Origin of the sequence: Paraburkholderia sediminicola (genome assembly GCF_046026895.1) — a bacterium.
Lineage (GTDB): Bacteria > Pseudomonadota > Gammaproteobacteria > Burkholderiales > Burkholderiaceae > Paraburkholderia > Paraburkholderia sediminicola_C.
Genome location: NZ_JAQQEU010000042.1, coordinates 1 through 55,769, shown reverse-complemented (window position 1 = coordinate 55,769; position 55,769 = coordinate 1). Strand labels below are relative to the sequence as shown.

Below are 55,769 nucleotides of genomic sequence, written 5' to 3'. Positions count from 1 at the left end.
TGGTCTACGACGGCGCGCCGCACGAGAGCGTCGCCCGTTACCCGGAACTGGCGCAGCGCAGCTTCGTGGTGTCGAGCTTCGGCAAGACCTATCACGTGACGGGATGGAAGGTCGGCTACGTGGCGGCCCCCGCCGCGCTCACCGCGGAGTTCCGCAAGGTGCACCAGTTCAACGTGTTCACGGTCAATACGCCGATGCAGGTCGGTCTGGCCGAATACATGCGAGATCCGGCGCCGTATCTCGAGCTGCCGGCTTTTTATCAGAAGAAGCGTGACTTCTTCCGCGCGGGCCTCGCGAAGTCGCGTTTCAAGTTGCTGCCCTGCACGGGCACGTATTTTCAGTGCGTCGATTATTCGGCGATCAGCGATTTGCCCGAAGCCGAGTTTGCCCAATGGCTGACCGGGGAAATCGGCGTCGCGGCCATTCCGGTCTCCGCGTTCTATCGCGAGGCGCATGAATCGGGCGTGGTGCGCTTCTGCTTTGCCAAGCAGGAGCACACCCTCGCCACCGCGCTCGAACGGCTGGCGCGGCTCTAGGGTGCCCTGCGCGATGCTGCGAACGAACCCATGTTCCTCGCTAGCGCGCGCAGCGGCCAATGAGTGCGTGGCACACGTTGGCCTGTCCCAGCGGCGGCGCCCCCCATCAAGCCGGGCGCGTCGCCGCGATATACGCTTTGCGGTCCTCGGTCACACGTTGCGCGGCCGGCCGCGCGTTGATCGTCTTCACATAGCGCTTCCAGTCGAGGCCCGCGTCGAGCAGAAAATCGCGGCCGTAGATGGTCTGCGTGGCCATGCCCACCAGCGGCAGGCTCACATACCCAGCGGTATCCGCTACGCTGAAACGCTCGCCGCACAGATGCGGCCCGAACTTCGCGATTCGCCTGAAACCGGCGATGTGATGCGCGAGCAGTTTCTCGACCCGTCCTTTAGTCGCATCGCTCACGGTCCCGCCGAAAAACGCTTCCTTGTAGAGATTGCGCGCGCTCAGTTCGAGATGCACGTCGACGAACATGATCATCTCGCGCTCTTTGGCCGCCTCCCATGGGTCAGCGGAGAATATCCGCTTGTCGGGAAAGCGCGCGGCCAGATACTCGACGATGCATTGCGATTCGCACAGATCGCCCTCCTCGGTCTGCAGGTAAGGCACCTTGCCGAGCGGCGAATGCTCGAGCATGGCCTTGTCCTGGCTGGGCAGCACGGGCACCTCTTCGAACGGAATACCGTGTTCGAGAAGCACGAACTTTACTTTGTTGTAGTAGTTAGAGAGCGCGAAACCGCACAGCTTGATCATCCGGTGTCTCCTTCCTTCGAGTGGTATGAGACCGCGCAACACAGTCAAAACAGCGGCCTTCGAACAATCATCCAGTAAATTGCACGATCGTGCTATTCTAAAAAACCATGGAGCCGAGCCTCACAATGAACTCTCGCAATTTCAATATCGAGACTATCGGCATTGTCGGAACCGGTGCAATGGGTCGCGGCATTGCGCAGATCGCCGCGCTGGCGGGCCTGAAGGTGCGTCTGTACGACACCAACCCCGCCGCCATCGGCGCCGCGCGCGACTACCTCGCCGAGACTTTCGCCAAACTGACGTCCAAAGGCAAGCTCGACGAGGCCCGCTCGCTCGCGGCGCTCGCCAACGTCAGCGGCGCGCAAGCGCTCGGCGGGCTGGCCGGCTGCGATCTGGTCGTCGAGGCGATCGTCGAAAAGCTCGACGTGAAGCAGGCGCTCTTTCGCGAACTCGAGACCGTGGTGAGTGGCCGTTGCGTGCTGGCGTCCAACACGTCGTCACTGTCGATCACCGCGATCGCCGCCGGCTGCACCGACCCGTCACGCGTGGTCGGCTATCACTTCTTCAATCCCGTACCGCTGATGAAAGTCGTCGAGGTGATCGACGGACTACGCAGCGATCCGGCCGCGGGCGACGCGCTGATGGACCTCGCGCGCCGCATGGGCCATACGCCAGTGCGCGCGAAGGATATGCCCGGCTTCATCGTGAATCACGCGGGGCGCGGCATGAACACCGAGGGCCTGCGCGTGGCGGGCGAAGGCGTGGCGAGCTTTGCGGACATCGATCGCATCATGCGCGAGCAGGCGGGCTTTCGCCTCGGGCCGTTCGAGCTGCTGGACCTGACGGCGCTGGACGTCTCGCATCCGGTGATGGAGTCGATCTATCATCAGTTCTACGAAGAACCGCGCTTCACGCCGTCGCCGATCACCGGCACGCGGCTCGCGGGCGGATTGATCGGCCGCAAGACGGGAGAAGGCTTTTACCGCTACGTCGACGGCAAGCAGCAGGTGGCGGCCGAAGCGCCCGCGCCCACCGAACTGCCGAAAAGCGTGTGGGTCAGCGCGCGTTATCCGCAAGCCCATGACGCCGTCGTGGAACTCATCAGCAAAGCTGGCATAAAGCTCGACGGCGGCGCCGCGCCCGCAGCGGACTCGCTGATCGTCGTCACGCCGTTCGGCCATGACGCGACCACCGCGGCGGTCGACGAAGCGCTTGATGCGAGCCGCGTCGTCGCCGTCGACGCGCTCTTCCCGCTCGTCGGCGCGCAACGCCGCACGCTGATGACCACGCCGGCCACCACGCGCGCCGCACGTGACGCCGCGCATGCGCTGTTCGCCGCCGATGGCGTGCCCGTCACCGTGATCCGCGACTCGACCGGCTTCGTCGCGCAACGTGTGGTGGCGACGATCGTCAACATCGGCTGCGACATCGCGCAAAAGCAGATCGCCACGCCGGACGATATCGATCTCGCCGTGACGCTCGGCCTCGGTTATCCGCGCGGCCCGCTCGCCCTCGGCGACGCGCTCGGCGCGAAAACCATCCTCACGATTTTGCGCAACATGTTCAGCGTGCTCGGCGACCCACGCTACCGTCCGTCGCCCTGGCTCGCGCGGCGCGCGCAACTCGGCCTGCCGCTGACCCAGCGCGACGCGGCGGACCTTCAATCGCAAACACACACGGAGACCCAAGCATGAGCGCCGAACTGCTGACCTCGCGCCCGACCGAAAGCGAATCGACACTGATCCTCACGCTGTCGAACCCCGGCGCACGCAACGCGCTGCATCCGGACATGTATGCGGCCGGGATCGAAGCGCTCGATTCGGTGGAGCGCGATCCGTCGATCCGCGCCGTCGTGATCACCGGTGCCGACAACTTTTTTTGCGCGGGCGGCAATCTGAACCGCCTGCTCGAAAACCGGGCGAAAGATCCTGCCGTGCAAGCGGAGAGCATCGATCTGCTCGGCCAATGGATTTCGGCGCTGCGCCTGTCGTCGAAGCCGGTGATCGCGGCGGTCGATGGCGCCGCCGCCGGCGCGGGATTTTCGCTCGCGCTCGCGTGCGACCTGATCGTGGCCGCGGACGACGCCAAATTCGTGATGTCGTATGCACGCGTGGGCCTGACACCCGACGGCGGCGGCTCGTGGTTCCTCGCTCAGGCGCTGCCGCGCCAGCTGGCCACTGAAGTGCTGATCGAAGGCAAGCCGATCGGCGCCGCGCGTCTGCACGAACTGGGCGTCGTCAACAAGCTGACGAAGGCCGGCACCGCACGCGACACCGCCGTTGCCTGGGCCGACGAACTCGGCAAGATCTCGCCCAACTCGGTCGCGCGCATCAAAGGGTTGATCGGCGCTGCCGGCACGCAACCGCTGGCCGACCATCTGATCGCCGAGCGCGATAGCTTCGTCGCGTCGCTGCATCATCGCGACGGTCTCGAGGGGATTTCCGCGTTCCTCGAAAAACGCGCTCCGGTCTACAAATAATCCGCGCGCCACCCAGGAGAGAACCCGCCCACCATGTCCGACTATCAACTGCCCAAACGCCGCCGCATTTTCCTGATGCGTCACGGCGACGTCACCTACTTCGACGACTCCGGCCGCGCAATCGACCCCGAGACCGTGCCCTTGAACGCGAACGGCCGCGAACAGGCAAGTGCGGCGGGCCGCGTGTTCGCCGAACAGCAGGTGCGGTTCGACCGCGTGATCGTCAGCGGTTTGCCGCGCACGGTCGAAACCGCGCAGCGCGTGCTGGCCGAGACGGGCCAGCACATCGAACTCGAGATCGAGCCCGCGTGGCAGGAGATTCGCGGCGGCAAGCTCGGCAGCATTCCGCAGCAGGATATCGAGGCGGCTTTTCTCGGCGTGTTCGACGGCATCGTGCCGGAAAGCACGCGCTTTCTCGACGGCGAAACCATCGGCGCATTGTTCGATCGCGTGCTGCCGGCGGTCGCGGCGCTGCGCGAGGACAGCTCGTGGGACACCGTTCTGCTGGTCCTGCATGGCGGCGTGAACCGCGCCATCCTGTCGCATGCGATCACCGCGGGCGGGCGCACGTTCTTCGGCCATCTGTCGCAGGCCACCGGCTGCATCAACGCGCTCGACGTCGGCGCGGCGCCGCGCGACTGGGTGCTGCGCACGCTCAACTATTCACCGCCGTCGCCGCTGCATCGCGACGTGCGCAACACCACGATGGAAATGCTCTACGCGCAATTCGTTCAATTCAAGCGTCGCTGAACCCGAACTGGAGGAGACACATGGTGCAAGCCACACAGACCGGCGAACCCGAACACAAGCCGGATTATTCGTCCTTCGAGGGCACACGCCCGGTCAACGAGCAGCAGCGCTTCGACAGTGACGCGCTCTCTGCGTGGCTGACCCGGCATGTCGACGGGTTTGCCGGACCGCTCACGCTGGAGCAATTCGCCGGCGGCCAGTCCAATCCCACGTTCAAACTGGTCACGCCGTCGCGCTCATACGTGATGCGCGCGAAGCCCGGCCCCGCCGCGAAACTGCTGCCGTCCGCGCACGCCATCGAACGTGAATACCGCGTGATGCGCGCGCTGGCCGACACCGAGGTGCCGGTCGCACGAATGCTCGCGCTGTGCGAGGACGAAAGCGTGATCGGCCGTGCGTTCTACGTGATGGAGTTCGTCGAAGGCCGGGTGTTGTGGGACCAGTCGCTGCCCGGCATGACGCCCGCCGAACGCGCGGCGATCTACGGCGAAATGAACCGGGTGATCGCGGCATTGCACAGCGTCGACGTAGAAGCCGCGGGTCTCGCCGACTACGGCAAGCCCGGCAATTACTTCGCACGCCAGATCGGCCGCTGGAGCAAGCAGTATCTTGCGTCCGAGACCGAACCGATCGACGCGATGCAGCGCCTGATCGAATGGCTGCCGCAGCATATGCCAGCCGAAACGGGCGCGCGCGCATCGGTCGTGCATGGCGACTACCGGCTCGACAATCTGATCTTCCATCCGCACGAGCCGCGCGTGCTCGCGGTGCTCGACTGGGAGTTGTCCACACTGGGCGATCCGCTCGCCGACTTCGCCTATCACTGCATGGCGTGGCATGTCGATCCGGCGCAATTCCGTGGCATTGCGGGTCTGGATTGGGCCGCGCTCGGCATTCCCGATGAAGCCCAATACGTCGAACGTTATTGCAAGCGGACCGGCTTCGAGATTCACGGCGACTGGAATTTTTATCTGGCGTACAACATGTTCCGCATCGCCGCGATCCTGCAAGGGATCATGAAGCGCGTCGTCGACGGCACCGCGTCCAGCGCGCAGGCGCTCGATGCGGGGCGTCGCGCGAAGCCGATGGCCGAGCTTGCATGGCGCTACGCGCAGAAAGTGCGTTAGCCGGGTTGGCGAGCCGGGCTACGTGTGCCCCGCTACGCGCCCCAGGCTACGCGCCCTGATCCAACATCATCCGCTGTCCGTTATCCGCGAGGTCTCAGATGAATTTCGATTACACCCCGAAGGTTCAGGCGTTGCGCGAAAAGCTGCTCGCTTTTTTCGACGAGCACATTTATCCGAACGAGCAGGCGTTCTACGCGGAGATTGCGCGCAATCGCCAGAACGGCAATGCATGGCTGCCGACCGAGCTGATCGAGCAACTCAAACAGAAGGCGCGCGACGCCGGCTTGTGGAACCTGTTCCTGCCCGAGTCGACGCGCGGCGCCGGGCTGACGAATCTCGAATACGCGCCGCTGTGCGAGATCATGGGCCGCGTGCCCTGGGCGCCGGAGGTGTTCAACTGCAACGCGCCCGACACCGGCAACATGGAGACGATCGAACGCTACGGCAGCGACGAGAATAAGCGCGAGTGGCTCGAACCACTGCTGCAAGGGCACATCCGTTCGGCGTTTCTGATGACCGAGCCGGAAGTGGCGTCGTCCGATGCGACCAATATCCAGACCAGCATCGTGCGCGATGGCGACTACTACGTGATCAACGGTCACAAGTGGTGGTCCTCCGGCGCGGGCGATCCGCGCTGCAAGGTCTACATCGTGATGGGCAAGACCGATCCCGACGCGCCGCGCCACCAGCAGCAGTCGATGATCCTCGTTCCCGCCGACGCCTCCGGCATCACCGTGCACCGCCCGCTCACCGTGTTCGGCTACGACGATGCGCCGCACGGCCACATGGAAATCACGCTCGACAACGTGCGCGTGCCCGCCAGCAACATGCTGCTCGGCGAAGGCCGCGGCTTCGAGATCGCCCAAGGCCGGCTCGGGCCGGGACGCATCCATCACTGCATGCGTTTGATCGGCCTCGCCGAGCGCGCGCTGGAACTGATGGCGAAGCGCTCGCTGCAACGCGTCGCATTCGGCAAGCCGGTGGCGGCGCAAGGCGTCACGCAGGAGCGCCTCGCGGAGGCCCGTTGCATGATCGAACAGGCGCGCCTTCTGACGCTGAAAACCGCGTACATGATGGACACCGTCGGCAACAAGGGCGCGCGCGGCGAGATCGCGATGATCAAGGTGGTCGCGCCGAACATGGCCTGCCAGGTGATCGACTGGGCGATCCAGGCGCATGGCGGCGGCGGCGTCAGCGACGACTTCCCGCTCGCGTATGCGTACGCATCGGCAAGAACGCTGCGCTTCGCCGACGGCCCTGACGAGGTGCACCGCAACGCCATCGCCAAGCTCGAACTCGCGCGTCATATGGATGCGGGCGCGGCCGCTAGCGTGGAGATGCCGGTCACGCGGGTCTAAGCGATGGGTGAGCGCGGGTTGGCTGCAGGCGGCCAGAGCCGCCTGCCGCGCCGCAAGCAGCATCGTGCGATCTATGCTCTAATTTTCGTCAATGTCGGCGCCCTGTTTTGCGGCGCCGCTTTCACGAACAAGGAGCCAGGATGATCGATGTCTATAGCTGGGCGACCCCGAACGGCCACAAGGTTCACATCATGCTCGAAGAAACGGGCCTACCGTACAACGTGCACGCTGTGAACATCGGCGCAGGAGACCAGTTCACGCCCGAATTTCTCGCAATCAGTCCGAACAACAAGATCCCGGCAATCGTCGATTCCGAAGGTCCGAAAAGCGGCGACGGCAAACCGTTCGCGCTGTTCGAGTCGGGCGCGATCCTGATTTATCTCGCCGAGAAAACCGGCAAGTTTCTGCCGGCCGATCCGGCCTCGCGCTATGCGGTGCTGCAATGGCTGATGTTCCAGATGGGCGGTCTGGGTCCGATGCTTGGGCAAACCCACCACTTCCGCATTTACGCGCCCGAGAAGCTCGACTATGCGATCAATCGCTACACGAACGAAACGCGGCGCCTGTATGGCGTGATGGACACGCAACTCGGGAAGACACAGTACCTCGCGGGCAATCACTATACGATCGCTGACATCGCCGCGTTTCCGTGGACCCGTTCATGGCAAAACCAGGGCGTCGACCTCGATGCGTTTCCAAACGTGAAACGCTGGCACGAAGAGATTGCCGCGCGGCCGGCGGTGGTGCGCGGCGTCGAAGTGCTGGCGTCCGCCCGTGTGCCGCTAATGGACGACAAGGCGAAAGAAGTGCTGTTCGGCGCGACGCAATACGCGAAGCATTAGTTTTTGCGGCGACGCACTGGCGTTGGCAATTGCCTGCGGGTGCCACCTACGCCACAGCAGCCACAAAAAAGCGCGAACCGGCATGAATGCCGTTCGCGCTTTTTTTTTTGCGGCATGCACGTGCCGCAGCGTTAAAAATAATGCCGCGTGATGAACTCCGCGACGCACACCGGACGGTCGCTGCCCTGCTTCTCCAAGGTCACGGTCCACTCCACCTGCACGCCGGCGTTGTCGATGTCGCCAACGGACTCCACTGCGAATTTCGCGCGCAGTTGCGAACCGACCAGCACCGGTGCTGTGAACCGCACGCGGTTCAATCCGTAATTGACGCCCATGCGTTGTTCGAGCGCAAGCGTCTTGCCCAGCAAAGCGGGGATCAACGACAACGTCAAAAAACCATGCGCGACCGGGCCGCCGAATGGCGACTCGCGCCTCGCCCGCTCCGGATCGACATGAATCCACTGATGATCGCCGGTGGCCTCGGCAAAACGTTCGACCTTGGCCTGATCGACCGTCAACCACTCACTGAGCAATGGCTCGGTGCCGACCAGCGCACGCAAGGCCGCCGCATTGCGGAAAGCAGCGACAGGCGCCGCGCTGGCCGTCATGATGCGGCTCGCGGATGGCGCAGCCCGAACATGCCCTTCGAGCGCACCGTGATCACTGTTTCGCCGTGCTGATTGATGCCCTCCCAACACGTCGACACGATGCCGCGATCCGGCTTGCTCTCTGAAACGCGCTTGTCGACCACGACGTTCATCATCGTAATCGTGTCGCCGACGCGCACCGGCTTCAGCCAGCGAATCTCGTCGATGCCGGGCGAGCCCATCGACGTGGAGTCCGCGAGCACGTTGCGCACCAGCATGCCCATCATCACCGAGCAGGTATGCCAGCCGCTTGCCACCAGGCCGCGAAACGGCGACTCGGCCGCCGCGGCTTCGTCCAGATGAAACGGCTGCGGATCGAACTTCTGCGCGAATTCGACGATCTCCTCACGCGTGAACGTGTGCTTGCCGATTTCGATGGTCGTACCCACCACCATGTCCTCGAAACTGACTCTCATGGTCGCACCTCCTTTTTGTCGGGTTGAGCGCGCCGATCAGGCTTCGGCGGTCGCGAAGCCGGGCAACGCGGCAAACCGCGCGAGATGGTGATCGACATCGCCCAGCGTGGTTTCGATGATGGCGAGGCGCTTGAACAGATGCGCCGCGGCCACTTCGTTCGTGACACCCATGCCGCCATGCAGCTGAACCGCCTGCTGCCCGACGAAGCGCGCGGCCTGACCGACCCGGACCTTGGCTGCCGAGACCGCGCGGCGCCGCTCGTCAGCGTCTTCGCTGCTGTAGCGCATGGCGGCCAGATAGGTGATCGAACGTGCCTGCTCAGCGTGAATCAGCATTTCGACCATGCGATGCTGCAAGGCCTGAAAGCGTGCGATCGGCTGGCCGAATTGCTGGCGCGTCTTGGTGTAGTCGACAGTCGCGATGTTCAGCGCGTCGAGCGCCCCGATCGCCTCCGCGCACAGCAGCAAGGTGCCGTAGTCCGCGATATGTTCGAGCGCCGCCGCGCCCGCATGTTTGCCGGCGAGCCGGCGCGCGGGGGTGCGGTTGAACTCGAGCGTGGCGGCGCGTTGACCGTCGATCGTGCGGTAGTCCGTGATTTTGACGCCGGCCGCGTCGCGCGCGACGACAAAGAGCGCGATCTCGCCGTTCAACCGGGCCGGCACGATCCAAGCGTGGGCTTGCGCGCCATGCAGCACGGCCGATTTCGTGCCGCTCAATGTCTGCTGTTCGCCCTCTGCACTCGCGGTCGTGGCGACTTCAAACAGGTCGTAGCGCGCGTGCGGCTCGTGAAATGCGACGGCCAGCTTGATCTCGCCCTGCGCGGCGCGTTCGAGCAATGACGCGTCCTCACCCTCGCCGGTGCCCGCGAGGCGCAGCGCCTCGATGCCGACCGCGGTCGCCCAATAAGGCTCGACGACCAGTGCGCGGCCAAGCTCCTGCATGACCACCAGCATATCGATCGGACCGCCGTTGAATCCGCCTTGCGCTTCCGGCACGGGCAACGCAGTCAAGCCCAGCTCCGTCAAGGCGGCCCATTGCGTGTCCGACAGACCGGCTTCCGAGCGCACGATCGCCTGACGTGCTTCGAAGCCGTAGCTCTTGTCCAGATAGCGGCGCAGCGCGTCGGTGAATTGCTGCTGTTCGTCGTTGAAAGTGAAGTCCATGCGCCGCTCCTCAAAGTCCGAGAATCATCTGAGCGATGATGTTCTTTTGAATTTCGTTCGAGCCACCGTAAATCGACGTCTTGCGGTAGTTGAAGTAGTACGCGGCCAGCGGCGCGGCATCGTCGTCGCCCGCGACGCTATGCTCGCGTTCACCTTCGAGGAACTGCGGATCGAACGGCGCGGCGAGCGGCCCGATTGCCTCGAACATCAGCTCGGTCAGCGCCTGCTGCACTTCCGTGCCTTTGATTTTCAGCATCGATGCTTCCGGTCCCGGTCCACGCCCGCCTGCCTCGTTGGCGACCACGCGCTGCACGGTGACCTCGAGCGCCATCAGCTCGATCTCGAGGCTCGCGACTTTCGCGGCGAAAACCGGATCTTGCAGCAACGGTTTGCCATTCTTCTTTTGATCCAGCGCGACGCGCTTCAGGAATACGAGTTCGCGCTTCGACTGTCCGACGCGCGCAATCCCCGTACGCTCATGGCCGAGCAGATACTTTGCATAGGTCCAACCGCGATTCTCTTCACCAACCAGGTTTTCGACCGGCACCCTCACGTCTTCGAAGAACACCTCGTTGACCTCGTGCTCCTCGTCGAGCGTGATGATGGGGCGCACGGTGATGCCCGGCGTTTTCATGTCGATCAGCAGGAAAGAGATGCCCTCCTGCTTCTTGGCGCCACTGTCGGTGCGCACGAGGCAGAACATCATGTCTGCGTATTGGCCCAGCGTGGTCCAGGTCTTCTGACCGTTGACCAGGTAATGGTCACCGACGCGCTCGGCGCGCGTACGCAGCGACGCCAGATCGGAACCGGAGCCCGGCTCGGAATAGCCTTGGCACCACCAGTCCGTGCCGTCGAGAATACGTGGCAAATAATGGCGCTTCTGTGCCTCATTGCCGTATTTCATCAGCACCGGCGCCACCATCGAAACGCCGAATGGCAACACGGACGGCGCGCCGATACGCGCGCACTCTTCTTCCCAGATGTGCCGTTGGGTCGCGTCCCAGCCCGGGCCGCCGTATTCTCGCGGCCACGCGATCACCGACCAGCCCCGAGTGCCGAGCAGCTTGTGCCAGCTTGCGAAGTCTTCGCGGGAAAGACGCTTGTGATTGAGTACCTTGTCGCTCAGCTCGCGAGGCAGATTCGCTTCGAGCCAGGCGCGGATGTCGGCGCGGAACGCGTCGTCTGCGGGGGAATAGTCCAGATTCATGCGTCGTGTCTCCTGGCCGCGACCACCCCCCGCCAGAGAGCCACTGCGCTATTGCAGCGGTTCCTTCAGAGCAGCTGGGACCGGTAGCGGCATCACTTCGATGCCTTCTTCGACCAAGGCGCGCGCATCTTCAGGTGTCGTGACACCGCGAATATTGCGTGCGGGCGCTTCATTGTAGTGAATGCGCCGCGCTTCCTCGGCGAAGCGGTCGCCCACGTTCTCGGTCTTTTCCAGTACCTCACGCACAGCGCGCATGACACGCGCCTGCATTTCACCTGCGCCCGCCGGCGGCTTCGTCTCGGTCGCGCCCGATAGATTCAGGCGCGGTGCCGACGGCAAACGGCTTACTTCGTTCGCACCGCAGATCGGACATTCGACGAGCTTGCGGGACTGCTGCGATTCAAAGTCATCAGCCGAAGCGAACCAGCCTTCGAACCGATGGCCATGCGGACACTGTAAATCGAGGACCTTCATGTGGAATCAGGGCTTGCGTGCCAGTTTAGCGCAAAATCGAATTTTGTGAACGGTCGTTCGCAAAATTTCGCGGACGCCGCGCCAACGCCGGACATTGTTGTCAAATCGAACGTGGTGCGCGATTTTAACGCTTTGCGCCGAGAGCTGCCGATCGCATCGAGCCCGCTGCCTCTGCGCACTGACCGCTGTCGCGGTCGCTATGCGACCAGACTTTCGAGTTGGCGGTTAAACCGCGGCTCGAGTTCGCGCACTTCCTTAGCAAGATTAATCTGCTTTGCCGATTTCGCGACATCCGCCACGTCTGCCTTGATGTCATACCCGCCGCGCTCGGTCAGCCAGTCAAGAATGTCCGACAGATGCCAAACCGATGCACTGCCCTCGTGGACAGGGGCAGGGAAATCGATTGCGTGGCTCAGCATCAACTTGCGCATGTTCTGTCGCGACACGCCGGCAACCTCCGCAACGTCGGTGAGACCGACGAAATCCGGCCCCGCCTCGACAAGCCGCGCGGAGGGCACCGCTCGTTTGATGTCTTTGAGTGCGCTGACCAGCGCCTCGAACGCGGACGCAGCTTCGCGAGAAAAGAGCAGCGCGATGCGGCCAGGCTGCCCCAGGCCCACGGTTGCGTCGTCGCAGCCTGCTTCGCCCAGCCGTTCGACGATCTCGTCGACATCGCAGTCGTGCGCAGCGAGCCGGTACTTCAAGGTGAACACATATTCCATACGTTACTCCTGCCTTGATCCAATCTAACCCTACGGCATTAAACCTCTCTGCTATCGGCCAGCCGTGCAGTTGTCGACGATGCGCCGCAAGTGCCTAGCGTGGTTGCCCGAATTTTTCGGCGTACTCCAGACGCTCGATATGCAGAACTCCCCGCAACGACATTCCGCGTCTTTGCAAGGACAGTAAATCTTGCCCCAGGCGTGGCCTTTCCCGCCGCTCCGAATGCGCCAGCCGTTTTTCTCGGCATGGGCCAATGCGGCCTCGATTTCCTTCTTAGAGTGGCTTCCTCTGACCATCGACACCCTCCCAATTTAGCGGGCGTAGTCATGGTTGTCAAGTGACAACCATGACTACGCCCGAAATCAAACCCCATCTCATATCGTTCGTTATCCAAAATAAAGTAATGGCAAACGCCGCAATCGAAGATTCATACTAGCGCGATGACGGCTGCTGGGCGAGACTGCCGGATGACATAGGAAGAAGACACAGTTTTTCCGACGTTGCGCCAGGCACTCGCTCGAAATCGCATCCCATAATGACAAAGCCCCTGCTGGTCATAGACCGGCAGGGGCTTCTTTTTTCGCAGATTCAACGCGGCTGCGCGCCGCAGCGCATTATTCAGGCGCGGCCGTCGGCCATGCGCCAGACAACACCTTCTCCAGCCAGAACGTGCCGATGATCGTCTTCACATCGGTGATCTTGCCGGTGCGCACCCACTCCGACACCTCCGCGACAGTCGCCGTGAAGAGTTCGAGAAACTCGCCGTCGTCGAGCTTGCGCTCGCCCGCCGTCAGACCGCGCGCGAGGTAGATATCAATGAATTCGGTGGAATAGGAAATAATCGGGTGAACGCGCGTCAAGTACACGTATTCGCGCGCCGTATAGCCGGTTTCTTCGCGCAGCTCACGGATTGCGCAGGACAGCGCGCTCTCGTTCGGGTCGAGCTTGCCAGCCGGATATTCGACCATGACCTTGCCCATTGGATAGCGGTACTGGCTCTCCAGCAGCACGCGGCCGTCGTCGAACAACGGAATCACCATCACGGCGCCCGGATGCTGCACGTATTCGCGAGTCGCCTGCTTGCCGTCCGGCAAGCGCACGGTATCGCACTTGACCGTCAGAAACGGACCTTGATGGACCGTCTTGCTGTCGACACAGGTCTCGGCAAGCGCAGCGTCGTGATCGGGAATATCGGAAAGTTCAGCCATATGCGGACCTCAGAACAGCCTGGTGCGCGACGGCGAGACGCCGTCAGCGGCGTTTGACGAGATATTGGAAGGTAAAGCCGGGAAATGCGAGCACGACGAACAGTGCGAACGTGATCGCGTAGAACTGCCAGCCCTGTTCGAAGCGGTTTCCCGCTCGCGCTTCGAGCAAAAAACCGAGCGCGCCGACCACGAAGTACAGCGCGATCAATTCGGCGATCCGGATCCACGCACTCTTCTTCGCCGCTTTTAACGGCACGGCGGCGAAAAGGCGCTGATTCAGGAAAGGCAGGTTGGCGCCGACCAGCGCCAACAACACGATAAACCAGCCTGCAGCCGACATCAGAGCAGCAGCGTGTGCTGGATAGCCTGCAGGCAAGCCTTCAACAGCGGATCCGGCACGATACCCAGCACCAGCACAGCAACACCGTTGAGCGCGAGCAAAGCGCGCGTGCTGGTGTCGGCCATGATAGGCGACTTGTCTTGCGGCTCGTCAAAATACATCAGCTTGACGATACGCAGGTAGTAGAACGCGCCGAACAGCGACGTGATCACGGCCAGCACCGTGAGCCAGGTCAGACCGGCATTCATGGTTGCCTGCAGTACCGCGAGCTTCGCGTAGAAGCCGACCGCGGGCGGAATGCCGGCGAGCGAGAACATCATGATCATCATCACGAACGCGAACACCGGACTGCGTTGATTCAGGCCCTTGAAGTCTTCGAGCGTGTCCGCTTCGAAATCGCGACGCGCCAGCAGCATGATGACGCCGAAGGTGCCGAGCGTCGTAATCAGATAGACGATGCTGTAGAACATCGCCGAACCGTACGCGTTGGCGGCGCCCACGGTCTTCTGGTCGACCACGCCGGCCAGCAGGCCGAGCAGCACGAAGCCCATGTTCGAGATCGCGGAATACGCGAGCATGCGCTTGACGTTACGCTGCACGATACCGGTGATGTTGCCGACGATCAGCGACAACGCCGCCAGAATCACCAGCATTTGCTGCCATTCGACCGCGAGCGGCAGTAGACCCATCACGAGGAAGCGCAGACCCCACGCGAATGCCGCGACCTTCGGGCCGCCGCCGACGATCAGCGTCATCGCCGTCGGAGCACCCTGATACACGTCGGGCACCCACATGTGGAACGGCACCGCGCCCATCTTGAACGCCACACCGGCCACGATGAAGATCACACCGAACAGCAACACGCTCGGGTCGTAGTGGCTCGTGCCGATCGCCTTGAACACTTCGTTCAGGTCGAGCGAGCCGGTCGCGCCGTACAGCATCGAGATGCCGTACAGCAGGAACCCGGAAGCCAGCGCGCCGAGCACGTAGTACTTCATCGCGGCTTCGTTCGACTGCGGCACTTCGCGACGCAGCGCGATCACGGCGTACAGCGACAACGACATCAGTTCCAGACCGAGATACAACGTCAGGAAGTTGTTGCCCGAGATCATCACGAGCTGGCCGAGCAGCGAGAACATGCCCAACAGGAAGAAATCGCCGCGGAACAAACCGCGATCTTCGAGGTAGCGGCGCGAATAAACGATCGACACGGCGTAGCCGAGCGACACCACCGCCTTCATCACGTTGGCGAACGGGTCCACCACGTACATGTGGCCGAAGAAATACCGCACTTGCGGGTCGAACGCGTTCATCGCAAACCAGATGCCGGCGACCAGCGTCGAGAAGAATGCGATGAAATACGTGGTACGGCGACCGTCCTGGCCGACGAACGTGTCGTTGAGCCACGCGACGACAACGGCGAACATCACCAGTGCGTCGGGCAACAGAGCAGTCATAGGGGCGTTTTGCATGGTCTTTAAATTCCTCCGCTCGGCGTTACTGAGGCAACGGCAGCTTCGACTGCGCAACGTGGGAGAGGAGGTTTTCCACGGATACGTGCATCACATCGGTAAAGGGCTTCGGATACAGGCCCATGAACAGCGTCAGTGCGGCGAGCACTGCCAGCATGAAAAACTCGCGATGGCCGATATCCAGCAGGCTCTTCACGTGATCGTTGACGACCGCGCCGAAGTACACCCGCTTGTACATCCACAGCGTGTAGGCCGCGCCGAGAATCAGCGTGACCGCCGCACCACCCGCAATCCAGAAGTTGTACTGGACCGCTGCCAGAATCACCATGAACTCGCCGACGAAACCCGAGGTGCCCGGCAAGCCGCAATTGGCCATCGCGAACAGCATCACGAATGCCGCGAATTTCGGCATCACATTGACGACGCCGCCGTAGTCGGCGATCTGACGCGAGTGCATGCGGTCGTACAGCACGCCGATGCTCAGGAACATCGCGCCCGACACGAAACCGTGCGAGATCATCTGCACGATCGCACCTTCCGCACCGAGCTGGTTGAAGATGAAGAAGCCGAGCGTGACGAAGCCCATGTGCGCGATCGACGAATACGCGACCAGCTTCTTCATGTCGGCCTGCACCATCGCGACCAGACCGATGTAGATCACCGCGATCAGCGACAGCGTAATGACGACCGGCGCGAGGAAGTGGCTAGCGTCCGGCGTGATCGGCAATGAGAAACGCAGGAAACCGTATGCGCCCAGCTTCAGCATGATCGCGGCCAGCACGACCGAGCCGCCGGTCGGCGCTTCCACGTGGGCGTCAGGCAACCACGTGTGCACCGGCCACATTGGCACCTTCACCGCGAAGGCCAGGAAGAACGCTATGAACAGCAGCACCTGTGGCGTCATCGCGATCTGCGCGTGCTGCCACGTGGCGAGGTCGAACGTGCCGGTTTCGGTGTACAGGTACAGCAACGCGACCAGCATCAGCAGGGAGCCCGCCAGCGTGTACAGGAAGAACTTGAATGCCGCGTACACGCGGTTCGCCCCGCCCCACACACCGATGATGATGTACATCGGGATCAGCGTCGCTTCGAAGAACACGTAGAACAGCATGCCGTCGGCCGCGCTGAACACGCCGACCATGATGCCCGACAGGATCAGGAATGCCGCAAGGTACTGCGCGACGTTCTTCGTGATCACTTCCCACGCGGAGATCACGACGATCACCGTAATCAATGCGGTCAGCACCACGAACCACATCGAGATGCCGTCGACACCCAGGTGGTACGCAATGTGGAAGCGCTCGATCCAGGTCGCCTGTTCGACGAACTGCAGATCGGCGGTGCTCGAATCGAAACCGGTGATGAGCGGAATCGTCACGAGGAAGCTGACGACCGAACCGATCAGCGCAATCCAGCGCGCGGGAGCCGGATTCCGGTCGGAACCGATGGCCAAGACCAGGAGACCGACGAGGATCGGTAACCAGATCGCGATGCTGAGAATCGGATAAGCGTGCATTAGTGTCCCTCGCCTTATTTGCCGCCGAGCGTTACAAACAGGGTCAGGAGCCCCAACATGCCGATAATCATGGCGAACGCGTAGTGGTAGATGTAGCCGGATTGAAGGAAACGGATCACGCCGGCAAACCAGCCGATAAAGCGTGCGCTGCCGTTGACGATGCCGTCGATCACGACGACGTCGCCTTCCTTCCAGAGACCACGGCCAATTGCCACGGCACCCCGCGCAAACACGACTTCGTTGATCTTGTCCATGTAGTACTTGTTATCGAGCAACGTGTAGATCGGGCCGAATGCGCGCTTGATCACAGCCGGCAGATCCGGACGAACCAGGTACAGGAACCACGCGACCACCACGCCCGCGAGCGCCAGCCAGACGGGCAGACCCGCAACCGAGTGCAGACCCATCGACGCCCAGCCCTGGAATTCTTCGGCCATCTCGTGCAGCGCCGGATGGTTTTCGCTGATGTAGATCACCTTGTCGAACGCCACGCCATGCTGGAAGAAATCGCCGAACAGCATCGGACCGACGCCGATCGCACCGATCACCACCGACGGGATCGCCAGCAGCACCAGCGGCAGCCACACTACCCACGGCGTTTCATGCGGCTCGTGAGCGTGGTCGTCGTGACCGTGGCCGTGCGCGTCGTGGCCATGAGCGTGCTGTGCATGCGCCGCGGCTTCCGCGCCCATCGGCGATTCCGGGTGCTTCGGATCGCGGAAACGCTCCTTGCCGTGGAACACCATGAAGTACATGCGGAACGAGTACAGCGCAGTGACGAACACGCTCGCCACCACCGCGAAGTACGCGAAACCCGAACCCGGCAGATGAGACAGTTTCACCGCGTCGATGATCGAGTCTTTCGAGTAAAAGCCCGAGAAGAACGGCGTGCCGATCAGCGCCAGCGAACCGATCAGCGACGTGATCCACGTGATCGGCATGTACTTGCGCAGGCCGCCCATGTTGCGCATGTCCTGGTCGTGGTGCATGCCGATGATCACAGAACCCGCGCCGAGGAACAGCAGCGCCTTGAAGAACGCGTGTGTCATCAGGTGGAACACGGCGACGGAGTAAGCCGACGCGCCGAGCGCGACCGTCATGTAACCGAGCTGCGACAGAGTGGAATAAGCCACTACGCGCTTGATGTCGTTCTGGACGATCCCGAGAAAGCCCATGAACAGCGCGGTAATCGCGCCGATGACCATGACGAACGACAGCGCCGTATCCGACAGTTCGAACAGCGGCGACATGCGCGTGACCATGAAGATCCCGGCCGTCACCATGGTTGCCGCGTGAATCAGCGCGGAAATCGGCGTCGGGCCTTCCATCGAGTCCGGCAGCCAGACGTGCAGCGGGAACTGCGCCGACTTACCCATCGCGCCGATGAACAGGCAAATGCAGGCCACCGTCAGCAGACCCCAGTCCGTGCCCGGGAAGGTCAACGCGGCGAGCTCGGTGCGCTTCGCGAAGACGTCGCCGTAGTTCATCGAACCGGCGAACGCGAACAGCAGGCCGATGCCCAGCAGGAAACCGAAGTCGCCGACGCGGTTCACGATGAACGCCTTCATGTTCGCGTAGATCGCGCTCTCACGCTTGAAGTAGAAACCGATCAGCAGGTACGACACGAGACCCACCGCTTCCCAGCCGAAGAACAGCTGCAGGAAGTTGTTGCTCATCACGAGCATCAACATCGAGAACGTGAACAGCGAGATGTACGAGAAGAAGCGCTGGTAGCCGTCGTCGTCGGCCATGTAGCCGATCGTGTAGATGTGCACCATCAGCGACACGAAGGTCACCACGCACATCATCATCGCCGTCAGCGAGTCGACCAGGAAGCCGATTTCGAATTGCGTCTTGCCGATCGCCATCCATTGATAGACGGTCGCGTTGAAGCTTGCGCCGTCCATCACCTGGAAGAATACGATGGCCGACAGGATGAACGAGATCGCGACGCCGAGGATCGTGACCGAGTGCGCACCGGCTCGCCCTACCGCCTTCCCGAACAGTCCTGCAACCAGGCAACCGGCGAGCGGTGCCAACGGGATGGCCAACAGCAGGTTTTCATTGAGTATCGTGGACATAACCGCTTTTCCTGAAATTAACCTTTGAGCTGATCGAGATCCTCGACATTGATCGTGTCGAGACTACGGAACAGGGTCACCAGAATTGCGAGGCCGATCGCCGCTTCCGCCGCTGCAACCGTCAGCACGAAGAAGACGAAGATCTGGCCATGCACGTCGCCGAGATAATGGGAGAACGCGACGAAATTGGTGTTCACCGCGAGCAGCATCAGTTCGATCGCCATCAGGATGATGATGACGTTGCGGCGGTTCAGGAAAATGCCGACGACGCTGATCGCAAACATGATCGCGCCGAGGACAAGGTAGTGGGCAAGGGTCAACATGATTTCTATCTCCTGTCCGCTCAGCTGTTTTTAGCAGGGGCCGACTCGGCCGCTGCCGCCGCTGCGGCGGCTTCTTCTGCCGCGACGGTTGCCGCGGTTTTCTCCGACGCCATCTTCACGATGCGCACCCGGTCCTGCGCACGCACCTTGACCTGCGCGCTGACGTTCTGACGCTTGCTGTCCTTCTTGTGGCTCGTGGTCAGCGCGACTGCCGCGATGATCGCCACCAGCAGCACGAGGCCAGCGATTTCGAACGCGAAGATGTAGTCGGTGTAGATGACCTTGCCGATCAGACGCGTGTTCGACCAGTCGCCCATACCGTTCGCGGCCGCGGTGGTGTCGCGCAACGCCGTGCCGGTCGCGCCGTAGCCGTGCCACAGGATCAGCGCGGTTTCGATCACGATGATCGCGCCCACCAGCGTGGCCATTGGCACGAAGCGTTTGAAGTCTTTGCGCAGCACGTCGAGATTGATGTCCAGCATCATCACGACGAACAGGAACAGCACCATCACCGCGCCGACGTAGACCAGCACCAGCAGGATCGCGAGGAACTCGGCCTCCAGCAGCATCCAGATCGCGGCTGCGTTGAAGAACGCCAGCACCAGGAACAGTGCGGACGCTACCGGGTTGCGCGAGGTGATCACCTTCAGCCCCGAGACAACCAGGAGCAGCGCGAAGATGTAGAACAGTACGGTCGTGAATTCCATGATTACCGGTTCATCGTTAGGCCATCGTCAGGCATTGTTCTTTGGCACGCGTACTTGGCAAAGCGGGCGAAGCTGCCCGAACTGCCGCACAGGTGCGCCGTGCCGCGGCGTTCAGGCCGCGGCGCTCGGCCCGACAACAGGCCGTGTTACTGCTTTACTGCTGCGTCTACCGCATTAACGGCGAAGCGCTTCAACGATACGGTGCGTCGGCTGCCTTATTCGCGGCGATCTCCGCTTCGTAGCGATCGCCGACGGCCAGCAGCATGTCTTTCGTGAAGTACAGGTCGCCGCGCTTCTCGCCGTGATACTCGAGAATGTGCGTCTCGACGATCGAATCGACCGGGCAGCTCTCTTCGCAGAAGCCGCAGAAGATGCACTTGGTCAGGTCGATGTCGTAGCGCGTCGTGCGGCGCGTGTTGTCCGCGCGCGTTTCCGATTCGATCGTGATCGCGAGCGCCGGGCACACCGCTTCGCACAGCTTGCAGGCGATGCAGCGCTCTTCGCCGTTTTCATAGCGGCGCAGCGCATGCAGGCCGCGAAAACGCGGCGAGATCGGGGTCTTCTCTTCCGGGAACTGCACGGTCACCTTGCGCTGGAACGTATAACGTCCGGTCAGCGCGAGTCCCTTGAGCAGTTCCGTCAGGAAGAAGGTCTTGAAAAAGTTTTGGATTGCGGTCATGGGTTCATCCGCCCTTAATTCCAGATGTTCAACGGCGACATGATCCAGAAGCCGACCACCACCAGCCACACCACGCAGACCGGAATGAAAATCTTCCAGCCCAGACGCATGATCTGGTCATAGCGGTAGCGCGGGAACGTGGCGCGCGCCCAGATGAACACCGACAACAGCAAGAAAACCTTGACGACGAGCCATACGATGCCCGGGATAAACGACAGGAAGCCGAACGGTGCGCTCCAGCCGCCAAGGAACAGAGTTGCAGCCAACGCCGAGATCACGATCATATTGATGTACTCGGCGAGGAAGAACAGCGCGAACGCCATCCCCGAGTAGTCGATCATGTGGCCCGCGACGATTTCCGACTCGCCTTCCACCACGTCGAACGGGTGACGGTTCGTTTCGGCGATGCCCGAAATGAAGTACACAACGAACATCGGCAACAGCGGCAGCCAGTTCCACGACAGGAAGTTCAGGCCGTGCGACGCGAAGAAACCGTGCTCCTGCGAAGCGACGATGCCCGACAGGTTGAGCGTGCCCGCCGTCATCAGCACGACGACGAGCGCGAAGCCCATCGAGATTTCATACGAGACCATTTGCGCCGCGGCGCGCATCGCACCGAGGAACGCGTACTTCGAGTTCGACGCCCAACCGGCCAGAATCACGCCGTACACGCCGATCGACGAAATCGCCATCGCGTACAGCAGACCCGCGTTGATGTCGCCGAGCACCGCGCCGGCCTGGAACGGAATCACCGCCCATACCGCGAAGGCCGGCACCACCACCATGATCGGCGCGATCAGGTAAATCCAGCGGCTCGCCTGGGCGGGCTGAATCACCTCTTTGAGCAACAGCTTCAGCACGTCGGCGATCGGCTGCAGCAGACCTGCCGGACCAACGCGGTTCGGGCCGAGACGCACGTGCATCCAGCCGATCAGCTTACGCTCCCACAGAATCAGGTAAGCCACGCACAGCAGGATCACGACGGCCACCACCAGGATGCGCACGAGTGCCCACACCGTGGGCCATGCCACACCGAGAAGCTGGGTGCCGCCCGAGTTGATCGTATCGAACAAGCTCATTTACGCCTTCTCCACCAGCAGTTCACCGAACAGGCTGCCCAGCGCCGCACCGGCAGGCGTAGCCGCCGATACGCGGACGACCGTCTCCGCAAGATTCGCGTCGCGCACGGCCGGCAACTGCACCGATTGCTCGCCCTGGCGCACGCGCACGGCGTCGCCTTCCTTCAAACCCAATTTGTCGAACAGCGCGGCCGGCAAACCGGCCGAATTCGCCGCGCGTGCCGCCGCGGTGAGATGCAGCGATTGCGCGCGGCGCACCAGCGCGTCGGCGTGATAGATCGGCACGTTGGCAATCCGCTCGAACTTGCCTTCCGCCGCTTTCACCGACTTGCCGCGTGCAACCGCGACGCCGGTCCTGTTCGACAGACGCGAGTTCATTTCGCCGTCGCCCAGTGCGGCGTTGCGCACTTCTTCCGCCGTGTCGAATTCGAAACCCGGCGCGCCGAGCAGGCTGCCCAGCACGCGCAACACCTTCCACCCCGGGCGCGTGTCGCCCAGCGGACGCACCACGCCGTTGAACGTCTGCACGGTGCCTTCGGCGTTGACGAACGTGCCGGCCGTTTCCGTGAACGGCGCGATCGGCAGCAGCACGTCGGCGTATTCGGCGCCGATCTGGAACGGCGACATCACCACGACCATGTCAGCCTGCTTCAGCGCGGCCAAAGCCTGCGCCGGATTGGCCGTGTCGAATTCCGGCTCGACGTTCAGCAACAGATAACCCTTGCGCGGCTGCTCGAACGCTTCGCGAGCGTTCAAACCACCCTCGCCCGGCAGCGCGTTCACGAGATGCGCGCCGACCGTGTTGGCCGCTTCCGAGAGGAAGCCCAGCGTCGCGCCGGTCGCCTCGGCGATCCACTGCGCGGCCGCATGAATGACCGCGAAGTCCGGATGACGGAGCGCGCCGTTACCGAGCAGCACGACGCGGCGTTCGCCGGTGGCGAGCGACTTCGCGACCTGCTTGTTGGCGTCGCTCGGCTGCGTGCCGCCGAATGCGTCCGGCAGCGCCACACCGTTGGCTTCCGACACCGCGCCGGCAATGCCCGCCAGCGCGTCGAGCCATGCCGACGGCGCCGCAACCACGCGCTGCGCCTGTGGAATCAGTGCGTCGTCGCTGGTGGCCTGCACGAGCGTGAGCTTCGCGCCGTTCTTCGCCGCCTGGCGCAGACGCGCAGCAAACAGCGGATGATCGCGGCGCAGATCCGAGCCGATCACCAATGCGGCGTCGACGTTCGACAGATCGGCGATGGACGTGCCGAGCCACGGCGCACCGTTGACGGGCGCCGAGAAATCCGACTGACGCAGACGGAAGTCGACGTTCGGCGTGCCGACCGCTTGCGCGAGCTGCTTGAGCAGAAACAGTTCTTCGACCGTGCTGTGAGCGCTACCCAGAGCGGCCAGCGCGTTCGCGCCTTGGTCGCCCTTGATGCCCTTCAGGCCCTTGACCACGTACTCGAGCGCCGTCTGCCAGTCGGTTTCGACCCACTGGCCGCCTTGCTTGAGCATCGGATGCGTCAGACGCTCGGGGCTGTTCAGGCTTTCATACGAGAAGCGGTCCTTGTCCGAGATCCAGCATTCGTTGATGGATTCGTTTTCGAACGGCAGAACACGCATCACGCGATTGTTCTTGACTTGCACCACGAGGTTCGCGCCGACGGAATCGTGCGGGCTCACCGACTTGCGGCGCGACAGCTCCCACGTGCGGGCGCTGTAGCGGAACGGCTTGCTGGTCAGCGCGCCGACCGGGCACAGGTCGATCATGTTGCCCGACAGTTCCGAGTCGACCGTCTTGCCGACGAACGACGTGATTTCCGAATGCTCGCCGCGACCCAGCATGCCGAGTTCCATCACGCCGGCGATTTCCTGACCGAAACGCACACAACGCGTGCAGTGAATGCAACGCGACATCTCTTCCATCGAGATCAGCGGGCCGACGTTCTTATGGAACACCACGCGCTTCTCTTCGCTGTAGCGCGATGCCGACTTGCCGTAACCCACGGCCAGATCCTGCAGCTGGCATTCGCCGCCCTGGTCGCAGATCGGGCAATCCAGCGGGTGGTTGATCAGCAGGAATTCCATCACGGCTTGCTGGCCCTTGACGGCCTTGTCCGACTTGGTGCGCACGATCATGCCCGCCGACACCGGCGTCGCGCATGCAGGCACGGCCTTCGGCATCCTCTCGACATCGACAAGACACATCCGGCAGTTGGCCGCAATCGACAGCTTCTTGTGATAGCAGAAGTGAGGAATGTACGTGTCGACCTTATGCGCAGCCTGGATCACCATGCTGCCTTCAGGCACCTCTACTTTCTTGCCGTCTATTTCAAGTTCAACCATGATGGTCAATCTTCCTTAACCTGTTGCCGCTCAATCGTTCCTGTTCATCGCCCGCTTTCAGGCGATGAATCCCGCGGTTGACGTGTTCGTCTGATGGGTAGCTAGTCAGCCATTCAGCTGGTCAACTCACGCAGCTACTGTTTCCGACGCCGCCGCCGCGCCGGCATGACCGCCGACGAGGCAATGCTTGTGGGCGACGTGATATTCGAATTCGTCCCAGTAGTGCTTGAGCATGCCGCGAACCGGCATGGCCGCTGCATCGCCGAGCGCGCAAATCGTGCGACCCATGATGTTTTCCGCGACCGAGTTCAGCAGATCCAGATCTTCCGGACGGCCGAGCCCATGCTCGATGCGATGGACGACGCGGTACAGCCAGCCCGTGCCTTCGCGGCAAGGCGTACATTGACCACACGACTCTTCGTAGTAGAAATAGGACAGCCGCAACAGCGAGCGCACCATGCAACGCGTCTCGTCCATCACGATGACCGCGCCAGACCCGAGCATCGAGCCAGCCTTGGCGATCGAGTCGTAGTCCATGTCGGTTTGCATCATCATCTCGCCCGGCACCACGGGCGCTGACGAACCGCCAGGAATCACAGCCTTGATCTTCTTGCCGCTGCGGATGCCGCCCGCGAGTTCCATCAGCGTCGCGAACGGCGTGCCGAGCGGAATTTCATAATTGCCCGGACGCTCGACGTCGCCGGACACCGAGAAAATCTTCGTGCCGCCATTGTTCGGCTTGCCGATTTCGAGGTAATTCTGCGGACCGACTGCGAGCAGGAACGGCACCGCGGCGAATGTCTCGGTGTTGTTGATCGTGGTCGGCTTGCCGTACACGCCGAAGCTCGCCGGGAACGGGGGCTTGAAGCGCGGCTGGCCTTTCTTGCCTTCCAGCGATTCGAGCAGCGCGGTTTCTTCGCCGCAGATGTAGGCGCCGTAACCGTGATGCGCATGCAGTTCGAAAGAGAAGCCCGAACCCATGATGTTCTCGCCGAGGAACCCGGCGCGGCGCGCTTCGTCCAACGCCTGTTCAAAGCGTTTATAGACTTCGAAGATCTCGCCGTGGATATAGTTATAGCCAACCGTAATGCCCATCGCGTACGCGCCGATCGCCATACCTTCGATCAGCGAGTGCGGATTGAAGCGCAGGATATCGCGGTCCTTGAACGTGCCCGGTTCGCCTTCGTCCGAATTGCAGACGAGGTATTTCTGGCCCGGGAACTGACGCGGCATGAAGCTCCACTTCAGACCGGTCGGAAAGCCGGCGCCGCCACGGCCGCGCAGACCCGACGCCTTGACGTCGGCGATCACCTGCTCGGGCGGAATCTTTTCTTCCAGAATGCGGCGCAGTTGGGCGTAACCGCCGCGCGCCACATAGTCTTCGAGACGCCAGTTGTCGCCGTTCAGGCCGGCGAGAATCAGCGGTTTGATGTGACGATCGTGTAAAGACGTCATTTCGAAAGTTCCTCGAGCAGCTGGTCGATCTTCTCGCGGCTCATGAAGCTGCACATGCGATGGTTGTTCACCAGCATCACCGGCGCGTCGCCGCACGAACCCATGCACTCACCTTCTTTCAGGGTGAACTTGCCGTCGGGCGTGGTTTCGCCGAAGTCGATGCCGAGCTTCTGCCTCAGGTATTCAGCGGCGCTGTCGGAACCGCCGTCAGGACCAAGCTGACAAGGCAGGTTCGTGCAGAGCGTGATCTTGTGTTTGCCGACCGGCGAGGTCTCGTACATCGTGTAGAAAGTAGCCACTTCCTGCACGGCGACTGCCGGCATGCCGAGATAGTCCGCGACGAACTGCATGAGTTCGGGCGACAGCCATCCATGCTCTTCCTGAGCAGTGGCCAACGCCGACATCACGGCGGACTGTTTCTGATCGGCGGGATACTTCGCGATCGCACGATCGATTTCTTTCAGGCCTTCAGCTGAGATCATTTTCAGACACGACTCTTTCAATTCCTACCGAACGAAAACCCGTCGCTCACGTCATGCTGCGACAGACCCGGCGTTCCTTTGCTTGACGCGCGCTTCGGTGCAATCTGAAGCCGCGCGCCGATGAATACGTCCTAGCGATCCACTTCGCCGAACACGATGTCCTGCGTGCCGATGATCGTCACGGCGTCGGCGATCATGTGACCGCGCGCCATTTCGTCCAGCGCGGACAGGTGCGCATAGCCCGGTGCTCGGATCTTCAGGCGATACGGCTTGTTCGCGCCGTCCGAGATCAGGTAGATACCGAACTCGCCCTTCGGATGTTCGACAGCGGCGTACGCCTCGCCTTCGGGAACGTGGAAGCCTTCCGTGAACAGCTTGAAGTGGTGAATCAGCTCTTCCATGTTCGATTTCATACCGACGCGCGACGGCGGCGCAACCTTATGATTATCGATCATCACCGGGCCCGGATTCTTGCGCAGCCATTCAATGCACTGTTTCACGATCCGCGTCGATTGCCGCATTTCTTCGACGCGAACCAGATAGCGGTCGTAACAGTCGCCATTCACGCCGACCGGAATGTCGAAATCGAGCTTGTCGTAAACTTCGTACGGTTGCTTCTTGCGCAGGTCCCACTCGATGCCCGAGCCGCGCAGCATTGCGCCGGTCATGCCGAGTTGCAGCGCGCGTTCCGGGCTGACTACGCCGATACCGACCAGACGCTGTTTCCAGATCCGGTTGTCGGTGAGCAGCGTTTCGTATTCGTCGACGCACTTCGGAAAACGCGTGAAGAAGTCGTCGATGAAATCCAGCAGCGAACCCTGGCGGTTCTCGTTCATCTTCGACAACGCCTTCGCATTGCGGATCTTCGAAGCCTTGTATTGCGGCATCGCGTCCGGCAGATCGCGATAGACACCGCCCGGACGATAGTAGGCCGCGTGCATCCGCGCGCCGGACACCGCTTCGTACACGTCCATCAGATCTTCGCGTTCGCGGAACGCATACAGGAATACCGCCATCGCACCGACGTCGAGCGCGTGCGCGCCGATCCACATCAGGTGGTTCAGCACGCGGGTGACTTCGTCGAACAGCACGCGGATGTATTTGGCGCGCACCGGAACGTCGATGCCGAGCAGCTTCTCGATCGCCATCACGTAGCCGTGCTCGTTGACCATCATCGACACGTAGTCGAGACGGTCCATATACGGCACGGACTGGATGAACGTTTTGGTTTCGGCGAGCTTTTCAGTCGCGCGATGCAGCAGACCGATGTGCGGATCGGCGCGCTGAATGACTTCGCCGTCGAGTTCGAGCACGAGGCGCAGCACACCGTGCGCTGCCGGATGCTGAGGACCGAAGTTGAGCGTGTAGTTCTTGATCTCTGCCATGGCGTTCTCTTAGTGTTTCAGACCGCCATAGCGATCCTCGCGGATCACGCGCGGCGTGATTTCCCGCGGCTCGATCGTCACGGGCTGATAGACGACGCGCTTCTCTTCCGGGTCGTAACGCATTTCGACGTAGCCGGAGACAGGGAAATCTTTACGGAACGGGTGACCGATGAAACCGTAGTCGGTCAGGATGCGGCGCAAGTCCGGGTGGCCTTCGAAAACGATGCCGTACAGGTCGAATGCTTCGCGCTCGTACCAGTTGACCGAATTCCAGATTTCGACGACGGACGGCAGGATCGGCACTTCGTCGTCCGGTGCGAACACGCGCAGACGCAAACGCCAGTTGTTCTGCACCGACAACAAATGCAGAACGGCCGCGAAACGTGGACCGTCGTAAGCGCCGTCGGCATAGGTCTGATAGTCGACGCCGCACAGGTCCATGCACTGCTCGAAACCGAGCGCACGGTCGTCACGCAGGCGCGTTGCCACGTTGAGGTAGTCGCTTGCCTTCACGACGATCGTCAACTCACCGATTGCCTCGGTGGTGCTCAACAGGAGGCCGCCAAAGGCCGCCTCGAGGTTCGCTTTCAGGGTCTCGAGTTTGCTTGCCATATTGTGGGGAGGAGGCGTTGGCCTTATTGACGGGCGATGGTGTTGGTGCGGCGAATCTTGGCCTGCAACTGGATCACGCCGTACACCAGCGCTTCCGCGGTTGGCGGGCAACCCGGCACATAGACGTCGACCGGCACGATCCGGTCACAGCCGCGCACCACCGAATACGAGTAGTGGTAATAGCCGCCGCCATTCGCGCACGAACCCATCGAGATCACCCAGCGCGGCTCGGCCATCTGATCGTAGACCTTCCGCAGAGCGGGCGCCATCTTGTTGCACAGCGTGCCGGCGACGATCATCACGTCCGACTGACGCGGACTCGGACGAAACACCACACCGAAGCGGTCAAGGTCATAACGGGCAGCACCCGCATGCATCATCTCGACCGCGCAACACGCAAGACCGAACGTCATCGGCCACAGCGAGCCGGTACGCGTCCAGTTGATCAGTTTGTCTGCCGTGGTGGTGACAAACCCTTCCTTCAAGACCCCTTCGATACTCATTTGCTTTCCACTCCAGACGGGGCGGCAAGCCTTGGCCACCCACGCAAACCGGCGATTAATCCATCATTCCCAGTCGAGGCCGCCTTTCTTCCAGATATAGGCAAAGCCCAGCAGGAATTCGAGCAGGAAAATCATCATTGCCATGAAGCCAGGCCAGCCGATATCGCGCAAGGCCACGCCCCACGGGAACAGGAACGCGGTTTCAAGGTCGAAAATGATGAAGAGAATGGCGACGAGGTAATAGCGCACGTCGAACTTCATGCGCGCATCTTCGAATGCTTCGAAGCCGCACTCGTACGGTGCGTTTTTCTCGGTATCAGGCTTGTTGGGACCAAGAATCTTGCCGATGCTGACCAGCGCTACGCCTAAACCGGTGCCTACAACGAGGAACAACAAGACGGGGAAATAGGCTGCGAGGTTCAAGACTATCCTCAATCGGTTGGTTCTGAGTGCCGTCAGGAGCATAGCACTCCTGACGCGAAATCACTTCCGAAACGCACATCCCGCAAGCCCAACGCAAGCCGTGCCCTGAAAGTGAAAATGCCAGCCGAAGCGAAGCAAGCGGCTGGCATTTAGATAACATTTTGGTGCCGACGGCGAGACTCGAACTCGCACAGCTTTCGCCACTACCCCCTCAAGATAGCGTGTCTACCAATTTCACCACGTCGGCACTGCATGCAATCCGGGAAAACAACTTATAAAACCCGCGAATCGCTTCAAGACTTAGATTGTAACTGGTTTAAACAGTTTGTTCAACGCACAAAAGGCACTTTGAACGAAAATTTATTTCGGCACGTCAGTCGCGGGAACCGACGCAGCCGATGCCGGCGACGCAGCCAGCGGCGCCGAGCCAGCAGCCGGCGCGGAAGCAGCGGATGCAGCAGCCGACGCGGTTACCGCCGCGCCCAGCAAGCCTGCGGAAGGCTTCGAGCGATACGCGCCGAGATAAGTGAGCGCCAGCGTCGTGACAAAAAACACCGCCGCGAGTACTGCCGTGGTCCGCGACAGGAAGTTGGCCGAGCCGGTTGCGCCGAACAGGCTGCCCGATGCGCCGCTGCCGAAAGCAGCGCCCATATCGGCGCCTTTGCCGTGCTGCAGCAAGACAAGGCCAATGACCCCGAGTGCCGACAACAGCTGAACGACGATAATCAATGTTTTCAAATACAGCATCACACTCACCTGAGTCTTTATTTAACCGCGCCACACACAACGTGTTTCACGGGATGGGGTCATCCTTGCCGAGACGCCCTGCTTAACCGGCGACGCTGGTTGCGGCGGCCGCCTTGCAGATCGCCAGGAAATCCTGGTCCTTCAATGACGCGCCGCCGATCAGGCCGCCGTCGATGTCCGGTTGGCGGAACAATTCTTCCGCATTTTCCGGCTTCACACTGCCGCCGTACAACAGCGGCACATCCGCCACCGCCTCGCCCTTTGCCGCCAGACGCGAACGCAGAAACGCATGGACTGCCTGCGCTTGTTCCGCGCTGGCGCTCTTGCCGGTGCCGATCGCCCAGACCGGCTCATAAGCGACGACCAGACGGGCCGCTTCCTGCACCGACAGCTTCGCCAGCACTTCGTCGAGTTGCGCGCCGACTACCTGCTCGGTCGAACCGGCTTCGCGCTCTTCGAGCGTTTCGCCCACGCAGACGATGGGCATCAAACCCGCTTCCAGCGCACGTTGCGTCTTGACCGCAACCAACTCGGCGCTTTCGCGATGATAGGCACGACGCTCCGAGTGTCCGACGATCGCCAACGTGGCGCCGAAATCGGTCACCATCGGCGCAGCCACTTCGCCGGTATAGGCGCCGTGCGTGAACGCGGATACGTCCTGCACGCCCCACACAACCGGACTGGCTTCGAGCAACGACTGAGTCTGCGCGAGATAGAGGCTCGGCACGCACACGCCGACACGCACGTCGGCCGGCAGTTCACTCGCGCCTTGTGCCACGGCCTGCAACAGCGTGACATTCGCGGCGAGACGCCCGTGCATCTTCCAGTTACCGACTACCAGTTTGCCTCGTTGTTGTTTCGACATCGTCTCGTCTTGTTCCGTCTTGCGTGGCGGCGGACTTCGTTTGCGCCTACAGTCCGCCTTTCGGATTCATTCGGCGTGCGCAAAACGCGCAATTTTACTGCGTGGGGTGGATCGGGTCAAACTGACCGCGTCAAGCGTCCTGACCCCAGGCCAGCACGATCTTGCCGACATGCGTGCTGCTCTCCATCAACGCATGCGCGTCGGCGGCCTGCGCGGCCGGGAACACCCGGTGCACCACCGGCTTGATGCGGCCCGCTTCGAGATGCGGCCACACGTGCTCTTTTAGCTGCGCGGCGATCTTCGCCTTGAATTCGATCGGCCGCGGACGCAGCGTCGAGCCGGTCACGGTCAAACGGCGGCGTAGCACTTCGTTCAGGTTCAGCTCCGCCTTCGCGCCGCCCAGCAGGGCGATCAGCACGATGCGGCCGCCCTCGGCCAAGGCCGTGAGCTCGCGCGGCACGTAGCTGCCCGCCACCATGTCGAGGACCACGTCGACGCCACGGTCGTTGGTCAACGACTTGATGACTTCGACGAAATCTTCCGTCTTGTAGTTGATCGCCCGCTCGGCGCCCAACGCCTCGCACGCGCGGCACTTTTCATCGGAGCCGGCGGTGGCGAACACGCGAAAGCCGAGCGCGTGCGCAATCTGGATCGCCGTCACGCCGATGCCGCTCGAGCCGCCCTGCACCAGCAGCGTTTCATTCGGCGCGCCTTCGCCCTTGCCGAGCTGCGCACGGTCGAACACGTTGCTCCATACCGTGAAGAACGTCTCGGGCAACGAAGCCGCTTCGATATCCGACAAACCCGCAGGCACCGGCAGACATTGCAGTAGCGGCGCGGCCGCGTATTCCGCGTAGCCGCCGCCGGCCAGCAACGCGCACACGCGATCGCCGATCTTCAGACCGAACGGGTTGTTCTTCTCGTCGATCGCGCCGCCGACGATCTCGCCCGCCACTTCCAACCCTGGCAGATCCGATGCGCCCGGCGGCGGCGCATAGCCGCCCTTGCGCTGGAAAACGTCCGGACGATTGATGCCGGACGCCGCCACCTTGATCAGCACCTCGCCCGCTTTTGGCTGCGGCGTGGGCCGCTCAGCCAGCTTGAGGACGTCCGGCGCACCGAATTCGGTGATTTCGATCGCTTTCATCTGCGTCAACTCCAAGATTGGATTGCGTTGCATACCCTTGCGAAGCCGTTGCTGGTCGCGGCAGACACGAATCGTCTGACCTGCGGCACAGCGCCCAATGCAACTAGAGTACCCGCTTGTCCGCGTTTGCATATGTGCGCAACGCAATCCACCCTGCACCCTGCATGAAAAACGGCCGGCGCGCATTCACGCTGCCGGCCGTTGCCCCGCTACCGCATTACTGCGGCGTCGGTTCGCCTTGCGGCGCGCCGTTCGCGGCGTCGTTCAGCAACGCCTTGGCCGACAAACGCACGCGGCCCTTCTCGTCCGTCTGGATGACCTTGACCTTCACCTGCTGACCGTCCTTGAGATAGTCGTTGATGTCCTTGATACGCTCGTTAGCGATCTCGGAGATATGCAGCAGACCATCCTTGCCCGGCAGGATGTTCACGATCGCGCCGAAATCGAGCAGCTTGAGCACGGTGCCTTCGTACACCTGGCCCACTTCGACTTCCAGCGTGATGTTCTCGATACGCTTCTTCGCTTCGGCCATCCCTTCGCTGCTCGTGCTCGCGATGGTGACGACGCCGTCGTCCGAAATATCGATCGTCGTGCCGGTTTCTTCGGTCAGCGCGCGGATCACCGAGCCACCCTTGCCGATCACGTCGCGGATCTTTTCCGGGTTGATCTTGATGGTGATCATGCGCGGTGCGAACTCCGACAACTGCGTGTTCGCGCCCGACACCGCCGAGGTCATCTTGCCGAGGATGTGCATACGGCCTTCCTTCGCTTGCGCGAGGGCGACCTGCATGATTTCCTTGGTAATGCCCTGGATCTTGATGTCCATCTGCAGCGCGGTCACGCCTTGCTCGGTGCCCGCCACCTTGAAGTCCATGTCGCCGAGGTGATCTTCGTCGCCCAGGATGTCGGTCAGCACGGCGAAACGATTGCCTTCGAGGATCAGGCCCATCGCGATACCGGCGACGTGCGCCTTCATTGGCACGCCGGCGTCCATCAGCGCGAGGCAGCCGCCGCACACCGAAGCCATCGACGACGAACCGTTCGATTCGGTGATTTCCGACACGACGCGGATCGAGTAGCCGAATTCGTCGGCGCTCGGCAGGCACGCGGCCAGCGCGCGCTTGGCCAGACGGCCGTGACCGATTTCACGGCGCTTCGGCGAACCGACACGGCCCGTTTCGCCGGTCGCGAACGGCGGCATGTTGTAGTGGAGCATGAAGCGCTCGCGGTACTCGCCTTCGAGCGCGTCGATGTTCTGCTCGTCGCCCTTCGTGCCCAGCGTGGCGACCACCAGTGCTTGCGTTTCGCCGCGCGTGAACAGCGCCGAACCGTGGGTACGCGGCAGCACGCCGGTACGGATTTCGATCGGGCGCACGGTGCGCGTGTCGCGGCCGTCGATACGCGGCTCGCCGTTCAGGATCTGCGTACGGACGATCTTCGCTTCGATGTCGAACAGCACGTTGCCGACGGTGACCTTGTCGGCCGCTACCGTGCCTGCTGCCGCCGCGTCCGCCTCGAGGCTGGCCGAGGTGGTTGCGTAGACTTCCTTCAGCTTGGTCGAACGCGCCTGCTTGTCGCGAATCTGGTAAGCGGCGAGCAGTTCGGCTTGCGCCAGTTCCGTCACGCGCGTGATCAACTGCTCGTTCTTCGCCGCCGGTTGCCAGTCCCATTCCGGCTTACCGCCTTCGCGGACCAGATCGTGGATCGCGTCGATCGCGATCTGCATCTGCTCATGACCGAACACCACGCCGCCGAGCATCACTTCTTCGCTCAGTTGCTGCGCTTCCGATTCCACCATCAGCACTGCGCGTTCCGTACCGGCGACGATCAGGTCGAGTGCCGATTCCTTCATTTGCGGACGCGTCGGGTTCAACACGTATTCGTTGTTGATGTAGGCTACGCGCGCAGCGCCGACCGGGCCGTTGAACGGCAGGCCGGACACCGCGAGCGCCGCCGACGCGCCGATCAGCGCGGGGATGTCAGCCGGGATTTCCGGGTTCAGCGACAGCACGTGAATCACGACCTGGACTTCGTTGTAGAAGCCTTCCGGGAACAGCGGACGCAGCGGACGGTCGATCAGGCGCGAGATCAGCGTTTCACCTTCCGACGGACGGCCTTCGCGACGGAAGAAGCCACCCGGGATCTTGCCGGCGGCATAGGTCTTTTCGAGGTAGTCGACGGTCAGCGGGAAGAAGTCCTGACCCGGCTTGGCCGTCTTGGCGCCGACCACGGTCGCCAGCACGACGGTGTCTTCGACGTCGACGATCACCGCGCCGCTTGCCTGACGAGCGATTTCGCCGGTTTCGAGGCGAACGTTATGTTGTCCCCACTTGAACTCTTTGACGATCTTATTGAACATAGTCATTGCTTTTCCTCATCGTAATGCCGCGCGGACCAGAAGCGGCGCGGCAACGCCAGACCGGCGCCGCATGGGAAGAGTAGTGTTATGCCATTCCAGAGAACCACGCCCTACGTCGAGTACGCGCGCGAACCGCTGGAATGACACAAAGCTCCGCCCTGAGGCCCGGCCGTGTTTCTTTTTGCTGCCTGCTCTACTGCCTTGTTACTGCCTGGGTTACTGCAAGTCCTGCTCTTTCCTGCACCCGCCGCATGAATCGGCACGCCACTGCGGAGCACAGGCGATGCGCGTCACATGAAGCGCACCGTGCAAAAACAAAATGCCTGTATCAGTGGAACTGACACAGGCATCTTGCTGAACGACTGGCCGATTACTTACGCAGACCCAGCTTCTCGATCAGGCTGCGGTAACGATCCGCGTCCTTGCCCTTCAGGTAGTCGAGCAGCTTGCGACGGCGGCTCACCATGCGCAGCAGACCGCGGCGGCTGTGGTGATCTTTCGCGTGTGCCTTGAAGTGAACGGTCAGTTCGTTGATGCGGGTCGTGAGCAGCGCGACCTGAACTTCGGGGGAGCCGGTGTCATTGGCTGCGCGTGCGAATTGCGCAACGACTTCGGACTTCTTGCTTGTTTCAACTGCGGACATGTCGATTTCCTTAAGAACTAGACTGGCGGTCACGGAAGAAAGGCCGTGCCGTGGACTAACCCGTGCGGCAGACAAATATGACAACCTGCTTCACAACGGGACGCGTATTGTAGCACAGCCCAATCTGGCCGCGAACCCCGCTGTGCCGGGCCGGATCTTCACGATGCGCGGCTACGCGCCATCGCGCACTGCGCGTCAGGGCCGCTGCATCTTGCAGACGCTCGGCAGCACGGTGCGCTCGGGCGGCAGCGCCAGCACAGTGCGGAAGCCATAGCCGGAGCCTTCGTTGTCGAAACGCACGCCTGGCTTGCCGGCCTTGTCCATTTCCATCACGTAGAGGGGCTGGATCAGCTGATGGTCGTCGGGGCGCATCCACGATGCATGGAAGCCGTTGTCGAAGCGGATGCCCTCCAGCGCCCGCGCGACCGCCGTCGGATCGGCGCTGCCGGCGCGGCTCATCGCCGCGGCCAAGGTTTCGATCATCAACGGCATGCGCAGCACCGGGTAGTCGTCCTGCGCGGTCGGGAAACGGGTCCGGAACGCGGCGTACCACGCGTCGGAAGCAGCGCCGCCCGCGTTCGGATGCCAGTCGGCGACCGCGATCACGTGGCCGACGCCGGCGTCGCCCAGCGCGGCCGGCGCGCCGAGGCTGTTGCCGTAGAACGTGTAGAACTTCGTGTCGAGCCCCTGCTCGCGCGCGGCCTTGACGAGCAGCGTCAGGTCGTTGCCCCAGTTGCCCGTGATCACCGCGTCCGCGCCGCTCGCACGGATCTTCGCGATGTAGGGCGTGAAGTCTTTCACGCGGCCGATCGGATGAAACTCGTCGCCAACCACCGCGATATCCGGGCGTTTCGCCGCCAGCGCCGAGCGCGCGAGGCTACTGACATCGTGGCCGAAGCTGTAGTCCTGATTCAGCAGATACACCTTCTTCACCGAGCGGTCGCGCTGGATCACGTCCGCCAGCGCATCCATGCGCATGCCCGCATGAGCGTCGAAGCGAAAGTGCCAGAAGCTGCAGTCGGCGTTGGTCAGCGCGGGGTCGTCGGCGGAATAGTTGAGCAACAGCGCGCGGTTGTCGGGCTCGCGGCGGTTCTGCTTGTCGATCGCGCCGATCAGCGCGGCCGCGACCGCCGAGCTGTTGCCCTGCATGACGTAGCCGATATGGCGGTCGGCGGCCGCGCGCAGTTGCGTGAGCGCCTCTTCGGTGCTGCCCTTGCTGTCCAGCACGACCAGTTCCAACGGATGCGCGCCATCGGCGAGCTTCACGCCGCCGTGCGCGTTCACCTGCTCGACGCCGAAGCGCAGATTGCGCTCGACCGCCGCGCCCGCATTCGCGAACGGCCCGGACATGCCTTCGATCAGCGCGAGTTGGATCGGCGCGCCGCCGGGCTTGCCAGCCGGCCCGCTGGACGGGTTCGCCGCCGGGTTTGCCGCCGAAGTGCCCGCCCCATAAGCCGCCGCTGCCATCCAGATCGTTGCCAGCGCCGCTGCCGCCGCCCGTTGCCACATCGCCATCGTGATTGCCCCGCCTGAATCGTCGAAGCGCGGATCATAGGACGTACCGGACGGAATAAGCAAGCCAGCCCGGCCGTTACGGTACCAGGCACAGAGGCCTGCAAGAAACGCGGATCTTTTACCGCATCGCATGCCAAAATGCGGCGTCTCGATGATAAAAAACGCTACTCAAATGCCATCGGAGGAACACATGTCGAACTCCCGTCACTCCACGGCGGCCTCGATCGGAACACCAGTCGCCGCACGTCTGCGTCGCGCGGCGCTGGCCTGCCTGAGCGCGCTGGCGCTGGCCGGCTGCGTGCAGCCCTGGCAGCAATACACCCAGGGCGCGGACGAATCGACCATCATCGCGCGCCTCGGGCCGCCGCGCGAAAGCTACGACCTGCCTGACGGCGGCAAGCGGCTGATGTGGCCGACCCAGCCGATGGGCGAAACCACCACCGCCGCCGACATCGACGCGGCCGGCAAGATCGTCAATGTGCGCCAGGTGCTGCAACCCAACGAATTCTATCGGGCCGAAATCGGCAAATGGACGAGGAGCGACGTGCTGGTGAACTTCGGCCGCCCGGTCGAAACCTCGTACTTCCCGCTGATGAAGCGCGAGGTCTGGACCTATCGATACCTGGAAGACAACGTCTGGTACATGCTGTACAGCTTCTACTTCGACGAACAGGGGATCGTACGTCTCACGCAGAAAACGCCTGACCCGTTGCACGATCCGGATCGTCGCTCGTTGTTCTGAGCGGCCGCCCGAGCGCGATGCGCGACGCGCGAGGCTGATGAACTCATCGCGTGCGCGCGAAACACGGCGCAGCAAAACAAAAGCCCCGTACCTGCAACGGCACGGGGCTTTTTCAATTTCAGTTCCGGAAAACGCTCACGCGGTCACGCCAGCGGCGCACCGCGTCCACCTCACTCCGAGCGCTGCGGATTGAGCTTGTCCGCATTCGAATACAGCTTGTTGAGCGCAGAGATATACGCCTTAGCGGAAGCCGCGACGATATCCGGATCGGTGCCCACGCCATTGACGATGCGTCCGCTCTTCGACAACCGCACGGTCACCTCGCCTTGCGCCTGCGTGCCGGTGGTGATCGCGTTGACCGAATACAGCAACAGTTCGGAACCGCTGCCCACTTCGGTTTCGATCGCGTTGAGCGTGGCGTCGACCGGGCCGTTGCCGCGCGCTTCGCCGGTGATCTCCTTGCCCTCCACCGAGAACACGACCTTCGCGTGCGGCTGCTCGCCGGTCTCCGAATGCTGCGACAGCGCCACGAACTTGTAGTGCTCGCGCTCCTGCGCTTCAGCCGATTCCTCAGTAACGATCGCGATGATGTCCTCGTCGAAGATTTCGGACTTGCGGTCGGCCAGTTCCTTGAAACGCGCGAACGCGGTGTTCAGTTCCGCTTCGCTGTCGAGCGCGATGCCGAGTTCCTGCAAGCGCTGCTTGAACGCATTGCGGCCCGACAACTTGCCGAGCACGATCTTGTTCGCGCTCCAGCCCACGTCTTCGGCGCGCATGATTTCGTAGGTATCGCGCGCCTTCAGCACGCCGTCCTGGTGGATGCCGGACGCGTGTGCAAACGCGTTCGCGCCGACCACCGCCTTATTCGGCTGCACGACGAAACCGGTGATCTGCGACACCAGCTTCGACGCCGGCACGATCTGCGTCGTATCGAGACCCAGCTCGAGGCCGAAGTAATCCTTGCGGGTCTTCACCGCCATCACGATTTCTTCGAGCGACGTGTTGCCGGCGCGCTCGCCGAGGCCGTTGATCGTGCACTCGACCTGGCGCGCGCCGCCGAGCTTCACGCCGGCCAGCGAGTTCGCCACCGCCATGCCGAGGTCGTTGTGGCAATGCACCGAGAACACCGCCTTGTGCGAGTTCGGAATGCGTTCGCGCAGCGTCTTCACGAGCTGGCCATACAGTTCCGGCACGCCGTAGCCGACCGTGTCCGCGATGTTGATGGTGGTCGCGCCCTCGGCGATCACTGCTTCCAGCACGCGGCACAAGAAGTCCATGTCCGAGCGGCTGCCGTCTTCCGGCGAGAACTCGACGTCGTCGGTGAACTTGCGCGCGAAACGCACCGCCAGCTTCGCCTGCTCGAACACCTGGTCCGGCGTCATGCGCAGCTTCTTTTCCATGTGCAGCGGCGAAGTCGCGATGAACGTGTGGATGCGGAAGCGCTCGGCCGGCTTGAGCGCGTCGGCCGCGCGCTGGATGTCCTTGTCGTTCGCGCGGGCCAGCGAGCAGATCGTGCTGTCCTTGATCAGGCCTGCGATCGTGTGAATCGAATCGAAGTCGCCGTTCGAGCTCGCCGCGAAGCCGGCTTCGATCACGTCCACCTTCATCCGTTCGAGTTGCTTCGCGATACGGATTTTTTCCTCTTTCGTCATCGACGCGCCGGGCGATTGCTCGCCGTCACGCAACGTGGTGTCGAATATGATCAGTTTGTCGGACATGTCGGGTCTCCTGGGGAGTCGTTCGGATGTGGGGATCGGATAGTGGAGTTCGGGTGTTTGCGCCACCGCTGACGACGCTCAACCGCAGACGAGGTAGGCGGCCCAAGGCAAAAACCGCTAGCGGCGATCAGCGCGGCGGCCGCGCCAGTGTCAGCACCAGCACGCCGGCCGGTGCGCCGGCTTGTTGAGACTCGCATGGCGGCTCAAAAGCGCACGTGAACACAGTCATCCGACGACTATAGCGGCATTCCCGCCGCCACGCAATTAGCGTCAGACCTGCCTCTGAAGCACCGTCCGGCGGGTTCGTCAAAAGAAAAAACGGCAGCCTGAAGGATGCCGTTTTTGCAAGTCACCACCCCGATAGCCGACGCAGCCTGCTACCTGTCGTGCACCACCGAACGGGCCGGATTCGCCCTGCCCCGCACCGCCTGATAGCCCCAGAACACATAACCGGACAGACCGTACAGCACGAACAGGCCGAACAGCATCAGCGGCGGATCGGACGACACCAGCACGAACGCGACCACCACCAGCAGGATCACGCCGAACGGCACGCGATGCCGCACGTCGAGCGCCTTGCCGCTGTAGAACGGCGCATTCGACACCATCGTCACGCCGGCGTAGATGGTCAGCACGAATGCAACCCACGGCAGCCAGACCAGCTTCAGCGGCACGCGGTTGTCGGTGGCGAGCCATACGAAACCGGCGATCAGCGCCGCCGCGGCCGGGCTCGGCATGCCCTGGAAGAAGCGTTTGTCGACCACGCCGATGTTGGTGTTGAAGCGCGCGAGCCGCAACGCCGCGCCCGAGCAGTAGACGAACGCCGCGAGCCAGCCCCAGCGGCCGAGGTCTTTCAGAATCCACTCGTACATCACGAGCGCGGGCGCGACGCCGAACGACACCATGTCCGACAGGCTGTCGAACTGTTCGCCGAACGCGCTTTGCGTATGCGTCATACGCGCGACGCGGCCGTCCATGCCGTCGAGCACCATCGCCACGAAGATCGCGATGGCCGCGATCTCGAAGCGCACGTTCATCGCCTGCACGACGGCGAAAAAGCCGCAGAACAGCGCCGCCGTGGTAAATGCGTTCGGCAGCAGATAAATGCCGCGCTTTCTCAGGAACTGCTGACGCTGCGCGCGCCGGCTCTCGACGACCGGCGACTCCGCCGCCATCGGCTTGTTGCGGCGAAACGGCCGCGGCAGCGGTCCGCTGTTACGGGGTCGACGCGGTTTGAATGCGGCCATTCGGAAACCTCCTGTGTGCCGCTTTAGAGTTCAGCGAGGATCGTGGACGACGCGGACACCTTTTCGCCGATCGACACACGCGGACGGCTGCCCACCGGCAGATACACGTCGACGCGCGAGCCGAAACGGATGAACCCGTAACGCTGGCCACGGGTCAGCGGCTCGCCAGTACGCACGTAGCAAAGAATGCGCCGCGCGATCAGCCCGGCGATCTGCACCGAGGTCACCGTCTGGCCGCCGGCCATTTCGATCACCACCGCATTTCGCTCGTTTTCGAGCGACGCTTTGTCCACCGCGGCATTCAGATATGCGCCCGGGAAGTATTCGACCTTGGAGATCGCGCCATCCACCGGCGAACGCTGCGAGTGGACGTTGAAGACGTTCATGAACACGCTGATCTTCAGCGCTTCACGGTTCGCGTACGGATCATGCGCGGTTTCGACCGCGACGATGCGCCCGTCGGCCGGACACAGCACGGCGTTGACCTGGGTGGGAATCGGGCGGGCCGGATCGCGGAAGAACTGCACGATGAAAATCAGGATCAGCCAGAACAGCCATGCAATGCCGAACCCCGCGAAGGCGTGAACCAGTAATGCAACGACGGCCGCGATGGCGATGAACGGCCAGCCTTCTCGCGCGATGATCGGATGAGGGTAATTCATGGATGGCTTCTGTTTTTTGTAAAACCGTAGGATAGCAAAAGCCGCCCAGGGTTCAGCACCCTTGGACGGCTTTTTGATTTGTCCGGTCCACGCGGGAACGCGCCTGACCGGACCAGAGCAGCAATTCGCTTAGTTCTTCGACTGGTCGACCAGCTTGTTCTTCGCGATCCACGGCATCATCGCGCGCAGCTTCGAACCGACCTGTTCGATCTGATGCTCGGCCGTCAGACGGCGGCGCGATTGCAGCGTCGGTGCGCCGGCCTTGTTCTCGATGATGAAGCTCTTCGCGTACTCGCCCGTCTGGATGTCGGTCAGCACGGCCTTCATCGCCTTCTTCGTTTCAGCCGTCACGATGCGCGGGCCCGTCACGTACTCGCCGTATTCGGCGTTGTTCGAGATCGAGTAGTTCATGTTCGCGATGCCGCCTTCGTAGATCAGGTCGACGATCAGCTTCAGTTCGTGCAGGCATTCGAAGTACGCCATTTCCGGCGCGTAGCCCGCTTCCACCAGCGTTTCGAAGCCGGCCTTGATCAGGTCGACCGTACCGCCGCACAGCACGGCTTGTTCGCCGAATAGGTCAGTTTCCGTTTCTTCGCGGAAGTTGGTTTCGATGATGCCGGCACGGCCGCCGCCGTTCGCCGCAGCGTACGACAGCGCGATGTCACGTGCTGCGCCCGACTTGTCCTGTGCGACCGCGATCAGGTGCGGCACGCCGCCACCTTGCGAGTAGGTGCCGCGAACCGTGTGGCCCGGCGCCTTCGGCGCGATCATGATGACGTCGAGGTCGGCACGCGGAATCACTTGACCGTAGTGAACGTTGAAGCCGTGCGCGAATGCCAGCGCCGCGCCTTGCTTGATGTTCGCGTGCACTTCTTTCGCGTACACGTCGGCGATCTGCTCGTCCGGCAGCAGCATCATGACGACGTCCGCGCCCTTGACGGCTTCCGCCACTTCCTTGACTTGCAGGCCGGCGTTCTCAGCCTTGCTCCACGATGCGCCGCCCTTGCGCAGACCGACCGTGATCTTCACGCCGCTTTCGCTCAGGTTCAGCGCGTGCGCATGGCCTTGCGAGCCATAGCCGATGATGGTGACCTGCTTGCCCTTGATGAGGGAGAGATCGGCGTCCTTGTCGTAGAAAACTTTCATGTCGGTTCCTTGGCTAGATTCGATGAATCAGTGAAATTCAATTACTGCGAATAGTGTGTTGCTGGCCGGGCTCGTCAGGCACGCCCGGCGGTTCGATCGAGACGTCAAATCACGGCTGAAGCGCCGCGCATCAGACCTTCAGAATGCGCTCGCCGCGACCGATGCCCGAGCTGCCCGTGCGGACCGTTTCGAGAATCGCCGTGGAGTCGAGCCCTTCGATGAAGGCGTCGAGCTTGTCGGCCGCCCCCGTCAGTTCGATCGTGTAGGTCTTTTCGGTGACGTCGATGATGCGGCCGCGGAAAATATCCGACATCCGCTTCATCTCCTCACGTTCCTTGCCGACCGCCCTCACCTTGATCAACATCAGCTCGCGCTCGATGTGGGCGCCCTCGGTAAGGTCGACCACTTTCACCACCTCGATCAGGCGGTTCAGATGCTTCGTGATCTGTTCGATCACGTCGTCCGAGCCAATGGAGACGATGGTCATGCGCGACAGCGAACGGTCTTCGGTCGGTGCCACCGTCAAGGTTTCAATGTTGTAGCCGCGTGCCGAGAAGAGACCAACCACGCGCGATAACGCGCCCGGTTCGTTTTCCAGCAGGACGGAAATGATGTGTCTCATGATTCGCTTCTTCCAGATGTTTGTCGATGTCTGCGAGCAGTGCGGCGCCGCTTCGTCCGCCCGCGCCTTTTTTGAAGGCGTGCATGACGAAGCCGGCTGCCGGGCCGTCGTTATAGATCTTCCGAACCCATGAGCATTTCGGTGATGCCCTTGCCGGCCTGAACCATCGGCCAGACGTTTTCGGTCGGATCGGTCTGGAAATCGAGAAACACCGTGCGATCTTTCAGGCGCAGCGCTTCCTTGAGCGCCGGCTCGACATCGGCCGTGCGTTCGATACGCATGCCCACGTGGCCGTATGCTTCAGCGAGCTTCACGAAGTCCGGCAGCGCATCCATGTACGAATGCGAATAGCGCTTGCTGTATTCGATCTGCTGCCACTGGCGCACCATGCCCAGATAGCGGTTGTTCAGCGAAATGATCTTCACAGGCGTGTCGTACTGCTTGCAGGTCGACAGCTCCTGGATGCACATCTGGATCGAGCCTTCGCCGGTGATGCAGAGCACGTCGTCGTCCGGGTGAGCCATCTTTACGCCCATCGCCGCCGGCAGGCCGAAGCCCATCGTGCCCAGACCGCCGGAGTTGATCCAGCGGCGCGGCTTGTTGAAGCGATAGAACTGCGCCGCCCACATCTGGTGCTGGCCGACGTCGGAACACACGAAGGCATTGCCGTCGGTCAGCTCCCACGCCTTTTCCACCACGTACTGCGGCTTGATGATGTCGCTCTTGCGGTCGAACTTCAGGCAGTCTTTCGCGCGCCAGGCTTCGATGTCCTTCCACCAGTCGGCGAGCGCCGCGGTGTCCGGGCCATGCTCGGCCGTCTGCAACTGCTCGATCAGTTCTTTCAGCACTTCCTTCACGTCGCCGACGATCGGAATGTCGACCTTGACGCGCTTGGAAATGGAAGAAGGATCGATGTCGATATGGATGATCTTGCGCGGACGCGACGCGAAGTGCGTCGGGTCGCCGATCACGCGGTCGTCGAAGCGCGCGCCGATCGCGATCAGCACGTCGCAGTGCTGCATCGCCATGTTGGCTTCGTACGTGCCGTGCATGCCGAGCATGCCGAGGAATTTCTTGTCGCTCGCGCGGTAGCCGCCCAGGCCCATCAACGTGTTGGTGATCGGGTAGCCGAGCAGGTCGGCGAACTGGTTCAGCTCACGCGACGCATCCGCGAGAATGATGCCGCCGCCGGTGTAGATGTACGGGCGCTTGGCCGACAGCAGCAGCGACACCGCCTTGCGGATCTGGCCGGAGTGGCCCTTCGTAACCGGGTTGTACGAGCGCAGCGAAACGCTTTTGATCGGTTCGTACTGGCAAGGCGCTTTCGACACGTCTTTCGGAATGTCGATCAGCACCGGGCCGGGACGGCCGGTACGGGCGATATAGAAGGCCTTCTTGACGGTGGCGGCGAGATCGCGCACGTCCTTCACGAGGAAGTTGTGCTTCACGCAGGGACGCGTGATGCCGACCGTGTCGCACTCCTGGAACGCATCCTGGCCGATCGCGGCAGTCGGCACCTGGCCGCTGATCACGACCATCGGGATCGAATCCATGTAGGCGGTGGCGATGCCGGTCACCGCATTGGTGACGCCGGGGCCGGAGGTCACGAGGCACACACCGACCTTGCCGGTGGAACGCGCATACGCGTCGGCGGCGTGGACCGCGGCCTGCTCGTGGCGCACGAGAACGTGCTGGAATTTGTCCTGCTTGTACAGCTCGTCGTAAATGTAGAGTACCGAGCCGCCGGGATAGCCCCAGATGAACTCGACGTCTTCGTCGGCCAGTGCCTTCATGAGCACGGTGGCGCCGATAGAGTCGGCTTCCTGATGGGGGGTCGTATCCGACGTGGAGAATTCCGCGCTGGGCATATTCATCTATTCACCTTTCGAATTTTCGGCAAAAAATTGATCGGGTGCTCTCTGCCGGGCTTGTGGCTCGGGTTCAAGCGGCGCGTCCAGTTGACAGGTGAGCTTCTTGGGCCACACCTCAATTGAGACAAGTCACTTATGTTGCGAACCAGCGAAGATATCTGCTGCCGCGCATGCGGTCAAGCAAATATTGCCTTGGCGCCCTGCCCCTCATCCCGATATTGACCGCAATCGCCCCGAATCCTGTTATGTGGATGCCAGGTAGGCCACGTTTCCCCCCAGGTCGCGCAAAAGTTTGTTAGCATCCGCGAGTTTTACGACATTTTTCGACCGATTACGCGCACGCTCGCTGCGCCGACCCCCAAACGGATGGCATCAGACAAGGAACTCGCCGATTTTCTGGCGGGCGTCGAAAGGCGCGCATTCAAGCAGACGGTCTACGCCGTGCGGGACGACGACGCCTCGCTCGACATCGTGCAGGACGCGATGATCAAGCTCGCCGAAAAATACGGCGACCGTCCGGCGGCCGAATTGCCGTTGCTGTTTCAGCGTATTCTGCAGAATGCGATGCACGACTATTTCCGTCGTGCCAAAGTACGCAACACGTGGGTGAGTCTGTTTTCGTCGCTGGGCAATGCCGACGACGACGAATTCGATCCGCTGGAAACATTCGAGGCCCAGCAAGGCTCGGCCGGCTCCGAGAGCAACGAGCAGAAACTCGAGCGCGAACAGGTCTTGCAGTCGATCGACGACGAGATCCAAAAATTACCGGCACGTCAACGGGAGGCGTTTCTCATGCGTTATTGGGAAGATATGGATGTCGCCGAGACTGCCGCCGCGATGGGCTGCTCCGAGGGCAGTGTGAAAACGCACTGCTCGCGAGCCACGCACACGCTGGCGCAAGCGCTCAAGGCCAAAGGAATCACGCGATGAGCTCCCTCGAAACAAATGAACTCGAGTTCGCGCGCCAGGTGCGGCGCGCGCTCGACGAAAACGCCGCCCGCATTCCGGCCGCCACTGTCGATCGACTCGCCGCGGCGCGCCGTGCCGCGCTCGCCCGCAAGAAGCCCGAAACCGTCAGCGCGCCCGCGTTCGTGCCCGCTTTCGTCGGCATGCCGGGCGGTCTGCCGCAAGTCGAAATCCCGAATCGTCGCCGTTCGCCGCTACGCCGCTTCGCGCTCGCGTGGCCGCTCGCCGCGCTGGTCGTGAGCCTGGTCGGCATTGCGTACTGGGAGGACCAGCAACGCACCGCCGAACTCGCCGATATCGATGCCGCCATGCTTAGCGACGACCTGCCGCTCAATGCCTATCTCGACCACGGTTTCAACGCGTACCTTTCACGCGCCCATTGAGCGGGAGATTTTTCGGGTGAGTTACAAGCGCGGCCTGGCCGTTGTTTTCGGATGCGCGATCGCGGCCCTCGTGTCGTTCGCCGCGACGTATCCGCGCTTTCATCCGAGCCCGTCGTCGCCCACCGGCGCGCCCGCGCCCGGCGGCAACGCGACCGCGAAGGCGCCCGCGCAAACGCTCGCCGTCGAATTGCCCGGCCTGCCCGGCAGCAACAGCCCGATGGCCTGGTCGCGCCTGAGCGCAGCCGAGCATGTCGCGCTCGCGCCGTTCGCGGCCGAGTGGGATTCGTTCAGCGACGAACGCAAGCGCAAGTGGATCAAGATCGCATCGCGCTACCCCAAAATGTCGCCCGACGCCCAAAAGCGCCTGCATGAGCGCATGAGCGAATGGGTGCGCATGACGCCCGATCAGCGGCGCGTCGCCCGCGAAAACTACCAGGTGTCGAAGGAATTGCCGCGCGAGGCCCGTCAGAACGCGTGGAAGGCCTATCAGCAACTGCCCGAGGAACAGAAGGAGCGGCTGGCAGCCAGCGAGCGCAAGCGGCGGCCGAGCGTCGTCAGCGCGCCGCCTCTCGCGCACAAGGAAATCAAGGGAATTGACCGCCTCGTCAACGCGCGCGAGCACGGCGCAAGCGATGTGGCGGCCGCGAGCGCCGCGGCGCCGGCGTTGCCGAGTCCGGCGGCCACGCCGGCCATTCCGGCCCCGGGCAGTTTCGTGCCCGCCACGCCGTTGCCGGTGTCGCCGGCCGAAGCACCGTCGATCTTCAACGGCTCCTGACCGGCGTCCACCGTGTCCCAGCCGCTCGCCACCTCCACCTTGCCCGCTGGCGTGCCCGGCGCAGCCCCCACTGTTCGCCGGCGGCTCGCCGCGCTGCTCTACGAAGCGCTGATCCTGTTCGGCGTGGTGTTCATCGCCGGCTATCTATTCAGCACGCTGACGCAGCAACGCGACGGACTGACTCATCACAACCTGCTCGCCGCATGGACCGGCCTCGTGGTCGGCCTGTACTTCGTGTGGTTCTGGACCCACGGCGGCCAGACCCTGCCGATGAAAACCTGGCGCCTGCGAGTCGTCACGGCCGACGGCTCGCCGCTCTCCGCCGGCCGGGCGATCGCCCGTTACGTGCTCGCGTGGCTGTGGTTCCTGCCGCCGCTCGCGCTGCATCCGCTACTCGGACTGCGCTTGCCGCAGACGCTGACGATCGCCGGCATCTGGTTCGTGCTGTGGACCGCGACCGGCCTCTTTGGCGCGCAGCGTCGATTTCTGCACGACCGGCTCGCGGGCACGCGCGTGATCTCTATGGCGCGCTGAGCGTCCCGCGCCGGGCATGCCTGTCATCACCATCAGTTAGCAGCCCGCATCATCCCGGCCGCTGCACGGCCCGCTTCGACCGCTCCCCGGTCCGCGCCTGCCCCCCGCAGTAATAAGAACTTCTCATGACTGTCATGGCCCCGTCACGCGCGCCCGGCCCAATACGGGCACCGCAACTCGACGCGTGAGCCATGGACCACAAAACGTCCGCGACTTCCCTGTTCCGCCAGACCGGCCCGAGCGTCGACCCCGTCGCGTTCCGCCCGGACCCGAGCCCGCCTCACCACGGCCTGCCGCTGCCCGTGACGCCGCCACGCGACGACCATGCCGCCCATCCCGAAGACGAGCACGCCGACCCGCACCGCTACCGCACCATCTGGCTGTCCGACATCCATTTAGGCTCGAGCGGCTGCCAGGCGCCCTATCTCCTGGACTTCCTGCGCCACAACGAGTCGGAGTACCTGTACCTCGTCGGCGACATCATCGACGGCTGGCAGTTGAAGAAAGGCTGGTACTGGCCGCAGGCGCACAACGACGTCGTGCAGAAAGTGCTGCGCAAGGCGCGCAAGGGCACCCAGGTGATCTACGTGCCCGGCAATCACGACGAAGCCGCGCGCCAGTTCTGCGACCTCGCGTTCGGCGACATCCACGTGCGCGGCGAAGCGTTTCACACCACGCTCGCCGGCAAGCGTCTGTGGATCGTCCACGGCGATCTGTTCGACGGCGTGATCCAGCACGCCAAGTGGCTCGCCTATCTCGGCGACACGCTCTACACGATGATCCTGGTCCTGAATCGCTGGTTCAACCGCATCCGCAGCAAGCTTGGCTTTCCGTACTGGTCGCTATCGCAGTACCTGAAGCACCAGGTGAAGAACGCGGTGAACTTCATCTCGTCGTTCGAGAGCGTGATGACCGACGAAGCGCGCCGCCGCGGCTGCGACGGCGTGGTCTGCGGACACATTCACAAAGCCGAGTTGCGCGACATCGACGGCGTGCTGTATTGCAACGATGGCGACTGGGTCGAGAGTCTGTCGGCACTCGTCGAGACCTATGAAGGCGAACTCAAGGTGATCTACTGGACCGCGCTGCGCGCTCCGCAGGTCGGCACGCAGAAGGCCCGGGCGACCGCGTAGCGTAGTCCTCCTAACTTCCATTGCACCCGAACCGAGGAACAAGCCGATGAAGATCATGATCGTCACCGACGCATGGGAGCCGCAGGTCAATGGCGTCGTGCGCACGCTGAACAACACCACGCGCGAACTCGCCGCGCTCGGTCATCGCGTCGATCTGCTCACCCCGCTCGAATTCAAAACGATCCCCTGTCCGACCTATCCGGAGATTCGCCTGTCGCTGCTGCCGCGCCGCAAGCTGCGCGAGCGCATCGCCGCGTTCGCGCCCGACGCGCTGCACATCGCCACCGAAGGGCCGCTCGGGATGGCCGCACGCGCTCATGCGTTGCGCCACAAGCTGCCGTTCACGACCGCTTATCACACGCGCTTCCCGGAATACGTGCAGGCGCGCTTCGGCATTCCGCTCGCCGCGACCTACAGGTTCCTGCACTGGTTTCACAAGCCGTCGCTGGCCGTGATGGCGCCCACGCCGGTGGTCAAGCAGGACCTCGAAAAATTCGGCTTCACGAATGTCGTGCTGTGGACCCGCGGCGTCGATCTGGAGATCTTTCACCAGATGGATTCGAAGGTGCTCGACACGGCGCGGCCCATCTTCCTGTACGTCGGACGCGTGGCGGTCGAGAAGAACGTCGAGGCATTTTTGCAGCTCGATCTGCCGGGCTCGAAGTGGGTCGCCGGCGAAGGCCCGGCGCTCGCCGAACTGAGGTCGCGTTATCCGCAAGCAAATTATCTGGGCGTGCTCACGCAAGCGGAGCTGGCAAAGGTGTATGCGGCGGCCGACGTGTTCGTGTTTCCGAGCCGCACCGATACCTTCGGCCTCGTGCTGCTCGAAGCGCTCGCGTGCGGCACGCCGGTGGCGGCGTATCCCGTCACGGGTCCGATCGACGTGCTGGGCGACGGCGGCGCGGGTGCGATGCATGAAGATCTGCGCGAGGCCTGCCTGGAAGCGCTGAAGATCGATCGCAATCACGCGCGCGCGTGGGCGGAACGCTTCTCGTGGGCGGCCGCGTCCGCGCAGTTCGCCGCGCATCTGAAGCCGCTGCCGCACGCGTCGTATCGCGAGGAAAGCGCCGCCGCCTGACGCGGCGCGCGAAGGCCCCCATGCGACCCAGCCAATCCACGCAATCTGCTGCGAGGCGCGCGTCGAACGGCGCACTGCGCGCGATCGAGGCCGAGCACGATCACGCCGCTGCCGATCCGTTCGACGACGTCGGCGAACCCGCCGTACCGAATCAGGCGGAGCATGCGTACGGTATGAACGGCCGCGACGCCGCGGACCGCGCCGACGACGCACCGCACGAACCGCTCAGTCCCGACGATCCGCTCGCGCCGCTGCCCTTCAATCCATACAAGGGCAATCGCGGACTCACGCGCGCATGGCACGCGATGAAAAACTCGCTCGCCGGGTTTCGCGTCGCGATTCGCGAGGAAAGCGCGTTTCGTCAGGAACTCACGCTCGCCGCCATCCTGATTCCGTGCGGGCTGCTGGTGCCGGTCGAGCCGGTGTCGCGCGTGCTGCTGCTCGGCTCGGTGCTGCTGGTGCTGATCGTCGAGTTGCTGAATTCAAGCGTGGAAGCGGCGATCGACCGGATTTCGCTCGAACGCCACGAACTGTCGCGCCGCGCGAAGGACCTCGGCAGCGCGGCCGTGATGGTCGCGCTCGGCATGTGCGTGATGACTTGGGGGCTGATCGTCGGACCGCTCGTCGCGCGTTGGCTCAGCGCGGTGTTCTGACGCCCTCGTCGCGCGCGGCTCGTCCCGAAGCATGAAAACGCTCAGGATCCGCTTGGTATAAGAACGGTCGGTTTATAATCGTTCGACAGTCTCACAGGAAAGCCCCGGGCCGCCCCGTGATTTCCTGGCCTTTCGGGGGACCTGCCGCGCAGCGCCAGGTCTTGGGGCGCTCGAACATACCAACCGCATCCGGGTGGAACACGCAGCAGCGGCACTCCGCCGCGCGCTCAGCCCGGCATAACCAGGGCCGGACGACATGGAAGCCAAACCTCCCCGCCGCACGCGCGAACGGATTCTCGAACTGTCGTTGAAGCTGTTCAACGAAATCGGCGAGCCGAACGTCACGACGACGACGATTGCCGAGGAAATGGAAATCAGTCCAGGCAATCTGTACTACCACTTCCGCAACAAAGACGACATCATCAACAGCATCTTCAGCCAGTTCGAGCAGGAGATCGAAAAGCGTCTGCGTTTCCCCGACGACCATCGCGCGACCATCGACGAAATGTGGTCGTATCTGCAATACATGGTCGACTTCACGTGGCGCTACCGTTTCCTGTATCGCGACCTGAACGACCTGCTCGCGCGCAACCGCACGCTCGAAACGCACTTCAAGCAGATCATCAGCCACAAAGTGCGCTTTGCGAGCCAGTTCTGCGAGCAGCTCGTCGCGGACGGCGAAATGGTCGCCACGCCGCAGGAGATGCAGGTGATCGCCACCAACGTCGGCGTGATCGGCACGTACTGGCTGTCGTATCAGTTCGTGATGAATCCGCGCAAATACAACGAGCAGGAAGCGATCCGCGCGGAGCTGCATCAGGTGAGCGTGCAGATCGTGTCGCTGATGGCGCCTTATCTGCGCGGCCGCTCGCGGCAGATTTTCGACGACCTCGTGTCCGGCAAGCTGCCCAAGCGCGAGTTCTACGACTACCTGCCGCCGAAGGAAGGCGCGGCACCTCGCAACGAATCGAAGGACGTTTGAGCATGAAGTCGGTGTGTGTGTACTGCGGCTCCGCGAACGGAGCCAAACCGCTGTATGCGGACGCCGCGCGCGCCTTCGGCCGCGCGCTGGTGCAAGCCGGTCTCGCGCTGGTCTACGGCGGCGGCAAGGTCGGGCTGATGGGCGTGATCGCCGACACGGTGATGGCCGAAGGCGGCCGCGCGATCGGCGTGATTCCCGAACTGCTGGTCAACAAGGAAGTCGGCCACAACGGGCTGACCGAGTTGCACGTGGTGCCCGACATGCATCAGCGCAAGAAGATGATGGCCGACCTGTCCGACGCGTTCGTCGCGATGCCGGGCGGCGTGGGCACGCTCGAGGAGCTGTTCGAAGTCTACACGTGGGCGCAACTCGGCTACCATGGCAAGCCGGTGGCGGTGCTCAATATCGACGGCTTTTACGACCCGTTGATCAGCATGCTGCGGCACACGGTGGACGAAGGCTTCATGCGTGAGACCTATTTCGACATCCTGCAAGTGGATGCCGATCCCGTCGCGCTGATCGACAAGCTGCAACGCTATCAGCCGCCCGTTAGCGACAAGTGGGCGATCAAACGCGACTCGGTCTGACGCGACCCGGTCTGACGCGACTCGCTCGACGGTGCCGCAGCTTTAAGCGCCCGCCCTGATTTCCCCCGGCGCCGCCTTCAGGCGCCTGCAACACCGGCCGCGCTTCGCACGGCCCTCACCCGAACGATGAGGTGGCGATGACGAAAGCCGTTCTGATCACTGGTGGCAGCCGCGGCATCGGCCGTGCGACCGCGCGTCTGCTCGCCGCTCGGGGCTGGTCCGTCGGCGTGAACTACGCGCGCAATCTGGCCGCCGCCCAGGACACCGTCGCCGAAGTCGAGCACGCCGGCGGCCGTGCGTTGGCGATCATAGGCGACGTCGCCAACGAAGCCGATGTGATCGCGATGTTCGACGCGCTTCACCAGAAGTTCGGCCGGCTCGATGCGCTCGTCAACAACGCCGGGATCGTCGCGCCGTCGAGCCAACTCGCCGACATGGACCTCGCGCGTCTGAAGCGGATGTTCGACGTCAACGTGCTCGGCGCGTATCTGTGCGCGCGCGAAGCCGCGCGGCGCATGTCGACAGATCGCGGCGGTGCGGGCGGCGCGATCGTCAACGTTTCGTCGGCGGCGTCGCGCCTCGGCTCGCCGAACGAATACGTCGACTACGCCGGCTCGAAAGGCGCCGTCGATACGATGACGCTCGGCCTCGCCAAAGAACTCGGCCCGCAAGGCGTGCGCGTGAACGCGGTGCGCCCCGGCCTGATCGATACCGAGATCCACGCGAGCGGCGGCAAGCCCGAGCGGGCCGCGCAGCTTGGCGCGACCACGCCGCTCGGCCGCCCCGGCAGCGCCGGCGAAGTGGCTGAATCGATCGTCTGGTTGCTGAGCGACGCCGCGTCCTACGTGACGGGCGCGCTACTCGACGTTTCCGGCGGACGCTGAGTCACGCCGTTTGCAAGGCGCGGCCCACGGCCGCCCCTTTGCCCCGCGGCTCCCATCCTCTGCACGACGAATTCCCGTCGATTTGACGATGAATGCGTACGTTCGCCCATGTAGCGCCAACACTTTCGGACTTTTCTGTAATCGCCCGTAATTATTGGGGACTACAATCGCCTCCGATCGCGTGCAATCGCAAGCGACGCATTGCCATTACATCAGGACGCAGCCCATGCCGCCGCGTGCGGCGACCAGAGATTTTCATGCAAGAAAGACCAGCCGCGCCCTGGCGCGCGGGACATGTCGCATCGACGGTATCCGCGCCCGCCGTTACCGCAAGCAACGTTCAAGAGCCTCCACATTCGGTCCCGCGCGGCGCTGCGCTGCCCGGCTCGGTGCATGGCCCGCTTCACAACTCGCTTGAGCGCCCGCTGCACACCACCGACGCCGCGCGCGCGGCCGGGCACAGCGCGCAGACAGCCGAAGCGAAAGCCTTCCCGGAAGCTGCCGCTCCCGCCGACGCAAGCGATCGCGCCACCCGCGGCATCCGCCACTGGCGCGCGCTCGCCGCCGTTGGTCCGCTGCGGTGGCTCGTCGCGCTGGCGATTCTGTGCGCGTGGCTGCTGCCTGGCATCTTGGGCCATGAGCCGTGGAAGCAGGACGAGACCTACACGTTCGGCATCGTCCAGCACATGCTCGATACCGGCGATCTGGTCGTGCCCACCAACGCCGGCCAACCGTTCGTCGAAAAGCCGCCGATCTACGACTGGGTCGCCACCGGCCTCGCCTGGATGTTCGGCCGCTATCTGCCGCTGCACGATGCGGCGCGTCTCGCGAGCGCGCTGTTCGCCGGACTGACGGTCTACTACACGGCACGCGTCGCGCGCCGCGCGGCCGCCGCGTCGAGCTGGTTCGACCTGCGTGTGATCGGCACGCTGGCGCTGTTCGCCGGCACGCTTGTCGTCGTCAAGCACGTGCACGACATGATGACCGATGTCGCCCTGATGGCCGGCGCAGCGCTAGGCTTCTGCGGCCTCTTCGAGCTGGTGCTGGTGCATCTGCGCGACGACGCGCGTGAGCAACCGGTCGACGCGCGCGCGCGGCGCCACGCGATCCTCAGCGGCGCGGCGATGTTCGGCGCGGGGGTCGGCGTGACGCTGCTGGCCAAGGGTCTGTTCGTGCCGCTCGTGTTCGCCGCGACCACCGTCGCGATACTCGCGCTGTACTCCGCTTGCCGCAACCGCAGCTTTGCCGGCGCGCTCGGCGTGGCCGCGCTGGTGTGCGCGCCGTTCGCGCTGATCTGGCCGATCTGCTTCTACCTGCGCTCGGAAGCGCTCTTCAAGGTCTGGCTGTGGGACAACAACGTCGGGCGCTTCTTCGGTTTTTCGGTGGCCGAACTCGGCTCTGAAAACGAGAGCCACCTGTTCGTGCTGCGCACGGTGCTCAGCGTCGGCTTCCCGGTGGTGCCGCTGGCGCTAGCCGCGCTCGCCGGCGGCGCATGGCGGCGCTGGCGCGATCCGCGCGTGGCATTGCCGGCGATCTTCGCGGGCACCGGCTTCGCCGTGCTGCAGAGTTCGGCGACCGTGCGCGAGCTGTACATCCTGCCGTTCATCGCGCCACTTGCGTTGCTGGCGATGCAGGGTGTGGAAACGCTGCCCCGTCGTCTGCATGTGAGCTGGGACATCGCGAGCCGCGTGCTGTTCGGCAGCGCGGCGGTACTCGCGTGGATCATCTGGTCGATCATGAGCAGCCCGGCGGCCACGCATGCGCCGTTGCACCTGTTCGGCCGCTGGTTGCCGCTCGATTGGGTGTTGCCGGTCAAACCGATGCTGATCGCCGCCGCCCTGCTAATGACGGTCGGCTGGCTATGGCTGCTGCCGCTCTTCAGGCACAGCGGCAAGTGGCGCGGCGTGCTGAGCTGGTGCGCGGGCGCGACGCTCGCGTGGGGGCTGGTCAGCACGTTGCTGCTGCCATGGCTCGACTATGCGAAGAGCTACCGCTCGGTATTCGAAGAACTGGCCGCGAAGATGGATATCGAGTGGAACGACGGCGATTGCATGGCGAGTGCCGGGCTGGGCGAATCCGAAGCGCCGATGCTCTACTACTACACCGGCATCGAGCATCAGCCAACCGCGGACACGCGCAACACCGCGTGCACGTGGCTGATCGAGGAAAGCCGTCGCGACAATGGGCGCGCACCGCAGGGCGAATGGCGCCTGTTCTGGTCGGGCGCGCGTCCGGGGGATACGGATGAACTGCTGCGGGTGTTCCTGCGTACGCCCGCTACCCCTCCGGCAGCGCGCCGCAATTAGCCCGGGACCGCCCGCGCACCGCCTTCTCTTCGGCTGCCTAGAACGACGAACCGGGTTTGCGCAGAAACGCGGTTTCCTCAGCACTCGACGCGCGCCCAAGCACCGCGTTGCGATGTGGAAAGCGCCCGAAGCGCTCGATGATCTGCGCGTGTCGCACCGCGAACCGGTAGTAAGACTCTCCGCCCGGTTCCGCTTGCAGCTGCTTGGAAAGCCGCAGCGACTCGCGCTGGCTGGCGAGCGTTTCATCGTGTTCGAACGGCAGATAGGCAAAGGCGCGGTGATGCGCGCTCGGCAGCAGCCGGTCGGCGCCGCTTGCGATCATCCGTTGCGCGACAAGCAATGCCTTCTGATCGGCGGCAAACGCGCGCGGCGTGTTGCGATGGCAATTGCGCGAAAACTGATCCAGCACGATGATGAGCGCCAGCGCGCCAAGCGGAGTGGCCTGCCAGTCGTCGAGGGCGGCGCTGCCCGTCGTGTCGTTGGCCGCATCGATCAGCATACCGAAGCGCTCGCGCAGCATCGCGTCGAACGCTTCGTCTCGGGAAAACCAGCGCTTGTGTTCCTCGCCGAAGGCGGCCGAGTCCGGCGCGCCGAACCAGCAGTCCAGCACCTCGCGCACCTGCGGCGCGAGCGCGGCATAGTCCGCCAGCATTGAGTACGGTGCGCCGAGCGACTCGTCAGCCATTGCGGTTGCGCATCCATCAGTTCTGAACACTACTTACAATTAGCAAATGCTAACCCTATGGATTCAAAAGACAATCTTCAACTAACAAACTCCATCGTAGTACTTGCGACGTTTTTTGTCGGTCCGACTTCATCTATCTTCTGATCTATAGGGGACGAGGGGAACTAGCGTCCCAAGAACTATCATAATGCCAAACTATTCCTGAGCGGCCAGTTACCGATGGCGGCCATCTGCGGTCATAGACCCATGCATTCGCGCGGACATTCGAACGTCGGCTGCGCTCAAGTACCCGTCATTGACGTGTCGAAGTGATCCGGCAAGTCGTCGGCCATTGCTATCATTCGACTATCGGCGTTGGTCAGGCGGCTATGGGTCGCTTTCCTGTCATTCGCAAGTCGGCGAACGCGAATGACCGGTCTCACCGCAAGCGGATGCGTACTTGC

Annotated in this window: 57 protein-coding genes and 1 tRNA gene (1 of these 58 running past the window's edge); 20 read left to right on the top strand and 38 right to left on the bottom strand. The window is 62.9% G+C overall.

Annotated elements, in window-relative coordinates; all coding sequences use genetic code 11:
- Nucleotides 1-536 carry the end of a pyridoxal phosphate-dependent aminotransferase gene (locus tag PQR02_RS25755; RefSeq protein WP_408237796.1) on the top strand. It extends 637 nt beyond the left edge of the window, so 536 of the gene's 1,173 nt are visible here — the last part of the coding sequence; its start codon lies beyond the left edge, outside the window; its stop codon occupies nucleotides 534-536.
- A 106-nt stretch (nucleotides 537-642) separates the two neighbouring features.
- On the opposite strand, the gene PQR02_RS25750 is transcribed toward PQR02_RS25755, so the two are convergent.
- A complete protein-coding gene (locus PQR02_RS25750; protein WP_408237793.1) occupies nucleotides 643-1,290 on the bottom strand; it encodes a glutathione S-transferase family protein in 648 nt (215 codons plus the stop codon).
- 125 nt (nucleotides 1,291-1,415) lie between these two features.
- Here PQR02_RS25750 and PQR02_RS25745 point away from each other — a divergent pair, with 125 nt between their 5' ends.
- The 6 genes from PQR02_RS25745 (at nucleotide 1,416) to PQR02_RS25720 (ending at nucleotide 7,846) form a co-directional block, all read left to right on the top strand.
- Nucleotides 1,416-2,984, top strand: coding sequence for a 3-hydroxyacyl-CoA dehydrogenase (locus tag PQR02_RS25745; RefSeq protein WP_408237790.1), 1,569 nt, complete (start codon nucleotides 1,416-1,418; stop codon nucleotides 2,982-2,984).
- The gene (locus PQR02_RS25740; RefSeq protein WP_149673705.1) at nucleotides 2,981-3,769 is read left to right on the top strand and encodes an oxepin-CoA hydrolase, alternative type; all 789 of its coding nucleotides are present in this window, start codon (nucleotides 2,981-2,983) and stop codon (nucleotides 3,767-3,769) included. The genes PQR02_RS25745 and PQR02_RS25740 overlap by 4 nt, the downstream gene beginning before the upstream one ends.
- A 33-nt stretch (nucleotides 3,770-3,802) precedes the next feature.
- On the top strand, nucleotides 3,803-4,519 hold the full coding sequence (locus PQR02_RS25735; RefSeq protein WP_408237786.1) for a histidine phosphatase family protein: 717 nt from the start codon (nucleotides 3,803-3,805) through the stop codon (nucleotides 4,517-4,519).
- 20 nt (nucleotides 4,520-4,539) lie between these two features.
- Nucleotides 4,540-5,646 carry a phosphotransferase gene (locus PQR02_RS25730; RefSeq protein ID WP_408237783.1) on the top strand — a complete coding sequence of 369 codons (1,107 nt, stop codon included), beginning with the start codon at nucleotides 4,540-4,542 and terminating at the stop codon, nucleotides 5,644-5,646.
- Between the two features lie 98 nt (nucleotides 5,647-5,744).
- Nucleotides 5,745-7,004 (top strand): acyl-CoA dehydrogenase family protein, encoded by a 1,260-nt coding sequence (locus PQR02_RS25725; RefSeq protein WP_408237780.1) that lies wholly within the window; start codon nucleotides 5,745-5,747, stop codon nucleotides 7,002-7,004.
- Between the two features lie 140 nt (nucleotides 7,005-7,144).
- Complete coding sequence (locus tag PQR02_RS25720) at nucleotides 7,145-7,846, top strand: glutathione binding-like protein (RefSeq protein ID WP_408237777.1); 702 nt, start codon at nucleotides 7,145-7,147, stop codon at nucleotides 7,844-7,846.
- Nucleotides 7,847-7,977: 131 nt separating this feature from the next.
- Here PQR02_RS25720 and PQR02_RS25715 read toward each other — a convergent pair whose 3' ends face one another.
- The 30 genes from PQR02_RS25715 to PQR02_RS25570 form a co-directional block, all read right to left on the bottom strand.
- A complete protein-coding gene (locus PQR02_RS25715; protein ID WP_408237774.1) occupies nucleotides 7,978-8,454 on the bottom strand; it encodes a MaoC family dehydratase in 477 nt (158 codons plus the stop codon).
- Complete coding sequence (locus PQR02_RS25710; protein ID WP_408237771.1) at nucleotides 8,451-8,909, bottom strand: MaoC family dehydratase; 459 nt, start codon at nucleotides 8,907-8,909, stop codon at nucleotides 8,451-8,453. The genes PQR02_RS25715 and PQR02_RS25710 overlap by 4 nt, the downstream gene beginning before the upstream one ends.
- A 36-nt stretch (nucleotides 8,910-8,945) precedes the next feature.
- Nucleotides 8,946-10,073: an acyl-CoA dehydrogenase family protein gene (locus PQR02_RS25705; protein WP_408237768.1), complete on the bottom strand. Its 1,128-nt coding sequence runs from the start codon at nucleotides 10,071-10,073 to the stop codon at nucleotides 8,946-8,948.
- Between the two features lie 10 nt (nucleotides 10,074-10,083).
- Nucleotides 10,084-11,280 carry an acyl-CoA dehydrogenase family protein gene (locus PQR02_RS25700; protein ID WP_408237765.1) on the bottom strand — a complete coding sequence of 399 codons (1,197 nt, stop codon included), beginning with the start codon at nucleotides 11,278-11,280 and terminating at the stop codon, nucleotides 10,084-10,086.
- Between the two features lie 48 nt (nucleotides 11,281-11,328).
- On the bottom strand, nucleotides 11,329-11,754 hold the full coding sequence (locus tag PQR02_RS25695; RefSeq protein WP_408237762.1) for a DUF1178 family protein: 426 nt from the start codon (nucleotides 11,752-11,754) through the stop codon (nucleotides 11,329-11,331).
- A 197-nt stretch (nucleotides 11,755-11,951) separates the two neighbouring features.
- Nucleotides 11,952-12,476: a helix-turn-helix transcriptional regulator gene (locus tag PQR02_RS25690; protein WP_408237759.1), complete on the bottom strand. Its 525-nt coding sequence runs from the start codon at nucleotides 12,474-12,476 to the stop codon at nucleotides 11,952-11,954.
- 51 nt (nucleotides 12,477-12,527) lie between these two features.
- Nucleotides 12,528-12,773 (bottom strand): hypothetical protein, encoded by a 246-nt coding sequence (locus PQR02_RS25685; RefSeq protein ID WP_408237756.1) that lies wholly within the window; start codon nucleotides 12,771-12,773, stop codon nucleotides 12,528-12,530.
- Between the two features lie 318 nt (nucleotides 12,774-13,091).
- Nucleotides 13,092-13,685: an NUDIX domain-containing protein gene (locus PQR02_RS25680; RefSeq protein ID WP_408237753.1), complete on the bottom strand. Its 594-nt coding sequence runs from the start codon at nucleotides 13,683-13,685 to the stop codon at nucleotides 13,092-13,094.
- A gap of 43 nt (nucleotides 13,686-13,728) precedes the next feature.
- Nucleotides 13,729-14,025 carry a DUF2818 family protein gene (locus tag PQR02_RS25675; protein ID WP_408237750.1) on the bottom strand — a complete coding sequence of 99 codons (297 nt, stop codon included), beginning with the start codon at nucleotides 14,023-14,025 and terminating at the stop codon, nucleotides 13,729-13,731.
- A complete protein-coding gene (gene nuoN / locus PQR02_RS25670) occupies nucleotides 14,025-15,497 on the bottom strand; it encodes an NADH-quinone oxidoreductase subunit NuoN (protein ID WP_408237747.1) in 1,473 nt (490 codons plus the stop codon). Before nuoN ends, PQR02_RS25675 begins: the two co-directional genes overlap by 1 nt.
- Before the next feature lie 25 nt (nucleotides 15,498-15,522).
- A complete protein-coding gene (locus PQR02_RS25665) occupies nucleotides 15,523-17,013 on the bottom strand; it encodes an NADH-quinone oxidoreductase subunit M (RefSeq protein WP_408237744.1) in 1,491 nt (496 codons plus the stop codon).
- Between the two features lie 14 nt (nucleotides 17,014-17,027).
- Nucleotides 17,028-19,094 (bottom strand): NADH-quinone oxidoreductase subunit L, encoded by a 2,067-nt coding sequence (gene nuoL, locus PQR02_RS25660; protein ID WP_408237741.1) that lies wholly within the window; start codon nucleotides 19,092-19,094, stop codon nucleotides 17,028-17,030.
- Nucleotides 19,095-19,111: 17 nt separating this feature from the next.
- Nucleotides 19,112-19,417, bottom strand: a complete 306-nt coding sequence (gene nuoK, locus PQR02_RS25655; RefSeq protein WP_149673722.1) for an NADH-quinone oxidoreductase subunit NuoK — start codon at nucleotides 19,415-19,417, stop codon at nucleotides 19,112-19,114.
- Nucleotides 19,418-19,437: 20 nt separating this feature from the next.
- Nucleotides 19,438-20,124, bottom strand: coding sequence for an NADH-quinone oxidoreductase subunit J (locus PQR02_RS25650; protein ID WP_408237737.1), 687 nt, complete (start codon nucleotides 20,122-20,124; stop codon nucleotides 19,438-19,440).
- A gap of 190 nt (nucleotides 20,125-20,314) precedes the next feature.
- Nucleotides 20,315-20,803: an NADH-quinone oxidoreductase subunit NuoI gene (gene nuoI, locus PQR02_RS25645; RefSeq protein ID WP_012432383.1), complete on the bottom strand. Its 489-nt coding sequence runs from the start codon at nucleotides 20,801-20,803 to the stop codon at nucleotides 20,315-20,317.
- Between the two features lie 14 nt (nucleotides 20,804-20,817).
- Nucleotides 20,818-21,882 carry an NADH-quinone oxidoreductase subunit NuoH gene (nuoH, locus tag PQR02_RS25640; protein ID WP_408237734.1) on the bottom strand — a complete coding sequence of 355 codons (1,065 nt, stop codon included), beginning with the start codon at nucleotides 21,880-21,882 and terminating at the stop codon, nucleotides 20,818-20,820.
- Entirely contained in the window at nucleotides 21,883-24,216 is a 2,334-nt protein-coding gene (gene nuoG, locus PQR02_RS25635; RefSeq protein WP_408237731.1) for an NADH-quinone oxidoreductase subunit NuoG, read from the bottom strand.
- 126 nt (nucleotides 24,217-24,342) lie between these two features.
- Nucleotides 24,343-25,671, bottom strand: a complete 1,329-nt coding sequence (nuoF, locus tag PQR02_RS25630; RefSeq protein ID WP_408237728.1) for an NADH-quinone oxidoreductase subunit NuoF — start codon at nucleotides 25,669-25,671, stop codon at nucleotides 24,343-24,345.
- Nucleotides 25,668-26,153 carry an NADH-quinone oxidoreductase subunit NuoE gene (gene nuoE, locus PQR02_RS25625; protein ID WP_408237725.1) on the bottom strand — a complete coding sequence of 162 codons (486 nt, stop codon included), beginning with the start codon at nucleotides 26,151-26,153 and terminating at the stop codon, nucleotides 25,668-25,670. The genes nuoF and nuoE overlap by 4 nt, the downstream gene beginning before the upstream one ends.
- Nucleotides 26,154-26,284: 131 nt before the next feature.
- Entirely contained in the window at nucleotides 26,285-27,538 is a 1,254-nt protein-coding gene (locus PQR02_RS25620) for an NADH-quinone oxidoreductase subunit D (protein ID WP_408237722.1), read from the bottom strand.
- A 9-nt stretch (nucleotides 27,539-27,547) separates the two neighbouring features.
- Nucleotides 27,548-28,150, bottom strand: a complete 603-nt coding sequence (locus tag PQR02_RS25615) for an NADH-quinone oxidoreductase subunit C (protein ID WP_408237719.1) — start codon at nucleotides 28,148-28,150, stop codon at nucleotides 27,548-27,550.
- Between the two features lie 23 nt (nucleotides 28,151-28,173).
- Nucleotides 28,174-28,653, bottom strand: a complete 480-nt coding sequence (locus PQR02_RS25610) for a NuoB/complex I 20 kDa subunit family protein (protein WP_006052903.1) — start codon at nucleotides 28,651-28,653, stop codon at nucleotides 28,174-28,176.
- Between the two features lie 63 nt (nucleotides 28,654-28,716).
- Nucleotides 28,717-29,076: an NADH-quinone oxidoreductase subunit A gene (locus PQR02_RS25605; protein WP_013339872.1), complete on the bottom strand. Its 360-nt coding sequence runs from the start codon at nucleotides 29,074-29,076 to the stop codon at nucleotides 28,717-28,719.
- Nucleotides 29,077-29,238: 162 nt separating this feature from the next.
- Nucleotides 29,239-29,323, bottom strand: a tRNA-Leu gene (locus PQR02_RS25600).
- Nucleotides 29,324-29,436: 113 nt separating this feature from the next.
- Nucleotides 29,437-29,823 (bottom strand): preprotein translocase subunit SecG, encoded by a 387-nt coding sequence (gene secG, locus PQR02_RS25595; RefSeq protein WP_408237716.1) that lies wholly within the window; start codon nucleotides 29,821-29,823, stop codon nucleotides 29,437-29,439.
- Between the two features lie 82 nt (nucleotides 29,824-29,905).
- Nucleotides 29,906-30,688, bottom strand: coding sequence for a triose-phosphate isomerase (gene tpiA / locus PQR02_RS25590; protein ID WP_408237713.1), 783 nt, complete (start codon nucleotides 30,686-30,688; stop codon nucleotides 29,906-29,908).
- A gap of 130 nt (nucleotides 30,689-30,818) precedes the next feature.
- Entirely contained in the window at nucleotides 30,819-31,835 is a 1,017-nt protein-coding gene (locus PQR02_RS25585) for an NAD(P)H-quinone oxidoreductase (RefSeq protein WP_408237710.1), read from the bottom strand.
- 217 nt (nucleotides 31,836-32,052) lie between these two features.
- The gene (gene pnp, locus PQR02_RS25580; protein WP_408237707.1) at nucleotides 32,053-34,200 is read right to left on the bottom strand and encodes a polyribonucleotide nucleotidyltransferase; all 2,148 of its coding nucleotides are present in this window, start codon (nucleotides 34,198-34,200) and stop codon (nucleotides 32,053-32,055) included.
- 364 nt (nucleotides 34,201-34,564) lie between these two features.
- Nucleotides 34,565-34,837 carry a 30S ribosomal protein S15 gene (rpsO, locus tag PQR02_RS25575; RefSeq protein WP_149673734.1) on the bottom strand — a complete coding sequence of 91 codons (273 nt, stop codon included), beginning with the start codon at nucleotides 34,835-34,837 and terminating at the stop codon, nucleotides 34,565-34,567.
- 195 nt (nucleotides 34,838-35,032) lie between these two features.
- On the bottom strand, nucleotides 35,033-36,304 hold the full coding sequence (locus tag PQR02_RS25570; protein WP_408237820.1) for a branched-chain amino acid ABC transporter substrate-binding protein: 1,272 nt from the start codon (nucleotides 36,302-36,304) through the stop codon (nucleotides 35,033-35,035).
- Nucleotides 36,305-36,542: 238 nt separating this feature from the next.
- On the opposite strand from PQR02_RS25570, the gene PQR02_RS25565 reads away from it, so the two are divergent.
- On the top strand, nucleotides 36,543-37,094 hold the full coding sequence (locus PQR02_RS25565) for a hypothetical protein (protein ID WP_408237703.1): 552 nt from the start codon (nucleotides 36,543-36,545) through the stop codon (nucleotides 37,092-37,094).
- 170 nt (nucleotides 37,095-37,264) lie between these two features.
- On the opposite strand, the gene PQR02_RS25560 is transcribed toward PQR02_RS25565, so the two are convergent.
- The 5 genes from PQR02_RS25560 to ilvN all read right to left on the bottom strand — a co-directional run bounded on the left by PQR02_RS25560 (nucleotide 37,265) and on the right by ilvN (nucleotide 42,489).
- Nucleotides 37,265-38,812, bottom strand: a complete 1,548-nt coding sequence (locus PQR02_RS25560; protein ID WP_408237700.1) for a 2-isopropylmalate synthase — start codon at nucleotides 38,810-38,812, stop codon at nucleotides 37,265-37,267.
- 377 nt (nucleotides 38,813-39,189) lie between these two features.
- The gene (pssA, locus tag PQR02_RS25555; protein WP_408237697.1) at nucleotides 39,190-40,059 is read right to left on the bottom strand and encodes a CDP-diacylglycerol--serine O-phosphatidyltransferase; all 870 of its coding nucleotides are present in this window, start codon (nucleotides 40,057-40,059) and stop codon (nucleotides 39,190-39,192) included.
- 23 nt (nucleotides 40,060-40,082) lie between these two features.
- Nucleotides 40,083-40,721: a phosphatidylserine decarboxylase gene (locus PQR02_RS25550; protein ID WP_408237694.1), complete on the bottom strand. Its 639-nt coding sequence runs from the start codon at nucleotides 40,719-40,721 to the stop codon at nucleotides 40,083-40,085.
- A 129-nt stretch (nucleotides 40,722-40,850) separates the two neighbouring features.
- A complete protein-coding gene (ilvC, locus tag PQR02_RS25545) occupies nucleotides 40,851-41,867 on the bottom strand; it encodes a ketol-acid reductoisomerase (RefSeq protein ID WP_149673740.1) in 1,017 nt (338 codons plus the stop codon).
- 130 nt (nucleotides 41,868-41,997) lie between these two features.
- On the bottom strand, nucleotides 41,998-42,489 hold the full coding sequence (gene ilvN / locus PQR02_RS25540) for an acetolactate synthase small subunit (protein ID WP_042327505.1): 492 nt from the start codon (nucleotides 42,487-42,489) through the stop codon (nucleotides 41,998-42,000).
- Between ilvN and PQR02_RS25535 the strand changes: the two genes are divergently transcribed.
- Complete coding sequence (locus tag PQR02_RS25535) at nucleotides 42,488-42,622, top strand: hypothetical protein (protein WP_408237689.1); 135 nt, start codon at nucleotides 42,488-42,490, stop codon at nucleotides 42,620-42,622. The two genes, ilvN and PQR02_RS25535, sit on opposite strands and share 2 nt — an antisense overlap.
- Here PQR02_RS25535 and PQR02_RS25530 read toward each other — a convergent pair.
- Nucleotides 42,600-44,363 carry an acetolactate synthase 3 catalytic subunit gene (locus PQR02_RS25530; RefSeq protein ID WP_408237686.1) on the bottom strand — a complete coding sequence of 588 codons (1,764 nt, stop codon included), beginning with the start codon at nucleotides 44,361-44,363 and terminating at the stop codon, nucleotides 42,600-42,602. The two genes, PQR02_RS25535 and PQR02_RS25530, sit on opposite strands and share 23 nt — an antisense overlap.
- Nucleotides 44,364-44,726: 363 nt before the next feature.
- On the opposite strand from PQR02_RS25530, the gene PQR02_RS25525 reads away from it, so the two are divergent.
- The 11 genes from PQR02_RS25525 (at nucleotide 44,727) to PQR02_RS25475 (ending at nucleotide 54,641) form a co-directional block, all read left to right on the top strand.
- On the top strand, nucleotides 44,727-45,290 hold the full coding sequence (locus PQR02_RS25525) for an RNA polymerase sigma factor (protein WP_408237683.1): 564 nt from the start codon (nucleotides 44,727-44,729) through the stop codon (nucleotides 45,288-45,290).
- Nucleotides 45,287-45,709, top strand: coding sequence for a DUF3619 family protein (locus PQR02_RS25520; RefSeq protein ID WP_408237680.1), 423 nt, complete (start codon nucleotides 45,287-45,289; stop codon nucleotides 45,707-45,709). The genes PQR02_RS25525 and PQR02_RS25520 overlap by 4 nt, the downstream gene beginning before the upstream one ends.
- 16 nt (nucleotides 45,710-45,725) lie before the next feature.
- Nucleotides 45,726-46,484 (top strand): DUF3106 domain-containing protein, encoded by a 759-nt coding sequence (locus PQR02_RS25515; protein ID WP_408237677.1) that lies wholly within the window; start codon nucleotides 45,726-45,728, stop codon nucleotides 46,482-46,484.
- A 12-nt stretch (nucleotides 46,485-46,496) separates the two neighbouring features.
- Nucleotides 46,497-47,018: an RDD family protein gene (locus PQR02_RS25510; RefSeq protein ID WP_408237674.1), complete on the top strand. Its 522-nt coding sequence runs from the start codon at nucleotides 46,497-46,499 to the stop codon at nucleotides 47,016-47,018.
- Between the two features lie 191 nt (nucleotides 47,019-47,209).
- On the top strand, nucleotides 47,210-48,151 hold the full coding sequence (locus tag PQR02_RS25505; protein WP_408237671.1) for a UDP-2,3-diacylglucosamine diphosphatase: 942 nt from the start codon (nucleotides 47,210-47,212) through the stop codon (nucleotides 48,149-48,151).
- Between the two features lie 46 nt (nucleotides 48,152-48,197).
- Nucleotides 48,198-49,229, top strand: a complete 1,032-nt coding sequence (locus tag PQR02_RS25500) for a glycosyltransferase family 4 protein (RefSeq protein ID WP_408237668.1) — start codon at nucleotides 48,198-48,200, stop codon at nucleotides 49,227-49,229.
- Between the two features lie 20 nt (nucleotides 49,230-49,249).
- Nucleotides 49,250-49,882, top strand: coding sequence for a diacylglycerol kinase (locus tag PQR02_RS25495; protein ID WP_408237665.1), 633 nt, complete (start codon nucleotides 49,250-49,252; stop codon nucleotides 49,880-49,882).
- A gap of 256 nt (nucleotides 49,883-50,138) precedes the next feature.
- Nucleotides 50,139-50,864: a TetR/AcrR family transcriptional regulator gene (locus PQR02_RS25490; protein WP_408237662.1), complete on the top strand. Its 726-nt coding sequence runs from the start codon at nucleotides 50,139-50,141 to the stop codon at nucleotides 50,862-50,864.
- 2 nt (nucleotides 50,865-50,866) lie between these two features.
- A complete protein-coding gene (locus PQR02_RS25485) occupies nucleotides 50,867-51,451 on the top strand; it encodes an LOG family protein (protein ID WP_408237659.1) in 585 nt (194 codons plus the stop codon).
- Between the two features lie 137 nt (nucleotides 51,452-51,588).
- Complete coding sequence (locus tag PQR02_RS25480) at nucleotides 51,589-52,335, top strand: SDR family oxidoreductase (RefSeq protein WP_408237656.1); 747 nt, start codon at nucleotides 51,589-51,591, stop codon at nucleotides 52,333-52,335.
- A 257-nt stretch (nucleotides 52,336-52,592) separates the two neighbouring features.
- Nucleotides 52,593-54,641, top strand: coding sequence for an ArnT family glycosyltransferase (locus PQR02_RS25475; RefSeq protein WP_408237653.1), 2,049 nt, complete (start codon nucleotides 52,593-52,595; stop codon nucleotides 54,639-54,641).
- A 37-nt stretch (nucleotides 54,642-54,678) separates the two neighbouring features.
- On the opposite strand, the gene PQR02_RS25470 is transcribed toward PQR02_RS25475, so the two are convergent.
- Nucleotides 54,679-55,326, bottom strand: a complete 648-nt coding sequence (locus PQR02_RS25470; protein WP_408237650.1) for a DUF924 family protein — start codon at nucleotides 55,324-55,326, stop codon at nucleotides 54,679-54,681.
- Nucleotides 55,327-55,769: the final 443 nt, after the last annotated feature.

Excerpts from the sequence above, each read along its gene's own strand:
- PQR02_RS25750 (WP_408237793.1), bottom strand. The coding sequence starts at position 1,290 with ATGATCAAGCTGTGCGGTTTCGCGCTCTCTAACTACTACAACAAAGTA.
- PQR02_RS25745 (WP_408237790.1), top strand. The coding sequence starts at position 1,416 with ATGAACTCTCGCAATTTCAATATCGAGACTATCGGCATTGTCGGAACC.
- PQR02_RS25740 (WP_149673705.1), top strand. The coding sequence starts at position 2,981 with ATGAGCGCCGAACTGCTGACCTCGCGCCCGACCGAAAGCGAATCGACA.
- PQR02_RS25735 (WP_408237786.1), top strand. The coding sequence starts at position 3,803 with ATGTCCGACTATCAACTGCCCAAACGCCGCCGCATTTTCCTGATGCGT.
- PQR02_RS25730 (WP_408237783.1), top strand. The coding sequence starts at position 4,540 with ATGGTGCAAGCCACACAGACCGGCGAACCCGAACACAAGCCGGATTAT.
- PQR02_RS25725 (WP_408237780.1), top strand. The coding sequence starts at position 5,745 with ATGAATTTCGATTACACCCCGAAGGTTCAGGCGTTGCGCGAAAAGCTG.
- PQR02_RS25720 (WP_408237777.1), top strand. The coding sequence starts at position 7,145 with ATGATCGATGTCTATAGCTGGGCGACCCCGAACGGCCACAAGGTTCAC.
- PQR02_RS25715 (WP_408237774.1), bottom strand. The coding sequence starts at position 8,454 with ATGACGGCCAGCGCGGCGCCTGTCGCTGCTTTCCGCAATGCGGCGGCC.
- PQR02_RS25710 (WP_408237771.1), bottom strand. The coding sequence starts at position 8,909 with ATGAGAGTCAGTTTCGAGGACATGGTGGTGGGTACGACCATCGAAATC.
- PQR02_RS25705 (WP_408237768.1), bottom strand. The coding sequence starts at position 10,073 with ATGGACTTCACTTTCAACGACGAACAGCAGCAATTCACCGACGCGCTG.
- PQR02_RS25700 (WP_408237765.1), bottom strand. The coding sequence starts at position 11,280 with ATGAATCTGGACTATTCCCCCGCAGACGACGCGTTCCGCGCCGACATC.
- PQR02_RS25695 (WP_408237762.1), bottom strand. The coding sequence starts at position 11,754 with ATGAAGGTCCTCGATTTACAGTGTCCGCATGGCCATCGGTTCGAAGGC.
- PQR02_RS25690 (WP_408237759.1), bottom strand. The coding sequence starts at position 12,476 with ATGGAATATGTGTTCACCTTGAAGTACCGGCTCGCTGCGCACGACTGC.
- PQR02_RS25685 (WP_408237756.1), bottom strand. The coding sequence starts at position 12,773 with ATGGTCAGAGGAAGCCACTCTAAGAAGGAAATCGAGGCCGCATTGGCC.
- PQR02_RS25680 (WP_408237753.1), bottom strand. The coding sequence starts at position 13,685 with ATGGCTGAACTTTCCGATATTCCCGATCACGACGCTGCGCTTGCCGAG.
- PQR02_RS25675 (WP_408237750.1), bottom strand. The coding sequence starts at position 14,025 with ATGTCGGCTGCAGGCTGGTTTATCGTGTTGTTGGCGCTGGTCGGCGCC.
- nuoN (WP_408237747.1), bottom strand. The coding sequence starts at position 15,497 with ATGCAAAACGCCCCTATGACTGCTCTGTTGCCCGACGCACTGGTGATG.
- PQR02_RS25665 (WP_408237744.1), bottom strand. The coding sequence starts at position 17,013 with ATGCACGCTTATCCGATTCTCAGCATCGCGATCTGGTTACCGATCCTC.
- nuoL (WP_408237741.1), bottom strand. The coding sequence starts at position 19,094 with ATGTCCACGATACTCAATGAAAACCTGCTGTTGGCCATCCCGTTGGCA.
- nuoK (WP_149673722.1), bottom strand. The coding sequence starts at position 19,417 with ATGTTGACCCTTGCCCACTACCTTGTCCTCGGCGCGATCATGTTTGCG.
- PQR02_RS25650 (WP_408237737.1), bottom strand. The coding sequence starts at position 20,124 with ATGGAATTCACGACCGTACTGTTCTACATCTTCGCGCTGCTCCTGGTT.
- nuoI (WP_012432383.1), bottom strand. The coding sequence starts at position 20,803 with ATGACCGCAATCCAAAACTTTTTCAAGACCTTCTTCCTGACGGAACTG.
- nuoH (WP_408237734.1), bottom strand. The coding sequence starts at position 21,882 with ATGAGCTTGTTCGATACGATCAACTCGGGCGGCACCCAGCTTCTCGGT.
- nuoG (WP_408237731.1), bottom strand. The coding sequence starts at position 24,216 with ATGGTTGAACTTGAAATAGACGGCAAGAAAGTAGAGGTGCCTGAAGGC.
- nuoF (WP_408237728.1), bottom strand. The coding sequence starts at position 25,671 with ATGACGTCTTTACACGATCGTCACATCAAACCGCTGATTCTCGCCGGC.
- nuoE (WP_408237725.1), bottom strand. The coding sequence starts at position 26,153 with ATGATCTCAGCTGAAGGCCTGAAAGAAATCGATCGTGCGATCGCGAAG.
- PQR02_RS25620 (WP_408237722.1), bottom strand. The coding sequence starts at position 27,538 with ATGGCAGAGATCAAGAACTACACGCTCAACTTCGGTCCTCAGCATCCG.
- PQR02_RS25615 (WP_408237719.1), bottom strand. The coding sequence starts at position 28,150 with ATGGCAAGCAAACTCGAGACCCTGAAAGCGAACCTCGAGGCGGCCTTT.
- PQR02_RS25610 (WP_006052903.1), bottom strand. The coding sequence starts at position 28,653 with ATGAGTATCGAAGGGGTCTTGAAGGAAGGGTTTGTCACCACCACGGCA.
- secG (WP_408237716.1), bottom strand. The coding sequence starts at position 29,823 with ATGCTGTATTTGAAAACATTGATTATCGTCGTTCAGCTGTTGTCGGCA.
- tpiA (WP_408237713.1), bottom strand. The coding sequence starts at position 30,688 with ATGTCGAAACAACAACGAGGCAAACTGGTAGTCGGTAACTGGAAGATG.
- PQR02_RS25585 (WP_408237710.1), bottom strand. The coding sequence starts at position 31,835 with ATGAAAGCGATCGAAATCACCGAATTCGGTGCGCCGGACGTCCTCAAG.
- pnp (WP_408237707.1), bottom strand. The coding sequence starts at position 34,200 with ATGACTATGTTCAATAAGATCGTCAAAGAGTTCAAGTGGGGACAACAT.
- rpsO (WP_149673734.1), bottom strand. The coding sequence starts at position 34,837 with ATGTCCGCAGTTGAAACAAGCAAGAAGTCCGAAGTCGTTGCGCAATTC.
- PQR02_RS25570 (WP_408237820.1), bottom strand. The coding sequence starts at position 36,304 with ATGGCAGCGGCGGCTTATGGGGCGGGCACTTCGGCGGCAAACCCGGCG.
- PQR02_RS25565 (WP_408237703.1), top strand. The coding sequence starts at position 36,543 with ATGTCGAACTCCCGTCACTCCACGGCGGCCTCGATCGGAACACCAGTC.
- PQR02_RS25560 (WP_408237700.1), bottom strand. The coding sequence starts at position 38,812 with ATGTCCGACAAACTGATCATATTCGACACCACGTTGCGTGACGGCGAG.
- pssA (WP_408237697.1), bottom strand. The coding sequence starts at position 40,059 with ATGGCCGCATTCAAACCGCGTCGACCCCGTAACAGCGGACCGCTGCCG.
- PQR02_RS25550 (WP_408237694.1), bottom strand. The coding sequence starts at position 40,721 with ATGAATTACCCTCATCCGATCATCGCGCGAGAAGGCTGGCCGTTCATC.
- ilvC (WP_149673740.1), bottom strand. The coding sequence starts at position 41,867 with ATGAAAGTTTTCTACGACAAGGACGCCGATCTCTCCCTCATCAAGGGC.
- PQR02_RS25535 (WP_408237689.1), top strand. The coding sequence starts at position 42,488 with ATGATTCGCTTCTTCCAGATGTTTGTCGATGTCTGCGAGCAGTGCGGC.
- ilvN (WP_042327505.1), bottom strand. The coding sequence starts at position 42,489 with ATGAGACACATCATTTCCGTCCTGCTGGAAAACGAACCGGGCGCGTTA.
- PQR02_RS25530 (WP_408237686.1), bottom strand. The coding sequence starts at position 44,363 with ATGAATATGCCCAGCGCGGAATTCTCCACGTCGGATACGACCCCCCAT.
- PQR02_RS25525 (WP_408237683.1), top strand. The coding sequence starts at position 44,727 with ATGGCATCAGACAAGGAACTCGCCGATTTTCTGGCGGGCGTCGAAAGG.
- PQR02_RS25520 (WP_408237680.1), top strand. The coding sequence starts at position 45,287 with ATGAGCTCCCTCGAAACAAATGAACTCGAGTTCGCGCGCCAGGTGCGG.
- PQR02_RS25505 (WP_408237671.1), top strand. The coding sequence starts at position 47,210 with ATGGACCACAAAACGTCCGCGACTTCCCTGTTCCGCCAGACCGGCCCG.
- PQR02_RS25500 (WP_408237668.1), top strand. The coding sequence starts at position 48,198 with ATGAAGATCATGATCGTCACCGACGCATGGGAGCCGCAGGTCAATGGC.
- PQR02_RS25495 (WP_408237665.1), top strand. The coding sequence starts at position 49,250 with ATGCGACCCAGCCAATCCACGCAATCTGCTGCGAGGCGCGCGTCGAAC.
- PQR02_RS25490 (WP_408237662.1), top strand. The coding sequence starts at position 50,139 with ATGGAAGCCAAACCTCCCCGCCGCACGCGCGAACGGATTCTCGAACTG.
- PQR02_RS25485 (WP_408237659.1), top strand. The coding sequence starts at position 50,867 with ATGAAGTCGGTGTGTGTGTACTGCGGCTCCGCGAACGGAGCCAAACCG.
- PQR02_RS25480 (WP_408237656.1), top strand. The coding sequence starts at position 51,589 with ATGACGAAAGCCGTTCTGATCACTGGTGGCAGCCGCGGCATCGGCCGT.
- PQR02_RS25475 (WP_408237653.1), top strand. The coding sequence starts at position 52,593 with ATGCAAGAAAGACCAGCCGCGCCCTGGCGCGCGGGACATGTCGCATCG.
- PQR02_RS25470 (WP_408237650.1), bottom strand. The coding sequence starts at position 55,326 with ATGGCTGACGAGTCGCTCGGCGCACCGTACTCAATGCTGGCGGACTAT.